Genomic DNA, 55,330 nt, shown 5'->3' on the forward strand with positions numbered 1-55,330 from the left:
CGTCATCGGCACGCTCGTCCTGGCGCCGCATGACCCAGGCGTAGATGCCGATAAGAATCAGGTAGGCCAGCGGTGCGCCGTAAGCGGCCATCCAGAACGAGAACGGCCAGCCGATGAAAGAGAAGGTGAGTTCGCGGGCGAAGTAGGCCGGCACGAAGGTGACGAGGGCCCAGACCGCGAGCAGCAACGCGATCAGGCGCACGTTACGGCGCCAATAGGGAGTCGCTTGTGTCGAGACGCGAAATTCCGGCATGAAGGACCTGAATAGCGCGAAAACGCAGCGTTTGCCGCCTGCGCTTCCGGAAATGCTTTGCCGGGCTGTGCCGGACCACGCCTTTACCGGATCTGCAAGCGACAACGGCTGGCACGATGTGCCAGCCGTTGTGCGTTTTGCTTTTTATTTTTGGGTACTGCTCATTTTTATATACCGGTGCCGCCGGTGTTGCTCATGCAGAGCGTTTGTCTCCTCACCTGCATGGGAAGAGATTCTGCACCAACTACGGGCCTGTCACACTAGGGGAATGCCCTAAGACGGCGCATTTATTTACTTATTGCCTGCACTGATATGGTGCATTTCATGGCAAATCGCTGAAATCGTCCGTGATTTACGCCTTAAAACACGGCTCCCGCCCCATTTATCGGGACAACCGGCCCGAAATCGCGCGGCCGACTCGCCCAGTCCTGTCCGCCGGCTGGCGCACCAAAATGGGGCAAAACCTCCCCTAGCCCCCGCCCTTAACCCGCAGGCTGCGCGCCCCGCGCAGGCGGCGTCTTTATACGGCGTTTATATCCGGCACGCCAAGGTTTATCCCGTTTTTACGCCCCGTTTTCTAAGCTGCGCGGCATCGGGTCGAGCCTGTGCGGCCGACCCCGTGTTGGGGCTCGGCCCCGGAGAAAACGCATGGATATTTTTTATATCGCCCTTCTTGCCCTGCTTGCCGGTCTGACCTGGGGCCTGATCCGTTTCTGCGACGCCCTGCGCGAGGGAGCCCGGCCATGAACCTGCTCTACCTCCTGAGCGGCATCGTGGCGGCGCTGCTCTTCGTCTACTTGCTGGTCGCCCTCTTCAAACCGGAGAAATTCTGATGGACAACGGATTCCTGGGATTGCTGGGGCTCTATCTGGCCGTCCTGCTGTGCCTGGCGCCCTTTCTCGGGCGCTATATCCACCGTGCGATCGAGGACGGCGCCTACCGGGGCACCGCGTGGGGCCGCCCGCTCGAACGCCTGCTCTATCGCGTCGCCGGCATCGACCCGGCGGCCGGAATGGGCTGGCGGCGCTATGCCAGCGCCGTGGTGCTGTTCAACGTGCTGGGCCTGATCGCGGTGTACGGGCTGCAGCGGCTGCAGGGCGGGCTGGGGCTGAACCCGGCGGGCCTGGACGCCGTGGCGCCGGACTCCGCTTTCAACACGGCCATCAGCTTCGTCTCCAACACCAACTGGCAGGGCTATGCCGGCGAAGCCACGATGAGCTATCTGACGCAGATGCTGGCGCTCACCGTCCAGAACTTCCTGTCGGCCGCGACGGGCATCGCCGTGCTGTTCGCGCTCATCCGCGGCCTCGCGCGGCACAACAGCGCCACGCTGGGCAATTTCTGGACCGATATGGTGCGGGGCACGCTGTATGTGCTGATGCCGCTCGCGCTGGTGCTCACGCTCGCGCTGGTAAGCCAGGGCGTGATTCAGAACCTGTCGCCCTATGCCGAGGTGCAGACGCTGCAGACGCTGCAGGCGCAGCAGTACGACGCGCCGCGTCTCGACGAACGAGGCCAGCCTCTGCTCGACGCGGCCGGCAAGCCGCTGACCGAGTCGGTCACCACGCAGCGGCAAACGATCGCGATGGGACCGGTGGCATCGCAAGAAGCGATCAAGCTGCTCGGCACCAACGGCGGCGGCTTCTTCAACGCCAACTCGTCCCATCCGTACGAGAACCCCACCGCGCTCAGCAACTTTCTCGAAATGCTGGCGATCTTTCTGATCCCGGCCGCGCTGTGCTTCAGCTTCGGCGAGATGGTCGGCAATCGCAGACAGGGCATCGCGGTACTGGCGGCCATGACCCTGCTGTTCGTCGCGTTCGCGCTGCTCACCCAGTATGCGGAGCAGCGCGATACGCAGGCGCTGGCCGCCAGCGCGCAGCAGGTACCGCTGGCGCTGGCGGGCAATCTCGAGGGCAAGGAGGTTCGCTTCGGTCTTGCCGCCACCACCTTGTTCGCCACGATCACCACCGCCGCGTCGTGCGGCGCCGTGAACGGCATGCACGACTCGTTCTCCGCGCTCGGCGGCCTGCCGCCCATGCTGCTGATGCAGTTGGGCGAGGTGGTGTTCGGCGGCGTGGGCTCGGGCCTGTACGGCATGCTGGCCTTCGCCGTGCTAGCGGTGTTTCTGGCGGGCCTGATGATCGGCCGCACGCCCGAGTATCTCGGCAAGAAGATCGAGGCATACGACATGAAGATGGTGGCCATCGTGATCCTGGCGACGCCGCTGCTCGTGCTGCTGGGCACCGCGCTGGCGGTGAGCCTGGGCGCAGGCCAGGCCGGCGTGCTCAATCCCGGCACGCACGGCTTCTCGGAAATCCTCTACGCCTTCTCTTCCGCCGCCAACAACAACGGCAGCGCATTCGCCGGCCTCTCGGCCAACACGCCGTTCTACAACGCGGCGCTGGGTCTGGCGATGTGGTTCGGCCGTTTCGCCGTGATCGTGGCCATCCTCGGCCTGGCGGGTTCGCTCGGCGCGAAGCCGCGTCTGCCCGACGGGCCCGGCACCATGCCCACCGCCGGGCCGCTCTTCGTCGTGCTGCTGATCGGCGCCGTGCTGCTGGTGGGCGCCCTGACCTACGTACCCGCGCTGGCGCTCGGCCCCGTGGCCGAACACCTGCAGGCGCACCTGTGATCGCAGGATGGATGTGATGAACAAGACAACCCTACCCCTGGCCGCCGGCGTGGATACCGGCGCCCGCCTCTCCGCTGCCGCCGGCCCGCGCTCAGCCACGCTGCTGCGCTCCGCCCTGATCGAGTGCGTGCGCAAACTGTCGCCGCGGGCACAGCTGCGCAACCCCGTGATGTTCGTCGTCTACGCGGGCAGCATCCTGACCACCGTGCTGTGGTTGATGGCCCTGGGCGGCGTCGCGGACGCGCCCGCCGGCTTCGTGCTCGCCATTGCGGCCTGGCTCTGGTTCACCGTGCTGTTCGCCAACTTCGCCGAAGCACTCGCCGAAGGCCGCGGCAAGCAACAGGCCGCCGCGCTGCGCGGCCTGCGCACCACCATCACGGCGCGCCTGCTCGCGGACTGGCGCGACGCCGACCTGGCCACCGTCACGCCGCAGGCCGCGCGCGAGCGTGCCGAGGCCCGGCCCGCCGGCGTATTGCGCAAGGGCGATGTGGTGCTGGTGCTGCCGGGCGACACCGTGCCGGGCGACGGCCAGGTGATCGCGGGCATCGCCTCGGTCGACGAGAGCGCCATCACCGGAGAATCCGCGCCCGTGATCCGCGAGTCCGGTGGCGACTTCTCCTCCGTGACGGGCGGCACGCGCGTGCTCTCCGACTGGATCGTGGTCCGCATCGCCGCCAATCCCGGCGAGAGCTTCCTCGACCGCATGATCTCCATGGTCGAAGGCGCGCGCCGTCAGAAAACGCCCAACGAACTCGCGCTCACGATCCTGCTGGTCGGCCTGACCGTCGTGTTCCTGCTGGTCACCGTGACGCTGCTGCCCTTCTCGCTTTATGCGGTTTCGCTGGGCAGCGGTGAGGTCGTGTCGGTCACCGTGCTGGTCGCCCTGCTGGTCTGCCTGATCCCGACCACGATCGGCGGTCTGCTGTCCGCGATCGGCGTGGCCGGCATGAGCCGCATGATGCAGGCCAACGTGATCGCCACCTCGGGCCGCGCGGTGGAGGCCGCGGGCGACGTGGACGTCCTGTTGCTCGACAAGACCGGCACGATCACCTTCGGCAACCGCCAGGCGGCGACGTTCCTGCCGGCCACCGGCGTGTCCGAAGCCGAGCTGGCGCGCGCCGCGCGTCTGGCGTCGCTCGCCGACGAAACGCCCGAAGGCCGCAGCATCGTGGCGCTCGCCGACCGGGTGCTCGGCGACACCGCGACGCTGGACGGCGGCAGCGTCAGCATCGGCTTCACGGCACAGACGCGCATGAGCGGCGTGGATCTCAGCCACGGCGTCCGGCTGCGCAAGGGAGCGCTGGACGCGGTGGCGGCCTGGGTGGGCGAATTGCCGGCCTCGGTCAAACGGGCGGGCGACGATGTGGCGCGACGCGGCAGCACCCCGCTCGCCGTGAGCGAAGGCACGCGCGCGCTGGGCATCGTCGAGCTCAAGGACATCGTCAAGCCCGAGATCCGGCCGCGCTTCGCCGAGCTGCGCCGCATGGGCATCAAGACCGTCATGATTACCGGCGACAACGCCCTCACCGCTGCCTCGATCGCCGCCGAGGCCGGTGTCGATGACTTCCTCGCGCAGGCCACGCCCGAGGCCAAGCTCAAGCTGATCCGCGCCTACCAGGCCGAAGGCCGGCTGGTCGCGATGACCGGAGACGGCACGAACGACGCCCCGGCGCTGGCGCAGGCCGACGTGGCCGTGGCGATGAACTCCGGCACCCAGGCCGCCAAAGAGGCCGGCAACATGGTCGACCTGGATTCCAACCCCACCAAGCTCATCGAGATCGTCGGAATCGGCAAGCAGATGCTGATGACGCGCGGCGCGCTGACGACGTTCAGCGTGGCCAACGACGTGGCGAAGTACTTCGCCATCATTCCGGCCGCGTTCGCCACGGTCTACCCGCAACTGAACCTGCTCAATGTGATGGGGCTGACCACGCCGGCGTCCGCCATCCTGTCGGCCGTCATCTTCAATGCGCTCATCATCGTGGCGTTGATCCCGCTGGCCCTGCGCGGCGTGCATTATCGCCCGCTCGGCGCGGCCGCGCTGCTGCGGCGCAATCTGCTGATCTATGGTCTGGGCGGACTGCTCGTGCCGTTCGCCGGCATCAAGCTGATCGATATGGTGCTGGCCGCCCTGGGCTGGGTCTGAGCCGACCCGACAACCGCAAGGAAACCGACATGAACCCCGTACTCCCCAACCCCTCTTCGCGCGGCGGCCTGCTGCGCCCTGCCCTGACGCTGTTCGTCGCCTTGTCCGTGCTGACCGGCCTGCTTTATCCGCTCGCCAGCACCGGACTGTCGGGATGGCTGTTCCCGGACCAGGCCAGCGGCTCGCTGATCGCGCGCGACGGCCAGCCCGTGGGCTCGCGCCTGATCGGCCAACACTTCTCTGACCCCGGCTATTTCTGGGGCCGGCCGTCGGCGACGGCACCCATGGCCTACAACGCCGCCGCCTCGGGCGGCTCGAACCTCGGCCCGACGAACCCCGCGCTGAGCGAGGCTGTCACGCAGCGCGCGCAGGCGTTGCGCGCGGCCGATCCGGACAACCGCGCCCCCGTTCCGGCGGACCTGGTCACGGCGTCGGGCAGCGGTCTGGATCCGCACATCAGCCCGGCGGCGGCCGCCTATCAGGTCGAACGGGTGGCCCGTGCACGCGGGCTTGCGCCTGAACGTGTGCGTGCGCTCGTGACCGAGCACACGCACACGCCCTGGCCCGCCGTGCTGGGCGAGCCGGCCGTGAACGTGCTGACGCTGAACCTCGCGCTGGATGCCGCGACGACCACGCGCTGAGGCACGCCCCCCCCCGTATGCCCCGCGCGTTGCCGCGGGCGTATAGTATCTGCCCAGTCCAGCCGTCCCTGCGGGGTCGTCTGGACCGTGGCTTTGCGGCGTGCCCTTGCGCGCCCGCCCACGCTTTCATCCGTGCCCCATGGCCGACACCCACCCCTTGCGCCCCGACCCGGACCACCTTCTGCAGCGGCTGAACCAGGCCGAGGCCCAGGCCCGCCAGGGCCGGCTGCGCATCTACTTCGGCGCCTCCGCCGGTGTGGGCAAGACCTACGCCATGCTGGCCGGCGCCCGCGCCCAGCAGGCGCAAGGCGTCGCCGTCGTGGCGGGCCTGATCGAGACCCATGGCCGCAAGGAAACCGCCGCGCTGCTGCAGGGTCTGGAGACGCTGCCCCGGGCCAGCCTCGCGTATCGCGGCCACACGCTCTCCGAATTCGATCTCGATGCCGCGCTGGCGCGCCGGCCCGCCCTGCTGCTGCTCGATGAGCTGGCGCATTCGAATGCGCCCGGCGCCCGGCATGCCAAGCGCTGGCAGGACGTGCAGGAGCTGCTGCGCGCCGGCATCGACGTCTGGACCACGCTCAACGTGCAGCATCTGGACAGCCTGAACGACGCGGTGGGCGGCATCACCGGCGTGCGGGTCTGGGAGACCGTGCCCGACGCCGTGTTCGATGCCGCGGACGAGGTGATCCTGGTCGATCTGTCGGCCGACGAATTGCTGCGCCGGCTCAAGGACGGAAAAGTCTATGTGCCCGAGCAGGCGCGCCACGCCACGCGCCACTTCTTTCGCAAGGGCAATCTGATCGCGCTGCGCGAGCTGGCCTTGCGGCGCACCGCCGAGCATGTCGACGACGACGTGCAGGAATACCGCCGCGACGCCGCCATCGAGCCCGTCTGGCGCACCCGCGAAGCGGTGGCCGCCTGCATCGGCGACGGCCCCGACGCGCAGCATGTCCTGCGCGCGGCCGCTCGCCTGGCGCAGCAGCTCGATTGCGATCTGCATGTCATCAGCGTGGAACCGTTGCGGGTGAGCGCGGTGACGCCGGCCGCGCGCGAGCGCCTGGCACGTGCCATGGCCCTCGCGGACGAGCTCGCCGTGCGCACCGAAATCCTCGCCGGCCCGGACATGGTCGATGCCGCCACGCGCTATCTGCGGCGTCACAACATCACCAAGGCCGTGCTGGGCCGTGGCAGAGGTGCCGGCCTGGCGCGGCTGGGCGGCTCGGCCGCGGCCTGGCTGGGCCGGATGCTCGCCCCGGGCTGGCTCTGGCATCGTCACAGCTTCGCCGACCGGCTGGCGGCCGCCTGTCCCGAGGTGGACGTGCTGCGCGTGGCCGCGCCGGCCGCGTCGGCCGTCGCGCCCGCGCAGGATTCGCGCACGCGCGACACCGCCGCGCAGACGGCTCCACGTAGCCTCATGCCTTACGTGTGGGCCTCGCTGTACTGCGCCGTCGCCACCGGCGTGTCCATGCTGGCGTTTCCGGCGCTGCATCAGACCAACATCGTGATGCTGTTTCTGCTCGCGGTCGTGGGCGTGGCGTTGCGTCATGGCCGCGGACCGGCCGCGCTGGCGTCGGTTGTCAGCGTGGGCCTTTTCGACTTCTTTTTCGTGCAGCCGTACAGCTCGTTCGCCGTGACCGATGTGCAGTATCTGCTGACCTTCGCCGTCCTGCTCGGCGTCGGCCTGCTGATCGGTCAGCTCACGGCCGGCCTGCGCGCCCAGGCCGAAACCTCCACGCGCCGCGAAGCCGACGCGCGGGGTCTTTATGAATTCGCGCGCGAGCTGTCGTCGGCCCTGCTGCCCGAACAGATTCTCCAGGCAGCCATCACCTTTCTGCACGCCGCCTTCGGCGCGCGCTGCGCGCTCTACGTGCTCAAGCTCGATGACCGGCTGCATCTGGCCGCCGCGCCGGACGCCGCGATGGGCACGCTCGAACCGGCGCTGGCGCAGTGGGTCTACGACCACGGCAAACCTGCCGGCGCGGGCACCGGCACGCTCTCCAACAGTCCGCTGCTGTATCTGCCGCTCGAGGGCCCGATGCGCGTGCGCGGGGTGCTCGTGCTGCAGGCGGCCGGCGAACCGCTGTATGCGCGGCCCGAGGCGCGCCGGCAGGCCGAGGCCTACGCCACGCTGATCGCGATCGCGCTCGAACGTCAGCACTACGTCGAGGTCGCGCAGCAGGCCCTCGTGAACGTCGAGTCCGAGAAGCTGCGCGGCTCGTTGCTCGCCGCCGTGTCGCACGACCTGCGCACGCCGCTCACCAGCCTGATGGGCATGGCCGAAGCGCTGTCGCGCGGCAGCGGCGATGCCGCCAGTCAGGCGCTCGCCATCCGCGATCAGGCGCGCCGCATGCACACCATGGTGGTCAATCTGCTCGACATGGCGCGTCTGCAGCACCACACCCCGATCCAGCGCGAATGGCAGTCGATCGAAGAGCTCGTCGGCGCGGCGCTGGCCGGCACCCGCGAAGCGCTTGCCGGCCACACCGTGCGGGTCGAACCGCTCTCCGCCCTGCCGTTGATCGAGTGCGATGCAGTCCTCATCGAGCGCGTGCTGTGCAACCTGCTCGAGAACGCCGCCAAATACACGCCCGCCGGCAGCGCCATTACCGTGTCTGCCGAGGCCCGCGAGGGCGAGCTGCGCGTGTGCGTGAGCGACGAGGGCCCCGGCGTGCCGGCGGGCAGCGAGGCGCGCATCTTCCAGAAGTTCACGCGCGGCGACAGCGAATCGGCCACGCCCGGCGTGGGCCTGGGACTCGCGGTGTGCGAGGCGATCATTGCCGCGCATCAGGGCCGCATCTGGGTCGAGCCGGGCGTGCCACGCGGCGCCGCAAATAATGACGAGGGTGCGGACGACGCTCGTATGCTCGGGCGCCGTGCACACGGGCGCCGTGCAGACGGGCGCCGTGCAGACGGGCGCCGTGCACACGGCGCCACCTTCATCTTCGCGTTGCCGCTGGGCCGCGCGCCCGCGATGCCCGACGAACCCCTGACCGGCGACGCCCCGGCCGCCGATGGAACCTATCGTGTTTGAGTATCAGCCCGCCATCCTGCTCATCGAAGATGACCCGCACATCCGTCGCTTCGTGCGCGACGCGCTCGAGGCCGAGGGTTGCGTGGTTCACGAAAGCGATACCGTGCGCCGCGGCCTGATCGAGGCCGGCACACGCCAGCCCGATGCGCTCGTGCTCGACCTGGGCCTGCCCGATGCCGACGGCATGACCCTGATCCGCGACCTGCGCGGCTGGACCGAAGTGCCCGTGCTGGTGCTGTCCGCGCGCACCGGCGAGGCCGACAAGATCGCCGCGCTCGATGCCGGTGCCGACGACTACCTCACCAAGCCGTTCGGCGTAGGCGAGTTGCTGGCGCGTCTGCGCGTGCTGCTGCGCCGGCATGCGCGCGGCGGCGCCGGCAGCGCCGCCGAGATTCAGTTCGGCGACGTCGTGGTGGACATGGCGCGGCGCCTGGTCACGCGCTCGGGCGACCCCGTGCATCTCACGCCCATGGAGTACCGCCTGCTCACCGCGCTGCTGTCGCGGCGCGGCAAGGTCATGACCCATCGCGAGCTGCTGCGCGAAGTGTGGGGGCCGTCGCACGTCGAGAGCAGTCATTACCTGCGCATTTACATGGGCCACCTGCGCCAGAAGCTCGAGGCCGACCCGGCCCAGCCCGTCTTCCTCGTGACCGAAGTCGGCGTGGGATATCGCTTCGCGGGCTGAACGAGTCCCGTCCGCCGGCGGGGTGAGACGACTTTTGCGTTGCCTTTACACGCACCCCCGCAGTCTTTACGCGGCCCTTATGCCGCTTCTCCTATCTTGGCGCTCCCCGGATCTCATTCTTCAGGAGCACCATGAACTCCCGCCATGCCCTCATCCCCGCCCTCGGTATCACGATGCTGATCGGAGCAGCCACCGGCGCCTTGCCCGCGGCTGCACAGGAGGCCGACCAGGCCGGCGCCGTGAGCGCAAACCTGACCGTCGCGAGCCAATACCGCTACCGCGGCCTCATGCAGACCAACAATAAGCCCGCGCTGCAGGGCGGCTTCGACTACGTCCATCCGAGCGGGCTCTATCTCGGCAACTGGAACTCCAGCATCAGCTGGCTGGGCGACGGGAACGACGCCGTGTCCGCACCGCTCGAGATGGACTTCTATGCCGGCTACAAGCGCACGCTCGGCGAACATCTCGACCTCGACCTGGGCGTGCTGCAGTACTACTACCCCGGTGACTATCCTTCCGACTACACGCGCCCGCACACCACCGAGGTCTACGCCGGCCTGGGCCATGGCCCTCTCATGTTCAAGGTGTCGCACAGCCTGACGAATCTGTTCGGCTTTGCCCACAGCCGCAACAGCCAGTACTACGACCTCAGCGGCAACTTCGACACGGGCGTGTGGGGTCTCACGCTCAATCTGCACGCTGGCTATCAGTACGTGCGCAACGTGGAAGACGCCTCGTACTGGGACTGGAAAGCGGGCGTGACCAAAACCTTCGGCACGGGCTGGACCGCCACGGTTTCCTACATCGACACAAACGCCGAGCCCCGGGTCTACACCAACTCCGACGGCCGCGACATGGGCCGGGGCGCCGTGCTGGCCACCCTGACGCGCACCTTCTGATCGCACGCGTTGGCGGAACTTTTACGAGATCCCCCGGCAGGATGCCTCTTTCCGCCAACGTCTCGTCCCGCGCGGCGCGCGGGACCGCCCCAGGACTCGCTGCGCGGCCGAGGCGCACCCCGCACGGCCTGCAGCGCAATCCTAGACTGCGCCCCGCAGCCTGAACGTCGACACCAGCCGCGCCAGGGTCTGGGCCTGATCCTGCAGCATGCCGGCCGACGCGGCGAACTCCTCGACGAGCGAGGCATTCTGCTGGGTCACGCCATCCAGGTGCGTGACGGCGCGGTTGATCTGCTCGATGCCCTGGCTCTGCTCCACGGACGCCGTCGCGATCTCGCTCATCAGCGGCGCGCTCGTGCCGGCGGAGTCGGACACGCGCGCCATGGTCTCGCTCGCTTCTCCCACGCGCGCGCTGCCGCTATCGATGGAGGCCGTGTTCGCCTCGATCAGTTGCGTGATCTCGCGCGCCGCGCTCGCCGAGCGTTGGGCCAGGGCCCGCACCTCGCCCGCCACCACGGCGAATCCCCGGCCTTCTTCCCCGGCGCGGGCCGCTTCGACCGCGGCGTTGAGCGCGAGAATATTGGTCTGGAACGCGATCGCGTCGATCAGCGTGGTGATCTCGCTGATGCGGCGCGATCCGGCCGCGATATCGCGCATCGCGTCGCGCGCCTGATCGGCCTGCGTGCCACCCTGGGATGCCAGTTGGGCCGCGTCATGCGCGAGCCGGCTCACCTCGGCCACCGAGTCCGCGCTCTCCTTCACGGTCGCGGCGATCTGCTCCACGCTCGCGGCGGTCTGTTCCAGCGCCGCCGCCTGCTTTTCGGTGCGGTCGGACAGGTCCATGCTGCCCGCCGCGATCTGCCGCGCGGCCGAGGCGATCGAACCCGTGGCCTGCACGATGCCGCTGACCGCGTCTTCGAGCCGGTGGCGCATGCGCTCCATCGCCTCGAACAGACGGCCGATTTCGCTGCGCTGCCCCACGGGGATCGACACCCCGAGATCGCCGCTCGCCACCCGCTCGCACACCTCGACCAGGGCATCGATCGGTGTGAGGATGCGCCGGTTGAAGAACCGCAGCGCACCGCAGGCCAGCAGCAGCAACAAGCCCCCCGCCACCAGACCCTGGCGCAGCAGCGTGGCGTAGAAGGCCTGATTCACGTCGTCGACATACAGCCCGGTGTAAAGCAGCCAGTTCCATTGCGGGTCGTACGTCGCATAACTCACCTTGGCCAGCGGCAGGTCGCTGCCCGGCCGCGGGAAACGGTAGCTCACGGCGCCACCGCCCGCCTTGCCGGCACGCAGCAGCGCCTCGAAGATCGGCACGCCGTCGGCGTCGGTCACCGAGCGCACCTCGCGACCGACGAGCGCGGCGTCGGGGTGCGCCTGCACCACGTAGCGATCGTCCATGACGCCGACGTAGCCATCCTCGCCGAAGCGCAGCGCCGCCAGCCGCCTGGCCGCGTCGGCGCGCGCCTGCGCGAGCGGCATGCCGGCCGCCACATCCGCGCGGGCCCGATCGATGGTGGATTGCGCCAGTTGCAGCGCGTGATGCAGCGCCGCCTCCCGCTCGTGGAGCAGATCCGCGCGCCGCATGACGGCATCCCAGCTTCCCAACGCCACCAGCAGCAACCCCGTTGCCGCCATGAACAACCACAACTGCGTACGCAGACTCGACAATCGCACAAGACACCTCTTTCGCAAGAAACCCGAAGCGCTGGCACGAAGGCTCGAGCCGCCAAACGCTTCCACAAACAACTTAATATTTCTTTTTGTATAGTCGTCAGCGTATCGGGATTCGCGGCACCGAGACGACCGTCTCGGCGCCGCACCTTGATCGAGATCAAGCAAAGCGCGAGATGCAAAAAAGCCGGCCCGAGGGCCGGCTTTTATAGGACGCCTACGCGTGGCGGCGAGGCTACATGTTGTCGATCATGACCTGACCGAAGCCGGAGCAGGACACCTGCTCGGCGCCCGGCAGCAGGCGCGCGAAGTCGTACGTCACCTTCTTGGACTGGATCGACTTTTCCATGCTGGCCACGATGCGGTCGGCCGCCTCGACCCAGCCCATGTGGCGCAGCATCATCTCGGCCGAAAGAATCTCGGACCCGGGATTGACGTAGTCCTTGCCCGCGTACTTCGGCGCCGAACCGTGCGTCGCCTCGAACATCGCCACCGAGTCGGAGATGTTGCCGCCCGGCGCGATGCCGATGCCACCCACCTGCGCCGACACGGCGTCGGAGATGTAGTCGCCGTTCAGGTTGAGCGTGGCGATCACGTCGTATTCGGCCGGCCGCAGCAGCACCTGCTGCAGGAAGGAATCGGCGATCGAATCCTTGACCACGATGTCGCGGCCGGTGCGCGGGTTTTTGATCTTGCACCACGGGCCGCCGTCGATCTGCTGGGCGCCGAACTCATTGCGCGCCAGCGCGTAGCCCCAATCACGGAAGCCCCCTTCGGTGAACTTCATGATGTTGCCCTTGTGCACCAGGGTGACCGAGGCGCGATCGTTGTCGATCGCGTACTGGATCGCCTTGCGCACCAGCCGCTCGGTGCCCTCGCGCGACACCGGCTTGATGCCGATGGCCGACGTCGCCGGGAAGCGGATCTTGTTCACGCCCAGGCGGTTCTGCAGAAAGTCGATGAGCTCGCGCGCCTCGGACGACTCGGCCGGATACTCGATGCCGGCGTAGATGTCTTCGGAGTTTTCGCGGAAGATGACCATGTCGGTCTTCTCGGGCTCGCGCACCGGCGACGGCACCCCCTTGAAATAGCGCACCGGACGCAGGCACACATACAGGTCGAGCTTCTGGCGCAGCGCCACGTTCAGCGAGCGCATGCCGCCGCCCACCGGCGTGGTCATGGGCCCCTTGATCGACACCACGTAGTCCTTCACGACATCGAGGGTCTCGTCGGGCAGCCAGACATCCGGGCCGTACACGCGCGTGGCCTTCTCGCCGCCGTAGACTTCCATCCAGTGGATCTTGCGCTTGCCCTCGTAGGCCTTCTCGACCGCCGCATCCACGACGCGGATCATCACGGGCGTGATGTCCGCGCCGGTCCCGTCACCCTCGATATAGGGAATCACCACCTGATCGGGCACGTTGAGCGTGTGATCGGCGTTGACCGTGATCTTCTGACCCTCGGGGGGCACCTTAATGTGTTGGTAGGACATGACTGCTCCGATGACTCCGGGTGGATTCTTGCGGCGCGCCGCGTCTCCGCCCGGGCCGATGCGGTCCGGACGGCCGCCCGCGATGCGGCCAGTGTTCTTGCGTCGTCCCCGCCGTGACCCGCGCGGACAGCCGCGCGGCGGCCAGTCGGGGCCGGATACGAGCCATTCTATCCCGCCGGCCCCAAGCCACGGCGGCCAGCGCCTGCGAGAGCGGTAAAATAGGGTTTTCCGCTGCACTCCTGGCGCTCTCGCATGTTCAACCCCTCGCGCGACCAAGTTCGCGAATTCTTCATCGAAACCTGGCGCAAGCATCGCGCCAACGAAGTCCTGACGCCGCTCGAATCGATGGCGCTGGACTGGATGATCGAGCACCCCGAATACCACGGCGACCTCGAAAGCCCGGAGGCCATGACCGCGGAATATTCCGTGGAGAACGGTCGCACCAATCCCTTTCTGCACATGTCGATGCACCTCGCCATCGCCGAGCAGCTGTCGATCGACCATCCGCGCGGGATCCGCGACGCCTACCAGCGCATGGTGAGCCGCAGCGATGCGCACCACGCCGCGCACGAGATCATGGAATGCCTGGGACAGGTGGTGTGGGAAGCTCAGCGACTGGGCACCCCGCTCGACAGCGACGTCTACATCGACCTCATCCGCCAGCGCGCCCTGCGCTGAGCCCGCGCCACGGGCGGGCCGACGGGCGGCGAACCGACGACCCGCGACCAGCGCCCTGCCCCTGCCTGATGCCGCTTGCGCCCCGCGCCGCGGCCTTAACGCCGCGTGCCCAGATCGCTGGGCAAGGTGGCCAGCCAGGCGGACACGTTGGCGATATCCTGATCCGACAGCTGCGCGGCAAACGCGCCCATGATGGGGTTCTTGCGCACGTTTGCCGTAGCCGCGCTGCCGCTCGCGCCGCGGCGGTAGGCCTTCAGCGCATGCGCCAGGTAATCGGCATGCTGACCCGCCAGAATGGGATAGGCGGGCTCGGTGGAGGTCTTGGCATCGGCGCCATGGCACGACACGCAGGTTTTCTCGAACAGCGCCTTGCCGGCCGAGATGTCCTGGGCCTGCGCAGCACCGGCCAGCAACAGGGAAGCCCCCGCAAGGGCAAGCATCGAACGATTCATGATTTGCCCCCGGGCTTATTTGAGATTGGCGTAGTACGCCGCCAGGTCGGCAATGTCCTGGTCGGACAGGCTGCCGGCGATGGCGTCCATCGTGGGATGGCTGCGACTACCCTTCTTGTATTCGTTGAGCGCGGCTTCCAGATACTTGGCGTTCTGGCCCGCGATCTTGGGCACGTGATACAGCTCGGGGAAAGAGGCCTTGTAGCCCGGAATGCCGTGGCACCCGATGCACATCGAGACCTTGTCCCTGGCGTTCTGCACGTTGCCGGCGGCGGCATCGGCGGCCAGGGCCTGGCCGCTGATCGAACAGGAAGCCAGGAGGTAAAACAGCACATACAGCTTGCACTTCATAGAGGTATGAAACTTCATTGGAGTGACTCTTGGTGGCTGAAACGACGCTGTGGAAGGCTCCGGGCCAGGCCGGGCCGCAAAACCCTGCGATTGTACGATAATTGTTTCAACGCCGACCCCGCTTTTATGCTGCACTGCGGGGGTGCTTACCCTCATGAACCGCGTCCGCATCGGGCGCTTGCATCGGATTTTCCATGTCATTTTCCACGCAAGCCGATCGTTCACCCGCCCGCTTCGAGGGCACTGACCGCTACGTCGCCACCGACGACCTCAAGCTCGCCGTGAACGCCGCGCTGACGCTGCAGCGTCCGCTGCTCATCAAGGGCGAGCCCGGCACGGGCAAGACCATGCTGGCCGAAGAAGTGGCGCGCGCCCTGGGCCGCCCGCTGCTGCAGTGGCACATCAAGTCGACCACCAAGGCGCATCAGGGGCTCTACGAATACGATGCCGTTTCGCGCCTGCGCGACTCGCAGCTCGGCGACGAAAAGGTCCGCGACATCCGCAACTACATCGTGCAGGGCACGCTGTGGCAGGCCTTCGAAAGCGACGAGCCGGTGGTGCTTCTGATCGACGAGATCGACAAGGCCGACATCGAATTTCCGAACGACCTGCTGCGCGAGATCGACCGCATGGAGTTCCATGTGTACGAGACGCGCCAGACCATCGCCGCGCGTCATCGCCCGCTGGTCATCATCACGTCGAACAACGAGAAGGATCTGCCCGACGCCTTCCTGCGGCGCTGCTTCTTCCACTACATCCGCTTCCCCGAACGTGAAACGATGCGCGACATCGTTGGCGTGCACTTCCCCGAGCTGCGCGCCGACGTGCTGCGCGCCGCGCTCGACACCTTCTTTGCCCTGCGCGACGCGCCGGGCCTGAAGAAAAAGCCGTCGACCTCGGAGCTGCTCGACTGGCTGCGCCTGCTGCTGGCCGAAGACATCAGCGCCGCCGAGATTGAAGCGCACGCGGCGACCGCCGTGCCGATCCTGGCCGGCGCGCTCTTGAAAAACGAGCAGGACGTGCATCTGCTCGAACGCCTCTCGTCCATGACGCGCGGCAAGCGTTGAGCCTGCCATGCTCACGGGCTTCTTCTATCACCTGCGCGCGCACCGCCTGCCGGTCTCGGTCAACGAGTACCTGACCCTGCTCGATGCGCTGCGCACGCAGGTCATGGCCCCCACGCTCGACGACTTCTATTTCCTCGCGCGCGCCACGCTCATCAAGGACGAGACGCTCTACGACCGCTATGACCAGGCTTTCGGCGCCTACTATAAAAAGTTGCAGGTGCAACTACCCGAGGGCAAGGAGCTGCCGCTGGACTGGCTCATCAAAGAGTTCGAAAAAACCCTGAGCGACGAAGAGCGCGCCGCCATCAAGGCGCACGGCTGGGACAAGCTCATGGAGCTGTTCAAGCAACGGCTGGAAGAGCAGAAGGAGCGCCACGCCGGCGGCAACAAATGGATCGGCACGGGCGGCAGCTCGGCCTTCGGCAATGGCGGCTTTCACCCCGAAGGTATCCGGGTCGGCGGCGAGTCGGCCGGCAACCGCACCGGCGTGAAGGTGTGGGACATGCGGCAGTTCCGCGACTACGACGATCAGCTCGAACTCGGCACGCGCAACTTCAAGGTGGCGTTGCGGCGCCTGCGCCGCTTCGCGCGGCAGGGCGCCGACCTCGAACTCGATCTCGACGACACCATCACAAGCACCGCGCGCAACGCCGGCCACCTCGATCTGCGCATGGTGCCCGAGCGGCGCAACACCGTGAAGGTGCTGATGCTGCTCGATGTCGGCGGCAGCATGGACGACCACATCTCACGCGTCGAAGAGCTGTTCTCCGCGGCACGCAGCGAGTTCCGCCATCTCGAGGTGTATTACTTCCACAACTGCCCGTACGAAAGCCTGTGGCAGAACAACCGGCGCCGGCGTGACGAGCGCTTCGATACCTGGGATGTGTTGCGCCGCTTCAATGCCGACTGGCGTCTCATCATCGTGGGCGACGCCACCATGAGCCCCTACGAAATCCTGCAGCCGGGCGGCTCCGTCGAGCACTACAACAAGGAGACGGGCGCCGTGTGGATGCGGCGCCTGCTCGACGCCTGGCCCAAGGCCGTGTGGCTCAACCCCGAGCCTTCGGCGTATTGGCAATACCGGCAGTCCATCGCGCTCATGCGCGACATCATGCAGGAGCGCATGTTTCCGGTAACCGTGGCGGGCCTCGAACAGGCGATGCGCCTGCTCGCGAAGTAAACGGTACGCTGCGTCCGTCAGCCGTCCACCGGGTCGGCCGGCGTGTCCAGCGTGCGCTGATAAAACGCCAGATCTAGCCAGCGGCCGAACTTGAAGCCTGCCTGGCGGATGAGACCGGATGCCTCGAATCCGACCTTGCGATGCAAGGCGATACTGGCCGCGTTGCTCGCGTCGATCGCGCCGATCACCACATGCACCTGGCGCGCCCGGGCCTGCTCCACGATGAGTCGCAGCAGCAGCTCTCCCAGTCCCCTGCCGCGCGCGGCCGACGCGACATACACCGAATGCTCGACCGAGTATTTGAAGGCGGGGAAGTTGCGGAACGTGCCGTAGCTGGCGAACCCGAGCAGCCGCCCCTCGTCATCCTCGAGGCCCACGACCGGAAAGCCGTTCGACACTTTGGTCGCGAACCACGGCTCCATGGCCGTGAACGGTCGCGGCTGATAGTCGTAGAGCGCGGTGGTGTTGATGATCGCGTCGTTCAGGATGTCGAGAATCGCCTGGGCATGAAGCGCATGCGTGCAGGCCACCAGGCGCACGCCGGGCGGCAGGCTGACTTCGGACGTGATTTCGTGGGGAGTGTGGGCGGGCGTCATGCGCCGCATTGTAGCGAGCGGCACACGACGCCGGCGCGGAATCAGGAGGGGCGCGGCGCCCTCACCGATTCCGGGTGCTGCGCATTACGCAGAGCGCTCGAGCAAGCCGCCGGGTCCGGGGCAGCCTTGCCAGCGGACTTCGCCGGCATCGAGGTCCAGGTCGAACTGCTCGTTCGCCGCCTTGGCGCTGGCGCGGCGCTGTGCTTCTACTTCGAGGATGTGACCGGCGAATCCGCAGGGTTGCACCCCGCGCTCGGCACAATAGCGGCCGTCTTCGACGTCGACGACATAAGTGGTGGTGTCGTGTCCGTAGATGGCGACGTAACGGCCATCGTCACTGGCATAGGCATAACGGAAATGTCCCTTGATGCGGTCTTCGGCCAGGGGGCGGCCAAGCAGATGGGTCAAGGCGCGCGTGACGGTATGGGTCAGCATGGATCGTTCCTCCGGGTAGGTACGCCGACAGGAGGCCGGCGTCGAAGGCGCGGGCAGACTTTACCTGGCAGGGCCTGGGCTTCCCAGGCGAGGCCGGGTATAGAACGGGAAAACTCGCGGTCAGGAGGCCGGAGCGCTCGCGCATCCCCGTAACGAGGGCAGCCGCAGGAGGGCTTGCCCGGTGGCGCGCAGCCACATGACCATGGTACCTCCGCCCTTTACCCGATATCAAATCGGCGGGCTTTAAAGGTACCGTCAGTGAAACAGTGAATTGGACTGATACGGTCTGTTGAACAGTTCGGTGGGCGGAACCTATCACTGCGGATACACTCCAAAAACTTTCGCTATCACGGGAATTTTCACCATGCGACTTTCGCTCATGAGGTGGTCCGGCAGGCTGGGCACGCTCGTTGTTACGTCGTTCCTTGCCTTCCAGGCAGGTGCCGCGTTGCCCAGTGGCGTGTCCGAGGTCAGCTCGGTCGAGGGCATTACCGAGTACCGCCTGGCCAACGGGCTGCGCGTGCTGCTGGTTCCCGATGCATCCAAGCCCACGACCACGGTCAACATGACCTACCTCGTCGGCTCGCGCAACGAAAACTACGGCCAGACCGGCATGGCTCACCTGCTCGAGCACATGCTCTTCAAGGGCACGCCCTCCATTCGCAACGCGCTGGGCGAATTCTCGCGGCGCGGCCTGCAGGCCAACGGTTCGACGTCGGCCGACCGCACCAATTACTTCGCCAGCTTCGCCGCCAATCCCGACACCCTGCGCTGGTATCTCGGCTGGCAGGCCGACGCGATGGTCAACTCGCTGATCGCCAAAGAAGATCTCGATTCCGAGATGACGGTGGTGCGCAACGAAATGGAGAGCGGCGAGAACAATCCGTTCCGCGTGCTCATGCAGAAGATGCTGGCCGCCGCCTTCCAGTGGCACAACTACGGCAAGAGCACCATCGGCGCCCGCTCCGATGTCGAAAATGTCGACGTCGGCCAACTGCGCGCCTTCTATCACGAGTATTACCAGCCCGATAACGCCGTGCTGATCGTGGCCGGCAAATTCGATCCCAAGGTCGCGCTGTCCGATATCCAGGCCACGCTGGGCAAGCTGCCCAAGCCCAAGCGCACCCTGCGCAACGAATACACCGTCGAGCCCGCGCAGGACGGCGAGCGCGCCGTGACGCTGCGCCGCGCGGGCGGCACGCCGCTGGTCGCCGCGATGTATCACGTCCCGCCCGCCGGCAGCGCCGACTTCGTGTCGATGGATCTGGCCGCCACCATCCTGGCCGATACGCCGTCGGGTCGCCTCTATCACGCGCTCGTCCCCAACAAGCTCGCCGCCGGCGTCTTCGGCTTCACCATGGATCAGCTCGATCCGGGCGTCGCCATGTTCGGCGCGCAGCTGCAGCCCGGCATGGACACCGACAAGGCACTCGAGGCCCTCACCACCACGCTGCATTCGCTCGACAAAAAGCCCTTCACCGCCGAAGAACTCGAGCGCGCCCGCAACAAGTGGCTCACCGGCTGGCAACAGACATACAGCGATCCCGAGAAAGTCGGCGTCGCATTGTCCGAGGCGATCGCATCGGGCGACTGGCGTCTGTTCTTCCTGCAACGCGACCGCGTGCGCGAGGCCAAGCTGGCGGACGTACAGCGCGTGGCGCAGGCCTACCTGGTGCAGAGCAACGCCACCGAAGGCCGCTATCTGCCCACCGAGAAGCCGGTGCGCGCGCCCCAACAGCAACGCATCGACCTGACTTCGGTCTTCAAGGACTACAAGGGCGATCCCGACTTCAAGGCCGTCGAGGCCTTCGATCCCACGCCCGCCAATATCGACAAGCTCACGCAACGCCGCGTGCTCGACCTGCCCAATGGCAAGGTCGAGGTGGCGCTGCTGCCCAAGGCCACCCGCGGTGACCGCGTGCAGGCCGACCTGCTGATTCAGTTCGGCGATGCCGAGTCGCTCAAGGGTCAGCGCACCGCGATCGGCGCGGTGGCCGACCTGCTCACGCGCGGCACCGACAAGCTCACGCGCCAGCAGATCCAGGATCGTATCGACCAGCTCCAGGCCGATGTGTCCTTCAACGGCAGCGGCACCGACCTGAGCGTGTCGATGTCCACCACCGGCGCCAACCTGCCGGCCTTGATCGAGCTCGTGCTCGACGTGGTGCGCAACGCCAGCTTCCCGCAGGAGCAGATCGACGAGTACAAGCGCCAGGCCACCACCTCGATCCAGGGCGCCATGACCGAGCCCACCGCGCTGGCCTCGCGCGCCCTGGCCCGCAACGACAATCCGTGGCCGGCCGACGATGTGCGCTACGTGCCCACGTTCGAAGAGGCGCTGGCCAACGTGCAGGCCATCGACCGCGACAGTCTGGTCAAGACCCACAAGCAGTTCTATGGCGCGGGGGCCATCAAGCTGAGCGCCGTCGGTGATTTCGATCCCGCCGGCGTCGAGACCGCGCTCAAGAACGGTCTGCAGGGATGGCAGAAGGCACCTGCCTTCACCCGCATCCCGGACCCGTTCCGCAAGGTGCCCGCCAAGCAGTTCGACATCCCCACGCCCGACAAGGCCAACGCGTTCTTCATCTCGCGCATGCCGCTGCAGCTGCGCGACACCGATCCGGATTACGCCGCGCTCTATCTGGCGAACTTCCTGCTCGGCACGTCCGAAACCTCGCGCCTGTGGCATCGGGTGCGCGAAACCGACGGGCTGTCGTACAACGTGCGCAGCACACTGTCGGTCTCGTCGTTCGAGCCCACCGCGAGCTGGACGGTCTACGCCATCTACGCCCCGCAGAATCGCGCCAGGCTCGAATCCGCCATCAAGGAAGAGCTCGCTCGCGCCCTGAAAGACGGCTTCACGCAGGCCGAGGTCAAGGACGGCATCGTTGCGCTGCTCAACTACCGCAACCTCGCCCGTGCCCAGGACGACGTGGTGGCCAACACCTGGCTCAACTACCTGCGTACCGATCGCACGTTCGCCTGGTCGGCCGAGATGGACAAGAAGATCGCCGCGCTCACGCCGGCCACCGTCAACGCCGCGCTGCGCAAATACCTCAAGCCCGAGGCATTCAGCACCGCGGTGGCGGGCGACTTCAAGAAAGACAAGCCGGCCCACTGATGCCTGCCCGAGGCGTGGCGCACGCCACGCCTCGTCGGCACATGCGCTGACAGTCCACCTGCCGCACCCCCCGACCCGCCCTGACCGGCGGGTATTTTTTCGCCCAAGGCGCGCCAAGGGCGTGCCAAAAGGGTGCGGCATTGCACATCGCGGAAGGCGTCTGTCGGATGCGCTTGCATACCCGTGAACAAACGCTACGCGAGGCAAGGCTTGGCAAGACGCGCCCCAGGGAAGCCCCGAAATCTCGAAAGATCGGCTCACATTCCGGGGTTTTCACCGGAGAAAGAGGTGTCCATACTGAAATCGTGCAAGGTCATTCCTTGCCTGACTCAATCGGAGGACATCATCATGAAGCTCAAGAACAAGACGCTGGCCGCAACGCTCATCGCCACGTTCACCTTCGCCGGTGCCGCAGCTGCGGAAACCGCGATGACCTCACAGGGAGAGCCGACCCGCGCCGAAGTGCGCGCGCAGTTGGATCAGGCACGCGACCAAGGTCGCGTGACGCACGGCAACCTGGACTACCCGCCCCCCATGGTCCAGACCGAGCCGCCCCTGACCCGCGCAGAGGTGCGCGAGGAACTGGACCAGGCCCGCACGGCCGGCATGATCCCCACGGATCAGCTCGACTACCCCGTGCTGACCTCGGATCGCATGCCCAGCGGCGAATCGCGTGAGCATGTCCAGGCCGAACTGCAGGATGCCCGCAACGCGGGGCTGGTGTCACGGGGCAATCTTGACTACCCGCCCGAGCGTACCCCGATGTAAGGGGTAGGTGGGTGCCGGTGCAGTGACCGCCCCCCGCCCCACTCCCGGCACCCGGCCCGGAACGCGTTCATGGCGTTCCGGGCTTTTTTTACGTCCACAGCGCCGGACCCGTGCAAACAAAAAAAACCCCGGTCGCGTGAGAACGCAGACCGGGGTTTCGTTCATCGCCGCGCGGCCTCGCCACGCGGTGATGCCACCGGGATCAGCTGAAGAACTCTTTGACGCGATCCGTCCAGGACTTGCTCTGCGGCGAGTGGCGGTCGCCACCGTCGTTGAGCGAAGCCTCGAACTGACGCAGGATGCTCTTCTGCTCGTCGCTCAGGCGCACCGGCGTCTCGACCACGACGTGGCAGTACAGATCGCCGGGGTAGCTGGCCCGCACACCCTTGATGCCCTTGCCGCGCAGACGGAAAGTCTTGCCGGACTGCGTGCCCTCGGGGATCGCGATTTCCGCTTTGCCGCCGAGCGTGGGCACCTGCAGATCACCGCCCAACGCCGCGGTGGTGAACGGAATGGTGAGCTCGCAGTGCAGATCGTCGCCATCGCGCTGGAAGATCCGGTGCTGCTTGATGTGGATCTCGACGTACAGATCGCCCGGGGGGCCACCATTGACGCCCGGCTCGCCGTTGCCGCTCGAACGGATGCGCATGCCGTCGTCGATGCCGGCCGGAATCTTGACCTGCAGGGTCTTGTTGCGGCGGGTGCGACCCACGCCATCGCACGCCGTGCAGGGATCGGTGATCTCCTTGCCGTTGCCATGGCAGGTCGGGCAGGTTTGCTGCACGCTGAAGAAACCCTGCTGCATGCGCACGGCGCCCGAGCCACCGCAGGTGCGGCAGGTCTTGGGCGTGGTGCCGGGCTTGGCGCCCGACCCATGGCACACATCGCAGTTTTCCCAGCTGGGCACGCGGATCTCGGTGTCGAAGCCGGCCGACGCCTGCTCGAGCGTGATTTCCAGTGCGTATTTGAGATCGGCGCCGCGATAGACCTGCGGGCCCCCGCCGCCACCGCGACGGCCGGCACCGAAGATCTCGCCGAAGATGTCGCCGAAGGCATCGGCAAAACCGCCGCCCATGCCCGCGCCACCCATGCCGGCCGCGTTGGGATCGACGCCCGCGTGACCGTAGCGATCGTACGCCGCCCGCTTCTGTTCGTCGCCCAGGACTTCGTAGGCCTCTTTGGCCTCCTTGAATTTGTCCTCGGCGTCCTTGCTATCCGGATTGCGGTCCGGATGGTATTTCATGGCCAGCTTCCGGTAGGCCTTCTTGAGCTCGTCGTCCGTGGCGTTTTTTGCCACGCCGAGAACTTCGTAGTAATCGCGTTTTGCCATGATGATTAGAGGGCTCCGGAAAGAGCCGAAATTCGGGGAACTTGTAACGACTCCGCCCGGGAACCGGAAAAACCGGCCACCGGGCGGGAATCGGACATCATAGACCGGACTTTACTGGTCCCGCTTGACTTCCTTGAAGTCGGCGTCGACCACGTTGTCGTCCACCGGCTTGGCGTTGTCGGCCGCTTGCTGGTGCTGCGACTGCTGGGCAGCCTGCTGCGCCTGCATGTCGGCATACATCTTTTCGCCCAGCTTTTGCGACGCGGTGGTCAGTGCTTCGACCTTGGCATCGATCTCGGCCTTGTCCGTCGATTGCAGGCTGGACTCGACGTCCTTGATCGCCGCTTCGATGGCTTCCTTCTCCGAGGCCTCGAGCTTGTCGCCGTATTCGGTCAGCGACTTGCGCGTGGCGTGCACCAGCGCATCGGCCTGGTTGCGCGTCTGCGCCAGTTCGGCCATGCGGTGATCTTCCTCGGCGTTGGCCTCGGCGTCCTTCACCATGCGTTCGATCTCGCTTTCGGACAGACCCGAGTTCGCCTTGATGGTGATCTTGTTTTCCTTGCCGGTGCCCTTGTCCTTGGCGGACACGTGCAGGATGCCGTTGGCGTCGATGTCGAACGTGACCTCGATCTGCGGCATGCCGCGCGGCGCCGGCGGGATCCCCTCGAGGTTGAACTCGCCCAGGCCCTTGTTGCCGGCGGCGATTTCGCGCTCACCCTGGAACACCTTGATGGTCACGGCGGGCTGGTTGTCGTCAGCCGTCGAGAACGTCTGCGAGAAGCGCGTCGGGATCGTGGTGTTCTTCGGGATCATCTTGGTCATGACGCCGCCGAGGGTTTCGATACCCAGGGACAGCGGGCTCACGTCCAGCAGCAGCACGTCCTTGCGTTCACCGGACAGCACCGAACCCTGGATCGCGGCACCAGCGGCCACGGCCTCGTCGGGGTTCACGTCCTTGCGCGGATCGCGGCCGAAGAATTCCTTCACCTTTTCCTGGACCTTGGGCATGCGGGTCATGCCACCGACCAGGATCACGTCGTCGATGTCCGAGACCTTGACGCCGGCATCCTTGATGGCGACGCGGCAGGGCTCGATGGTGCGCTCGATCAGTTCTTCGACCAGCGCTTCCAGCTTGGCGCGCGTGATCTTCAGGTTCAAGTGCTTCGGACCCGACGCATCGGCCGTGATGTACGGCAGATTGATTTCGGTCTGCTGGCTCGAAGACAGCTCGATCTTGGCCTTTTCGGCGGCTTCCTTCAGGCGCTGCAGAGCCAGCACGTCCTTCGAGAGGTCGACGCCCTGCTCTTTCTTGAACTCGCCGATGATGTAATCGATGATGCGCTGGTCGAAGTCTTCGCCGCCCAGGAACGTGTCGCCGTTGGTCGACAGCACTTCGAACTGCTTCTCGCCATCGACGTCGGCGATTTCGATGATGGACACGTCGAACGTGCCGCCACCCAGGTCATACACGGCAATCTTGCGATCGCCCTTTTCGGTCTTGTCGAGGCCGAAAGCCAGCGCAGCCGCGGTCGGCTCGTTGATGATGCGCTTGACTTCCAGACCGGCGATGCGGCCGGCGTCCTTGGTGGCCTGGCGCTGGCTGTCGTTGAAGTAGGCCGGCACCGTGATCACGGCTTCGGTGACTTCTTCGCCGAGGTAGTCTTCGGCGGTCTTCTTCATCTTGCGCAGCACTTCGGCCGACACTTGAGGAGGCGCGAGCTTCTTGCCACGCACTTCGACCCACGCGTCGCCGTTGTCGGCCTTGACGATGCCATAGGGCATCAGGTGGATGTCCTTCTGGACCGCCTTCTCGTCGAACTTGCGGCCGATCAGACGCTTGACGGCGTACAGGGTGTTCTTGGGATTGGTGACAGCCTGGCGCTTGGCCGGCGCGCCGACCAGCGTCTCGCCGTCGTCCATGTAGGCGACGATCGACGGGGTCGTGCGGGCGCCTTCGGCGTTTTCGATGATCTTTACCTGGCCGCCATCCATGACTGCCACGCAGCTATTGGTCGTGCCCAGGTCAATGCCGATGATTTTGCTCATGGTAGGAATACCTAGTGAAAACAGTGATTTGGGTTCAAAAAACTCGGTCCCAGCCTAACTGGGGTCGGGCTCAGGGTTTTTCAAGAGCCCGTCTGCAGACGGTGTATCGCAGCCGAAAACTGCGGCAATCCGGGCCAGCCGGTAATGCGTCCGAGCCGCTTTCCGCCGCGAAACATCATGAAAGTCGGCACGCCGTGCAGCGAAAACCGGCGCCCGAGCGCCTCGTCCGCGTACACGTCAGCCTGGAACCAGCTCAGTCCCAGGCCCAGCAGCGCGTCTTTGTGCAAGAGCGCGGTCTGCTTGAAGATGTTGCAGTTGTAGCAGTCCTGGCCCCAAAGAAAGACGCAGCGCAGATCGTCGCCGGAGGCATTCACGACCTCGGCGTCGAAGCTGGCACTGTCGACCGGGCGCATCGAGAACACCTCGAACACCGCGGTCGGGTCAAAATTGGGGCCGGAACTCATGCGATCAGCCCTGACCCGCGGACACGATCACCAGCGCCGGACGCAGCGTGCGGTCGGCGATGGCGTAGCCCTTCTGCAGAACCTGCACCACCGTATTGGCGGGCTGGGGGGCCGGCACCGACGAAATCGCCTGGTGCTGGTGCGGATCGAACTTGTCGCCCTGCGCCGGATCGATGTCCGCGAGCTGGTTGCGTTCGAACGCGGCGGCCAACTGCTTGAGGGTCATTTCGACGCCTTCGCGCAGCGTTTCCACGGTTTGCTCCGGCTGTGCCAGCGCGGCTTCCAGGCTGTCCTTGACCGGCACGAGGCTTTCGGCGAACGATTCGATGCCGAACTTGCGGGCCTTGGTCACGTCTTCCTGGGAACGGCGACGCACGTTCTCGGCTTCGGCTGCGGTACGCAGAATCTGGTCTTGCTGGGCCTGGATGGTGGCCTGGGCTGCTTCGAGTTCAGCGCGCAGTGCGGCCAGCTCGTCCTGGGCGGCGCTGACAGCCTCACCCGATTCGGGCGTGGGCACGGGATCGAGCGGCTCTTGGGGTGCCGTCATGGGAGGTCCTCCGACAAAGGTGATTCGACTCAAGACCTCTCAATGGGGGCCAATACCCACGTTTCAAGGTGGGTCTATACCGTCCGAATAAAAAAATTGAGTCTTCGCATAAAAAAACGGGCCCGCCTGAGGCGGGCCCGCTGTGCCGGGAGTCAGCGCTGCTTGCGCGGCTGGGTCGGTGCCGGCGGATCGCTCGCCGGGAACGTGTCTTCGAGGGCCTCGTCGACCGTGTCCTTGCCCGGGCGGGGCTGGGACTCGTCGTCTTCGGGGGTGATGGCAATCGGGTCGCTGGCCGGGAAGGTGTCCTCGAGCGCTTCGTCGAGGTCGCGCTGGGCGCCGTCTTCCTGCAGCTTGTCGTGACCGGGGGCGCCGGAGGTACCGACGCCGGGGCGAGTGGAAGCATTCATCCTGCCTTCTCCTTGAGAAATCAACGCCTTGCCTATGAGCAAGCATCGTTCCCGAGGCCGGCCGCGAGCGGGATCACCGGCGCGGCGGCGGGGCGGGCGCCGCGCGCAGCGTCCCCCTCCTCACCAGGTCGCGGTCAGGCCGGTCCGATCCGGGCGGTCTCGCCCTGCGGCCGAACGGGCCAGCCCTGCAGCTGCCGCTCGACCAGCTCGGTCAGTCCGTCGATCCAGCGGCCGTCGTCGTTGAGCGCCGGGATATACCGGAACTGCTTGCCTCCTGCTTCGAGGAACGCGTCGCGGCATTCCTGGCTGATTTCTTCGAGTGTTTCGAGGCAGTCGGCCACGAAACCGGGGCACACCACGTCGACCTCGGTCACGCCGCGGCGTGCCAGCTCTTTCAGGGTGGGTTCGGTGTAGGGCTCGAGCCAGCGCGCCGAGCCGAAGCGGCTCTGGAACGTGACCTCGATGTCCTCCGCCGGAAAGTCGAGTCGCTCGCGCAGCAGACGGGCACTCTCGAGGCAGTCGCGGTAGTAGGGATCGCCGAGCTCGATCGAATAGCGCGGCAGACCGTGAAAGCTCATTACCAGCTTGGCCGGCCGGCCATTCGCCTGCCAGAAATCCTGGATCCTGGCGGCCTGGGCATCGAGCCAGGCGGGTTCGGTGTGGAAGCGTTTGACGAAGCGCAGCGCCGGCTGGTCGCGCAGGCGCCCCACGTGGCGGGTTACCGCGTCGACGACCGTGGCGGAGGTCGATGCGGCGTATTGCGGATACAGCGGCACCGTGAGGATGTGGTCGACACCCCGCGCACGCAGACGCGCGATCGCATCGGGAATCGACGGATTGCCATAACGCATCGCCAGCTCGACCTCGACGTCGTAGCCGCGCGCGGCCAGATTCTGCTTCACACCCGCGGTCTGCCGCTGGCTGTAGACCAGCAGCGGCGAGCCTTCCTCGAGCCAGATGCCGCGGTAGCGCGGCGCGAGCTTCTTGGGCCGCGCCGTCAGCACCATGCAGTGCAGAATGGGCAGCCACAGGTAGCGCGGGATCTCGATGACGCGCGGATCGGCGAGAAACTCGCCCAGATACTTGCGGATCGCACGCGGCTCCGGCGTGTCGGGCGTGCCCAGATTGACCAGCAGCACGCCGACGCGCCCCGGACCGCTGGGCGGCGGGTCTTCGTTGAACGGATCATCCTGAGCGGGCTCGAGCAGGAAGCGCTCGGGCCAGAGATACTTGAACAGGCGCAGAAACACAAAACACCTCTCTGCAGGCCGCACATCCTCCCGCGCAGGCGGATGGCGGACCCGGTTATGGTTATTGATTGTGGCTCAAGGCATTGGAGAGCAGACGGGCGGTGATGTCCACGATGGGAATCACGCGCTCGTAGGCCATCCGGGTCGGGCCGATCACGCCTAGCGTGCCCACGACCTTGCCATCGACGCCATAAGGCGCCGTGATGACGGACACTTCTTCCATCGGCACCAGCTGCGAATCGCCGCCGATGTAGATCTGAACCCCCTGCGCACGGCTCGACACGTCGAGCAATTGCAGCAGGTCGGTTTTTTTCTCGAACAGCGAGAACATCTTGCGCAGCCGGTCCATGTCGGATGCGATATCCGAGACGTCGAGCAGCTTGCGCTCGCCCGAGATCACCACCGCGTCGCCATCTTCGGCCGCTTCGGCCGAGGCCTCGACCGCGGCCTGCATCAGCCGCGAGATGTCTTCGCGGAGCTGGGCCAGCTCGGTCGACAACGTGCGGCGCACCGCATCGAACGACTTGCCCGAAAAATGCACGTTGAAGAAATTGCCGGCCTCGATCAGCTCGGTGTCGGCGTAATCGCGCTGCACCGACATGATGCGATTCTGCACATCGCCATCGGGCGTGACGATGATGAGCAGCACGCGCTTGTCGGACAGGCGGATGAATTCGATCTGGCGGAACACCTGCGCCCGCTTGGGCGTGAGCACCACGCCGGCGAACTGGGTGAGATTGGACAGCAGCGCCGCCGCCGCGTTGACCGCCCGGCTCGGCTCGGCCACGGGCAGCATCTCGCTGATATTGGCCGGCTCGAACTGATACGGCCGCACGGCCAGCAGCGAATCGACGAACATGCGATAGCCGCGCGGCGTGGGAATCCGGCCGGCGGAGGTGTGCGGACTGTGGATCAGGCCGAGCTCTTCGAGGTCGGCCATCACGTTGCGTATCGTGGCCGGCGACAGGTCGAACACTTTGGAAAGCGTGCGCGAGCCGACCGGTTGCCCGTCGGCGATGTAGCGTTCGATCAACGCTTTGAGCAGTGCACGTGCGCGGTCATCCATAAGCGTATTTTAGGGAAAAGTTGTGCCGTAGGCGATTTTTGTCCGCCAACACAATATGCGGCCCCATATAATGCCCTGATAAGCTACACCAGATCCTCTACCCTACGGCGCCCCTATGCACTTCCCCACCGTCGCCTTGATCGGCCGCTACCAGGACACGGGCCTGGATGCGCCGCTGCGCGCGCTGGCGCACATGCTGACGCAAGCCGGCCGCGCCGTGTTGATCGAAGCCGATACGGCGCGCAACACCGGCGTGCACGAATACCCCGAAGCCACGCTGCAGCAGATCGGCGAAGGCGCCTCGCTCGCCGTGGTGATGGGCGGCGACGGCACGGTGCTGGGCGCGGCGCGCTATCTGGCGCGCTATGGGGTGCCGCTGGTCGGCATCAACCACGGCCGGCTCGGCTTCATCACCGACATCGCACTGCACGATTCTCAGAGCGCGCTCGCGCGTGTCCTCGATGGCGACTACCAGATCGAAGACCGCACGCTGCTGCAAGGCAGCGTCTGGCGCGGTGAGCAGGAGATGTTCTCCGCCTCGGCCCTCAACGACGTCGTGCTCAACCGCGCCGGCCGCGGCGGCATGATCGAGATGCGCGTCGAGCTCGACGACGCTTACATGTACACCCAGCGTGCCGACGGCCTCATCATCGCCACGCCCACGGGATCGACAGCGTACGCGCTGTCGGCCAACGGCCCCATCCTGCACCCCGGCCTCGACGCCATGGTGCTGGTGCCCGTCGCGCCGCAGAGCCTGTCGAACCGTCCCATCGTGATTCCGGGCAGCGGCGTGCTCAGCATGACCCTCACCGCCATGGGCCGCGTGGAAGTCGGCGCCAGCGTGCATTTCGACATGCAGACCTGGTCCGACCTGCAGCCCGGCGACCGCATCACCGTGCAGCGCGCCCCGCATACCGTGCGTTTCGTGCACCCGCAGGGCTACAGTTTCCTCTCAACCCTGCGCCGCAAACTGCACTGGAATCAGATGCCGCAGGCCACCGACAACGAATAACCCTCCGCGCTCGTCATGCTGCGAACCCTGCATATCCGTGACTTCGTCATCGTCGAGCAGACCGAAATCCATTTCGGCGCCGGCTTCACCGTTTTCTCCGGCGAGACCGGTGCGGGCAAGTCCATCCTGATCGATGCGCTGGCGCTGGCCCTCGGCGAGCGCGGCGACGCCTCGGTGCTGCGCGAGGGCGCGGCACGCGCCGATATCACCGCCATCTTCGACACCCCGGCCACCCTGCGGCCCTGGCTCGAAGAGCGCGAACTCGAAGCCGCCGAAGAGCTCACCCTGCGCCGCGTGATCGATGCACAGGGGCGCAGCCGTGCCTACGTCAACGGCGTGCCGGCCACGCTCACGCAATTGCGCGAGCTCGGCGAAAACCTCGTCGACATTCACGGACAGCACGCGCACCAGAGCCTGATGCGGCCCGACGCACAGCGCGATCTGCTGGACGCGCACGGCGGTCATGCCGAGCTGCGCCAGGATACCGCGCACACCTTCAAGCAATGGCGCGCCTTGTCGCGCCAACTCGAAACCGCCACGAAAGACGCGGCGGCGCTCGAGGCGGAGCGCGAGCGCCTCCAATGGGAAGCCGACGAGCTCGCCAAGCTCGGCCTGCGCGAAGGCGAATGGGAAGCCCTGCAGGTGGAGCACACCCGCCTTGCCCATGCGCAAAGCCTGCTCGACGGCGCCAGCCTCATCGTCGAGGCGCTCGATGGCGAAGACGATTCCGCGCTGCACCGTCTCAACGGCGCGAGCCAGCGTCTGGCCCAGATGCAGCGCCACGACCCCGGGCTTGCCGGCATCGCCGAAGCCCTGGATTCCGCCCGCATCGCGATGGACGAGGCCGTCTCCGACCTCAACAACTACGTGAGCCGCGTGGAGCTCGATCCGCAACGCCTCGCCGATGTCGAGGCGCGACTGTCCGCCGTGTTCGAGACCGCGCGCAAGTTCAAGTGCGAGCCCGAATCCCTGCCCGTCGTCGAGGCCGAGCTGTCGGCCCGCCTGGCCGAGCTGCAGGCCGCCGGCGACGTGCAGGCGCTGCAGGCGCAGACCCGCGCGGCCCAGGAGCGCTACGACGCCGCCGCCGGCCGCTTGAGCACGGCGCGGCGCAAGATCGCCAAGGAGCTCGGCAAGCTGGTCAGCCAGGCCATGCAGACGCTGTCGATGGCCGGTGGCCGCTTCGAGGCCGCGCTCACGGATGCCCCGCCCAGCGCCCAGGGCAACGAACAGGTCGAATTTCTGGTGGCCGGTCATGCCGGCACCACGCCGCGCCCGCTGGCCAAGGTCGCCTCCGGGGGCGAGCTCTCCCGCATTTCGCTGGCGCTGTCGGTCATCGCCAGCCGCGCCGCGCGCGTGCCCACACTGATCTTCGACGAAGTCGATAGCGGCGTGGGCGGTGCCGTGGCCGAGGTGGTGGGCAAGCTGCTGCGCGAACTCGGCGCACGCCATCAGGTCCTGTGCGTCACGCACCTGCCGCAGGTGGCGGCTTGCGGCAACACGCAGTTCCGCGTGAGCAAGAGCGAATCCGGCGGCACCACGCGTTCGCGCATCGCCGAGCTTTCCGCCGACGAGCGGGTCGAAGAGGTGGCGCGCATGCTGGGCGGCATCCAGATCACCGCCACGACCCGCGATCATGCCCGCGAAATGCTCGACGCCATGACCCGCCCGCTGGCCGCGCACGCCGGCTGAGACGCGGCCGGCCCGCGCGCCGTCACCGGCCAGCGCGGGCGATCCGGGCACCCCGGCCGCCATGGCGGGGCTACCATCCCCGCACCCGGTCCGAAAAAAAACCGCCTGCATCGCTGCAAGGCGGTTTTTTCTGGGGGGCTGTTGTGCTCCGCTAGCCGGCCCGGCATGTCGTGGCCCGGCCTGTCGTGGCCCGGCCTGTCGCGGCCCGGACGGCAGAGGGGCGCGGCAATGGCGAACCTGGCCGCCGCGGCCGATCAGCGCGACTTCTGGCAGGTGGCGCAGATGCCGTAGAGCACCATGGCGTGGCTTTCCAGCAGGAAGCCGTTGTCCTTGGCGATCTTGTGCTGGCGCTTTTCGATGTCGGGATCCGAGAATTCGACGACCGTGCCGCAGTTGGTGCAGATCAGGTGATCGTGGTGATCGCCGTCGTTGAGCTCGAACACGGCCTTGCCCGTATCGAACTGGCTGCGCGCCAAGATGCCGGCCTGCTCGAACTGGGTCAGGACGCGGTAGACGGTGGCAAGGCCGATCTCGACGCTTTCGCCGATCAGGGCCCGGTAGACGTCTTCGGCGCTCAGGTGACGGTGCTCGGACTTGCGGAAGATGTCCAGAATCTTCAGGCGCGGAAACGTCGCCTTCAAACCCATGTTTTTCAGTTCGCTTTGGTCGCTCATGGTGTAATCGCTCTCCGTCCGCGGTGGCATGGGTGGGTAGGATACCCGGCATCGGCCGCAAGCCCAGTGCTTCGAGATGCCCACTGCCCTGCGGAACTCGTTATTAAACCTTTATGATAACGGTTTTGTTCGTTTCCAATAATAGGGGCGCGTAGTGTCCATGATTGCACGTAATCCCTTCCGGCCCGTCAAGACGGTGCTGGTGACCGTGGCCCTGGCGGCTGTTCTCAGTGCCTGCTCGACCGGCAAATGGGGTTTCCCGTACCGGGCCGACATCCAGCAGGGCAACTGGATTACCAGCGAGCAGGTGGCCCTGCTGCAGAATGGCATGACGCGTGAGCAAGTGCGATTCGCGCTCGGCAGCCCCACCCTGACCAGCGTCCTGCACGGCGATCGCTGGGACTACCCCTACTACTTCAAGCCCGGCTACGGCAAGCCCGAAGAGCGTCAGTTCACGGTCTGGTTCGAAAACGACCGCCTCGTGAAATGGAGCGGCGACGAGCAGCCCGCGCTGCAGCCCTTCCAGATCAACACGCCCGACGCCGCCACCATCAAGAAGGATGACAAGGACGACGCGCGCGACGCCAAGCGCGAGGAAGAGGCCGACAAGACCCGCCGCGGCCCGGTCATCAATTCGCCCACGCCGTCCGTAACCGAACACCCCGGCCAGCCGGGTTCGACGCCCGAACCGATCAAGTAAGCCAAGGAACACCATGCGTATCGCAATCGCCGGCGCCAGCGGCCGGATGGGCCAGATGCTGGTCGAGTCCGTGCTCTCCACCGACGGCCTGCAACTGACCGTCGCGCTCGACCGCGCCGGATCCGCCAGCCTCGGCCAGGACGCGGGCGCCTTCCTGGGCCGCGACACCGGCGTGAAGATCACCGACGATCTCGCCGCGCTGGCGCAGGCCGACTGCCTGATCGACTTCACCCGCCCCGAAGGCACGCTCGTGCACCTCGAGGCGTGCGTCAAGCACGGCACCAACATCGTGATCGGCACCACGGGTTTCGACGAACACGGCCGCGCCGCGATCGACGTCGCCGCCCAGAAAATCGCCGTGGTCTTCGCGCCCAACATGAGCGTCGGCGTCAACGCCACGCTCAAGCTGCTCGACATGGCCGCGCGCCTGCTCAACAGCGGCTACGACGTCGAAGTCTTCGAAGCGCATCACCGCAACAAGGTCGATGCGCCCTCGGGCACCGCGCTCAAGATGGGCGAGGTCGTGGCCTCGGCATGGGATGTCGCGCTGCCCGACGTCGCCACCTGGACGCGTCATGGCGACACTGGCGTGCGCAAGCCCGGCACGATCGGCTTCTCGGTGGTCCGCGGCGGCGATATCGTGGGCGATCACACCGTGTATTTCTGCGGCCCGGGCGAGCGCATCGAAATCACGCATCGCTCCAGCAGCCGCGTCACTTACGCGCAAGGCGCCGTGCGTGCGGCGCGCTTCCTCGACGGCAAGCACAACGGCCTGTACGACATGCAGGCCGTGCTGGGCCAGTAAGCCTCGACGACCGCGCTGTGCGGCGGAATAAAAAAGGCCCCCACGCTGCGCCTTCGGCTTGCTGCCCCCCGAGGGGGCGCTTTTTGTCTTGGGGCGGCCCGGCGACAAAAAAGGCCCCCACGCTGCGCCTTCGGCTTGCTGCCCCCCGAGGGGGCGCTTTTTGTCTTGGGGCGGCCCGGCGACAAAAAAAAGCGCCCGGCGCGAGGCCGGGCGGCAAGGGGGGTGACACCGGAGATTCTAGTGACGGCGCAGCTCGGCGGGCGCGAGGCGCATCTGGCCGCGATACTTCGTGACCGTGCGACGGGCCACCACGATACCGTTGGCCGCGAGGCGCTCGGTCAGCGTGACATCGGACAGCGGTTCGGCGGGGTCCTCGGCGTCGATCAGTTCGCGGATCAGGGCGCGGACGGCCGCCGACGAGCACGAGCCGCCCGACTCGGTCGCGAGTTCGCGCGAGAAGAAGTGGCGGAATTCGAACACGCCGCGCGGCGTGACCATGTATTTGTTGGCGGTGGCGCGCGACACGGTCGACTCATGCATGTCGAGGTCGTCGGCAACCTCGCGCAGCATCAGCGGCCGCAGCGCGACTTCGCCGTATTCGAAGAAGCGTTGCTGGCGTTTCACGATCGCTTCGGCCACACGCTGGATGGTGGTGTAGCGTTGCTCGACGTTGCGCACCAGCCAGCGCGCTTCCTGCAGCTCCTGCGCCATCGGGCTGCGGTTGTCCACGCGGGCCCGGCGGAACAGATCGGCGTAGGTCTGGTAGAGACGGGCGCGCGGCATCGCATGGCGGTTCGGCACGACGCGCCAGCGCGACTGGTACTTGCTCACGAACACGTCGGGCACGACATACGCCGGCGCCTGGTTGTCGTAGCGGCGGCCGGGCTTGGGGTCCAGGCCGCGGATCAGCGCGCAGGCGGTCTGCAGGGCTTCGGCGTCACAACCGATCAGCTTCTGGAGCCCGTTCATGTCATTGCGGCCGAGGCGCTCGAGATGGTGTTCCACGATGGTCTGGGCCAGCGCCTGACCCGGCTCGGTGCGGCCCTGCAGTTGCAGCAGCAGGCATTCGCGCAGGTCGCGGGCGGCCAGGCCGGGGATGTCCATGCTCTGCACGAGCTTGAGCGCCGCCAGCCATTCGCCCTCGTCGGGCTCGGGCTCGAAGCCGGCATCGCCCGCGAGCTCGCACAGCGGCGTGCGCAGATAGCCGTCGGAATCGAGGGCATCGATGATGAAGGCGGCGAGCGCGCGGTCGCGCTCGTTCAGGGTGTAGGTGCCGAGCTCGCGCAGCAGGCGATCGCACAGCGACGGGCTGTGCGCCACCCAGTGGGCCAGGTCGTTGCCCTGTGCACCGCTGCCGTGGCTCGTCGGGTAGTCGCCCGAATACTCGCCGGGAAACTCGCTTGCGTACTCGGGCGCGTAATCGGCCTCGGAGGCGCCGGCGGTCTCGCTGGCACCGCCTTCGGCGCCGTCACCCGCCTCGGGGGCGGAGGGCGCCGTGTCGTTCATGGAGTCGGGGGCACCGCTGGCGGCGCCCACGGCGACGGGCATCCCGGCTACCAAGGGGTCTGCCGGCATGTCATCGCTCGTATCCTCAAGAAAGGGATTGGTCGCCAACGCATGCTGGACGGCAGTGGTGAACTCCAATGCCGACATCTGCAACAGCTTTACCGACTGCTGCAGGCGGGGGGCCAGCGTGGTCTGCTGGCGCAAACGCAATTCCTGGGCGGCGTAACTCACTTATATCTCCTGGGGGTGATGCACCGGCAAGCGCCGGCGGGTACTCGGAGATATAGATGCAAGATCCATGCCATCCTAGGGTAATCCCTGGGTTGGCGGGGGCGTTCCCAGGGGAAAACGGGCAGGGCGGGGGAAGGGTGGCCGGATGGGATGCGCCACCCTTACCGGCTGGCGGTAAGAATTGCGCATGTGGCGTGCCTGGGGCGCATAGCCCGGGGCGCGTAGCCTGGGGCGCATAGCCCGGGGCGCGGAGCCTGGCGCGCAAGGGCGGGGACGCGCAGCCCGGGGCGCGATCAAAGAATCGCGACGCCTGTTACTTTCTTCTACGGCGGGGATGTAACAGCAAGGCGCGGTCCCGGTTGCCGGAACCGCGCCCCATACGCTCACTCGTCGGCCGGAATGTCGTAGGCCGCGAGCCGGTTGTAGAGCGTTTTGACACTGATGCCGAGCGCCTGCGCGGCGCGCTGCTTGTCGTCGTCGCATTGCGCGAGCGTGGCGAGGATCAGCCGGCGCTGGGCGTCGGCCAGATTGGTGCCCACGGCGATGTCGAGCTGATCTTCGTCGCCGGCGCCCGCCGCCATCGGGCGCGGCTTGGGCGCGAGGGCGTCCCCGATTTCGTTGTCGGCCATGATGTAGGCACGTTGCACGATGTTCTTGAGCTCGCGCACATTGCCGGGCCAGTCGTAGCGCTGCAGCGCCTCGATCATGGCGGGCGCGAAGCGCTTGTCGCTGCGGTTGCTCTTGTTCAGATCATCGAGCATGCGCTGCGCCAGCACCGGGATGTCTTCGAGGCGCTCGCGCAGGGGCGGCACCCGCAGCGGCACGACCAGCAGCCGGTGCAGGAAGTCTTCGCGCAGGCGGCCCTGCGCCACGGCCTCGAGCGGGTCGCGGTTGCTCGCACAGATCAGCCGCACGTTGGCACGCAGCAGGTCGGTGCCGCCGACGCGCTGATAGGTGCCGGTCTCGAGGACGCGCAGGAAGTGCACCTGCATGTCGGTCGACATTTCGGTGACTTCGTCGAGGAACAGGGTGCCGCCGCTGGCGTGTTCGAAATAGCCGGCGTTCTGGGCCAGCGCGCCCGTGAAACTGCCTTTTTCGTGACCGAACAGGACGGCGTGCGCCAGGCTGCGGCTGATGGCGCCGCAGTTGACGGCCACGAAGGGCCGGTCGGCGCGCGGGCTGCCGGCATGAATGGCGCGCGCAACCAGCTCTTTACCGGCGCCGCTCTCGCCCACGATGAACACCGACGCATCGGTGGCCGCGGCGCGGTCGATCTGGCGGGTGAGCTGACGCATGACATCGCTGATACCCAGTATGTCCAGGTCGGGCGCTTTCCGGCTGGAGGATGGGGGCGTGGTGCTGCGGGCGGGCATGCATATACCTCTGCAATGACAGAACGCACATGATAGCGGCAGGTCACGCCCGCAGGGGGGGAAATGCGACGAGATGCAAATACCCGTATCATCCGGCGCGCGTCCGTATCGAATGTTTACGTATCCAACCCCTGGTGGTCGCATTTCTTCTAATGTCCACGCTATGCTCAAGGGTGCGGGTTCGGAAGCGATGATCGTGCGGGGCACAAAAGGCCCCAGCGCGCTTTCGAACGGGGAATGGCGCTACCGCGCCGACACCGCGTAGCGGTCACGACACTACACATATAAGCCAGAAGGAAAGCTTTCATGCCACACCTGCTCGTCGTCGATGATGATGATGCTATCCGCGAGACCCTGGCCGAGATCGGCCGCGAGAGCGGCTTCACGGTCGCCATGGCGGGTTCCGTGCGCGATGCGGTGCTGCAATGGGAACGCAAACTGCCTGACCTGGTGCTGGCGGACGTGCGCCTGCCGGAAGGCAACGGCATGGATATCTTCCGCCGCGTCCCGATCGGCAATGCCGAAGTGGTGGTGATCACCGGTCATGGCAGCATGGACAGCGCCGTCGAGGCCCTGCGTCTGGGCGCGACGGACTACCTGGTCAAGCCGATCAGCATGGAACGCCTGCAGCAGATCATGGACCGCGTGGCCGGCACGGCCGATAGCACGCCGTCGGATCAGCCGTTTTCCGAGGATGGCCGTTTCGGTCAGATGCTGGGCCGCTCGGAAGTCATGCAGCGTGTCTACGAACAATTGGCGCGGGTCGCGCCCACCGATGTCTCGACGCTGCTGATCGGCGAGAGCGGCACCGGCAAGGAGCTGGCGGCCCATGCGATTCACGATCTCAGCCCGCGGCGCCAGCGTCCGTTCGTGGCGGTGAACTGCGGTGCGATTTCGCCCAACCTGATCGAGAGCGAGCTGTTCGGCCACGAGAAGGGCAGCTTCACCGGCGCCGACCGCCAGCACAAGGGCTACTTCGAACGCGCGGACGGCGGCACGCTGTTTCTCGATGAAGTGACCGAGATGCCGCTCGATCTGCAGGTCAAGCTGCTGCGCGTGCTCGAGACCGGCCATTTCATGCGGGTCGGTACCAATCGCGAGATCGCCTGCGATGTCCGCATCGTGGCGGCGACCAATCGCAGCCCCGATCAGGCCGTGGCGCAGGGTCGCCTGCGCGAAGATCTGTATTACCGCCTGAGCGTCTTCCCGCTCGAGCTGCCCGCGCTGCGTGATCGCGGCGACGACATCCTGTTTCTGTGCGAGCGCTTCCTCGAGGCGCAGAACAAGGACAACGGCACGCAGAAGCGTTTCACCGACGCCGCGCGCGCGGCGATCATGGCGCATGGCTGGCCGGGCAACGTCCGCGAACTCAAGAACTTCGTGCGTCGCGCCTACATCCTCGCCGAGACCGACGACATCACGGACGAGTCGCTGCTGCCGCAGACCTCGCCCAAGACTAGCCGGGCCGACGATGCCTCGCGCGTCAGCGTGAAGGTGGGCGCCACGCTGGCCGAAGCCGATCGCCGGCTGATCCTTGCGACGCTGGCGCGTTGCGGGGGCGTGAAGAAGCAGACCGCGGCGATCCTGGGCATCAGTGCCAAGACGCTGTACAACCGCCTCGAAGAGTACGAACGCGACGGCTACCTGATCCCGGTGGACAAGGACGCCGCGGGCGCGCACGAGGCCTCCTGAGCGTTCTGCGTGTCCCTCACGGCCGGCGCCGGCATTGCCCGCGCCGGCCGTTTGTCGTCCGCGCAAAGGAGATGATGCCTTCCGTGACGCCTGCGGAATAAGGCGGGCCGCCGGGCTCGCTCGCCGTTGCGCGGGGAGGGCAGGAACAGCGGTTGCTGCAAGCGTGAGCTTTCCATCGTGTCAGCCCATGGGAGCGCCGCATGCAGACAGTCTCCGACTTCGTCCTCACCCGCTTGTCCGAATGGGGGATCCGCCGAGTGTTCGGCTATCCCGGCGACGGTATCAATGGTCTGATCGGCGCCTTCGGCCGCACCGAAGCGCCGCTCGAGTTCGTGCAGGCGCGGCACGAAGAGGGCGCGGCCTTCATGGCGTGCGCGCATGCCAAATTTACCGGTCAGGTCGGTGTGTGTCTCGCGACCTCGGGCCCCGGCGCCATTCATCTGCTCAACGGTCTTTACGACGCCAAGCTCGATCACCAGCCCGTGGTCGCGCTGGTGGGTCAGCAGGCGCGTAGCGCGCTGGGCGGCGACTTCCAGCAGGAAGTCGATCTGGTGAGCCTGTTCAAGGACGTGGCCCACGATTTCGTGCAGGTCGCGGCCAGCGCGGAGCAGGCGCGTCATCTGGTCGACCGCGCGCTGCGTATCGCGCTGGAACGCCGCGCGGTGACCTGCGTGATCTTCCCCAACGATGTTCAGGATCTGCCGGCGGTGGCCGAGCCGCCGCGCGCGCACGGCATGCTGCATACCGGGATCGGCATCACCTCGCATGCCTCGGTGCCGAGCGAGGCGGCGTTGCGCAACGCCGCCGATATTCTGAATCGCGGCGAGCGCGTGGCGATGCTGGTCGGGGCCGGCGCGCTCGAGGCCGGCGCCGAAGTGCGTGCCGTGGCCGAACGCCTGGGCGCCGGCGTCGCGAAGGCGCTGCTCGGCAAGGCCGTGCTGCCGGACAATCTGCCCTACGTGACGGGTGCGATCGGCCAGCTCGGCACCCAGCCCAGTTGGCAGATGATGAACGAGTGCGACACGCTGCTGATGGTGGGCACGTCGTTCCCGTACTCGGAGTTTCTGCCGGAGCCGGGCCGTGCCCGGGCCGTGCAGATCGATCGCGATGGTCGCAAGATCTCGCTGCGCTATCCGGTCGAGCTCGGCCTGGTGGGCGAGGCGCGCGGCACTTTGCAGGCCTTGCTGCCCCTACTCGACGCCGAGATGCCGCCCGCGCGCAAGCGCTGGACAGAGCAGGTGGCGCGCATGAACGAACGTTGGCAGAAGACCGTCACGGCGCGGGCGATGGACGAAGGCAAGCGCATGAATCCGCAACGGCCTTTTCTGGAGCTCTCCCGCCAGCTGCCGGAGCGCACGATCGTCACCTGCGACTCGGGGTCCGCGGCCAATTGGTATGCGCGCGACATCTCGCTGCGCGAGGGCATGATGGGCTCGGTCTCGGGTGGCCTGGCGACCATGGGCTGCGCCGTGCCGTATGCCGTGGCCGCCAAGCTCGCGCACCCCGACCGACCGGTGGTCGCGCTGGTGGGCGACGGTGCGATGCAGATGCTCGGCATCAATGAACTCATCACCATCGCGCACCGCTGGCGCGATTGGGCCGACCCCCGCATGGTGATTCTGGTCCTCAATAACGGCGATCTGAATCTCGTGACCTGGGAGCAGCGCGTGATGGGCGGCGACCCGCGCTTTCACGACTCGCAGTGGCTGCCGGAGTTCCAGTACGCGGAGTACGCGCGGATGCTGGGTCTGGAAGGCATCCGCATCGAAAAGGGCGACGAGTGCGCGGCCGCGTTCGAGCGTGCCTTCGCCGCCGACAAGCCCGTGCTGATCGAAGCAGTCACCGATCCCGAGATGCCGCCGATCCCGCCGCATGTGCCGTTCAAACAGATCAAGGCCTATCTGCAGGCCTTGCGCAAGGAAGATGCGAGCGGCCGTGACGCGTTGCGCGCGACCCTCTCCCAATGGTGGGCGGGCTGACGCGCCGCCCCGGACAAGCACCAGGAGCCAATCATGAGCAAACCGAAATCTCAGCCGGATGAGCGCGCGGACAAACCGGCCGGCGGCAAGCCGACGGAGGCCGACAAGGAAAGGGGCGAGGGCGAGGCGGATCGCAACAAGCCGCAGGACAACTATCCGCCGGACAGCCTGCGCAACCCTTTGCCAGGCCTGGATCCGCAGCAGACACCGGGATCCGACCGGAACGATTTGTAAGGCGTGCCGACCGCACGTCATCACCCAGGCAGGAGCCGTCGACGATGCAAGTGATGAAACTGGAGGCCGAGATGCGCGGCCGTACGCAACTCTCGGATCGTATGCCGCCGCGTAACACCGGCTGCGCGCAGGGCCCGCACGTGGCGCGGCGCGCAGCCGTGCGCGCACGCGTTGCGGCGGACCTTGGCACAAGCGGGGCGAACGCGGTGCCCGCCCCGGCGTTTCCCGCCCCGGCGTTTCCCGCCCGTGGCGACGTCGGTGCGGCCGCGCAGGCGGTCACGCTGGTCATGCCGATGATCGAGCGCGCGCTGCCCGACGAGACCGTGGGCGGCAGCGACGGCCTGCACATCGTCGTGCTGGATCCGCAGGCCGACCCGCGGCGCGATCCGTTCGAGCGCGCCGTGCTTTACGAACTGAGCGTGGGCGACGTGGCCGGATCGGACGGCCGCTATGCGGACGAGGCGCGGTCGCGCGCGCAGCTGAGCTATCAGACCGGACTGTCGGGCCGCGATGCCGCGACGCTGGCGCCCTATCTGCTGCCCGAAGGGCGGGTGGATGCGTGGGGCAGCGTGGTGGTCGATGGCCTCGTGGTGGCCGTGTGCGGCGCCAATCCCTGGTACGACGACGCGTTCGCGGGCGCGATCGCCCACGCGTTTCAGGCGGTGCGCATCACGCGCGGCGATCCGCCGGGAGCGGCGGCCATGTGAGCCGCGGCGCGGCCCTGCGAGGCGGCGGGCTGGCGGGTGCGCCGGCCCGGGCACGCGACTTGCTAAATCATCCTCTCGGGGTGCGCCGCAGGGCGCACCATGCTTCATTTTTTAAGGAGAGGTCATGACGAAACGCTACGAACGCGATATCGCCGGAGCCAAGAATCAGGTCAAGCAAAGTCTCAGCGAGCTGATCTCCGGCACCGAAGCGCTGCTGCGCAGCACGGCGACTTACGGCGGTGCCGAGATCGAATCCGCGCGCGACCGTCTCAAGCATCAGCTGGAATCCGCCCGTGAGCACGCCGGGCCCTGGGAACGTGCCGCTGTCGACCGCGCTCGCCGCTGGTCGCACGCCACCGATGGCTACGTGCACGATAACGCCTGGAAGACCATCGGCGTGGCCGCCGTGATCGGCGCGGTCATCGGCGCATGCCTGATGTCGTCGTCCGACAGCTGGCGCCGCTAAACCTCCCTGCGCGCGTCCACGGGCGCGCGCCGGCAGGTACAACCCCGCCGTGTGACGCGGTGGGGTTTTTCTTTTTGGGGCAGGGTAGCGAGGCGTGGCGGCCGCGCGCTCCGACCGGCAAACGCTGCCCTTAATACGCACGCTTGTAACCCGGCACGCGCCTTGCGTGCCATAAGGGCTTCCCCGCCGCCGTGCGCGACAGCGCCATCCCTCTCGCGGCGGGTTCGAATCAGGAGGCAGATCATGGGCCAACAGAAAGACCGCAACACCCCTCAGGAACGAGATCCCCGCGGCAGCGGCGACACGCCGCCCGAGAATCAGCGCGCGGGCGGTCGTGATGAACCGGGCTGGCATCCTGATCCCGGTGCCACCGGCAAGGACTCGCGCGCTCGCCACGCGCAGGAGCACGAGACGCGCAAGAGCGGACAGTTCGGCGCCGACGAGCCGGATTACGGTCGCCCGCAGGGCGATCGGCCCGCGGACAATGTCGGCGGCAAGCCGAACCGCGCCGGACCGCAGTACGAGGAGGGCGGGCGCTATCCGGGTCCGCGTCAGCCTGGCGGCGATGCCGCCGAGGACCCCGAGCCGGCCCGCTCCGCGCAGCACGATGGCTGGGCGCCCGGCACCCGCGCCGCCGCGCGCGACGAGCCGGTACGCAGCCGCAGCGCCGATCCCGGCCAGAGCAGCTACGGCGGCTTCTCGCACGAGAATCCCTCTTACCAGCGGCAGCAGCTGACCGACACGGAAGACCTGGCGTACTACCGCGAGGCGCGCGACCCCTGGGGCCGGCAGCCCGGCCGCGACGCGCCGCACGAGCGTGCGCGTGAAGGGCGTGGCGCGCAGGGTCGCCTCGACGAACGCGACGAGCGCGACCAGTGGCGCGAGGCGCAGTCGCGCGCCTGGCGGGATCAGCCGACGTATGTCGATCCCAAGGGATATGTCCGCTCGGATGAACGCGTGCGCGAGATCGTGTGCGAGCGTCTTTCGCGCAGTGGCCTCGACGTGAGCGACGTGTCGGTGGACGTGAGCGAAGGCACCGTGAGCCTGCAGGGCACGGTCGCCGACCGGCGCGTCAAGCACGACGTCGAGGATTGCGTCGATGCCTGCGCCGGCGTGACCGACGTGGATAACCGGATCAAGGTCGCGGCGCGCGGCCGTTGAAGCAGGGCGCCGGGTCATGCCCGGCGCGCCGCCCTGCCGGAGATCGCTTACTGGAGATCGACATGAGCGCAGAATCGACCAATATCGTGGGCGGGCCCAAGCGTCATCCCTCGGGCCCGGGGCCGGAAATCATGGCGGCCGAAACGCTCGAAGGCAATGATGTCTACAACCCGGCGGGCGAGAAGCTCGGCACCGTGGAAACCATCATGATCGACGTGCCGCGCGGGCGCATCGCCTACGCGGTGCTCGCGCGCGGCGGCGTGATGGGTGTGGGCGACAAGCTCTACGCCATTCCGTGGGCCGCGCTCACGCTCGACACGGATCGCAAGTGCTTCGTGCTCGATGTGCCCAAAGACCAGCTGAAGCAGGCCGAGGGCTTCGACAAGCATAATTGGCCGCGCATGGCCGACGAGCGTTGGGCCAGCGACGTGCACGCCTACTACAACCAGCGGCCGTACTGGTAAGGAAGCGGGCGCGCAAAAAAAGGCGCCGTCCCGAGGGGCGGCGCCTTTTGCGTCGTGGCGCAGCGCGCATTTCGCTTGAACAGGCGTGGTGCCGCGTGCGTAGGCAGGGTCAGCGCGCGCGCTCCTGCGCGGGTTCGCGCACCCAGCCTGCCAACAGCACGACGGCGTGCAGCGCCGCCAGGCCGATCAGGGCCTGCGCGACCCGCGGGGCCCACGGCCAGGGAGACAGCAGCACTTGCATGAGATCCAGGTTGACGGCCGCGATCAGCCCGGCGTTCAGGCCGGCGCACACGAGGACGGTCAGGGCGAGCCAGTCGCGCAGGCCCAGGCGGGTATCCTCCTGTCGCCGCACCCAGCGAGGCAGGTCGTCGGCGCGGCCATCGGTAAGAATTTCAGCGCTACGGTGCATGGTCGGTACCGTCATCCGGGCCGGCCGTTACGGACCGGATCGGGCTGGGCGTGAGACACACCCGCTTCGGTTTCGTCGACCACTTCGTCCGGGCCGATGTCGGTGCCGTCTTCGTCTTTCTCGAACGGGCGGACGGATTCGCGCTCGCCCGTGCCCTGGGCATCGCTGTCGGTGTCGGCTTCGCTGCGCGGCAGGTCGCTGGCGGAGTCGGACGAGTCGCTCGGACCCAGGCCCGGGCGCGGGTCGGGAATATTGTCGAGGTCAGGCATGGGCAGCTCCTGCAAGGTGAATGGGGTGCCTCCGCATCGGGAGGCCGCCGGCCTCACAGCAAGTGCCGTGCCTGGCACGTTCGCACGGCACGATAATTGCGTGGTGGAGGCGTCCGGGCGAACGAAGGAGCTCAACGTGCTCGAATTCCGCGGTGTGGTCGTGATTTCGCCCCACTACGATGATGCGCTGTTCAGCTGCGGCGCCGCCTTGTCCGGCTTTCCCGGAGCCACCGTGCTGACGGTGTACAGCGCGGTCCCGCCCGCGGGCACGCCGCCCACCGACTGGGATGGCCGTTGCGGCTTTCTCGACCCGCAGCAGGCGATGGCGGTGCGGCGCGCCGAAGACGGCAGGGCGCTCGCGCTGTTGCAGGCGCAGGGCCGCGCGCTCGACATGCTGGACCCGCGCTATGGCGGCGCCGGTGCCGCGCCGCGCCTGCGGGGCGTGCTGGCCGCGGCGCTGACATTGTTGCGTCCGCAACTGGTGTTGCTGCCGCTCGGGTTGGCCCATGCCGACCAGGGCGATGTCGGCGATGCCGTGCTGGCCGTCATGCCCTTGTTCGCGGGCGTGCAGTGGCTGGCCTACGAAGAACTCATCCACCGCGACGAGCCCGGCCGCATGCAGGCCCGACTTTCGATGCTGCAGCAGCGCCGCGTGAGCGCGACGCCCACGATCTGCGGCGGCCAGGATCACGCGCTCAAGCAGCGCGCGCTGGCGGAGTGCGCCAGTCAGTTGCGCGGGCTGGACGCCAGCGAGCTGGGCGGCACCAGCGTGCAGCCCGAACGGTTCTGGCGCCTGGAGGCCCTGCACGGCAAGGCGGCCGCGAGCCATTGATACTCGGCGGGGCCGGGGCCCATGGGCATGTCGCTTGCTGCGACGCCCGCGGTGCAGTGGCATCTTCCGGCTGGCACCGGCCGCAGACTCCAGGAGGCTGTCATGTCCTTGATTGTCGCAGCACGCTTCCAGACCTTCGACCACGCCGAACTCGCCGCGCAGAAATTGTTCGCGGCCGGCTTCGGCGAGGATGACGTACATACCTTTTATGTGAATACGCCGGGCGGCCACGCGCGTCACCCCCTGGGCGGCGACCGCACGGCCGATCCCGATTCGGCTGGGGCGCAGTATGGCGCGATCGCCGGCGCGGCCGTGCTGGGGCTGATTCTCGCGGTGGTCGGCGGCGTGCTGGGCATGCGCGTGAGCGGCTCTATCGTGGCCATCGTGGCCGGCGCCGGTGTGGGCGGCTACCTGGGCGCGCTCGGCGGCGCGATGTGGATCATCGGCCGCAAGAAGCGCCGCGGCGCGCCTGGCGCGCCGCTGGACGACGCAGGCCACCCCGAGGTCCGGCCGGCCGGCGTGCTGCTGGCCCTGCACGTCACGCCGCAGCAGGAGCCTGACGCCGTGCGCATTCTGCGAGGCGCCGGCGGCCAGGACGTCGAGCGGGCGCAAGGGCGCTGGCGCGAGGGCCGCTGGGTCGATTTCGATCCGCTGGTCGCGCCCGAGCGCGAGCCGGAGACGGTGGTTCGCCAGGATCCGCAGCCGGCGGGGCCGGCCGGCGTCGCCACGAGGAGCTTTCCATGAACGCCCTGCGTCTTCCGCTGATCGCCGCCGCGCTGCTGATCGGCGCGGCATGCCGGGCGGCCGCGCCGAATGCCGATGACGGCCAGTTCATTGCGCGGGCCGTCGCGCTGTCGCAGTTTCAGATCGAAGCCGCCGAGCTGGCTCAGTCGCGCGCCGCCGCCGGCGACGTGCAGGCTTTCGCACGCCAGATGCAGGCCCAGCATCGCGAAACCTTGCAGGCCTGGCAGCCCTATATCGGCAAGACCGCGCCCGCACCGACCGGCGCCTATGCCGGCCTGCTGGGCGATCTCAAGGATGCACGTGGCGCGGCATTCGATCAGCGCTATCTAAACGACGCCGTCGTGGGGCCCCTGGGCGAGGCACTGCCGGCCTACGACGCCGCCATGAAGCATGGCGCGGATCCCGCGATCCGGGATGCGGCCAAACGCGCGGCCGCGCAACTGGCCGAACAGCGCACGCGTGCCCAGGCGCTCCAGACGCCGGCTCGCACGCCGGCCGCCGATACCGTGGCGCCGACGCCGCGCGGGGAAGCGCCGGCGGTGTCGCCGGCGTCACGCACCGCACCGGCGGCCGGCACGGCCGGCCCCGGCGGCGGGGCGCCCCAGAAGTAAGCGAGGCATCAATCCCCGGCGCTGCCCGTGATGGGCAGCACGATGCCGGTGATATAGCTCGCGCAGCAGGGCGCCGCCAGGAATACATAGGCCGGCGCGATCTCCTCGGGCTGGGCCGGCCGGCCCAGATCCGTCTTCTTGCCGAATTCAGCCACTTCCTCGGCGGGGCGATCCGCGGGGTTGAGCGGCGTCCACACGGGACCCGGCGCCACCGCATTCACCCGGATACCCTGTTTGGCCAGGTTCGCGGCGAGCGCCCGCGTGAATGCGTGGATGGCGCCCTTGGTCGTGGAGTAGTCGATCAGCTGGCCGCTACCGCGCAGGCCCGTCACAGAGCCCGTATTGATGATGGACGAGCCTTCCTTCAGATGGGGCAGGGCGGCGCGCGCCATCTGCATATAGCCGTAGATATTGGTCCGCAGCGTCTCGTCGATGCGGGCGTCGCTGAGCTCGAGCAGCGACTCGGCGTGCTCCTGGAACGCGGCGTTGTTCACGAGGATGTCGAGCCGGTCGAATGCCGAGATCGTATCGCCCACGGCCTTCTCCGCGAACTTGGGATCGCGCACGTCGCCGGGAATGAGGATCGCGCGGCGGCCCTCGGCCTCGACGTGGCGCGCGGTCTCCCTGGCGTCTTCGTGCTCGTCGAGGTAAGCGATGGCGACGTCGGCCCCCTCGCGGGCAAACAGCACCGCCACGGCGCGGCCGATACCGGAGTCGGCGCCGGTGATCAGCGCGCTCATGCCGTCCAGCTTGCCGCTGCCCTTGTAGTGCGGCGCTTCGAAGCGGGGTGCCAGCGCCAGCTCGTGCTCATTGCCGGGCTTGTCCAGATGCTGTTCGGGCAAGGGGGGCTCGGGCTGCTTGCGCGAGCCGGCCTGCGCGGCGTCGTCCTCGCCGTTGTCGCCGCGGGCGGCGTCACGCTCGTCCTGCTGATCCTGCAGTGCGCGCTGGCGGCCTGCGGTCGTATCGGCCTGGTCGCGGTGCTTGCCGTCGGTAGGCTTTGCCATGGTTCGGTCTCCTTGGGAGTGTCGGTGTAGGGGGGAATGCGAAGCGCACGCTGACCGGGCCGCAAGACGCATGCCGTCGGCCGGGCACGGCAGTTGCTCTTAGAGCGCCACATTCGCCGCGTGGTCAGGACGAAGTCAGGTTCATACCCACCCCGCGACTCCCACCGCTGCCCCATCCCCTCGACCCTTGAGGATGCCTGACATGGACGCCATTACTCCCGACCGCGACTTGCGCGGAACCGCAGACCGCAGTGCCGCCCGCGGTTGCGGCATCAGTCAATATCCCGTGCTGTGCCGCGTGCTGTCGGCACTGACCGCCACCACGCTGCTGTTGCTGGCCATCGCCGGCATCCTGGCGTTCCTGGTCGTTCGCGTCGTCGAACTGCGGGTGGACAGCATCGTGGGCCCGCGCGGCCAGGTCGGTGACGTCCGCGTGCGGCCCAACGAGATCGTGTTGACCGATGTGGTCCTGCCCGGCACCGCCGGCCAGGCGCCCACCCGCGCCGAGCGGGTGGTGCTGGTGCCGCGCTGGCGCGAATTCCTGACCCATCAGGCCGTGTTCGAGCGCGTGCTGGTGCGCGGCTACGACATGGAAGTGCTGCGCGACAGCGAAGGCACGCTGCACGTGGCGCCTTCGCTGGCGCGCGCCCTGGCCATCGCCCGCGGCGAAGACGGCCAGCCGCGCCCGGCCTGGGCCGGCCGCGTGGTGCTGACCGACGGCACGATGCGCTATCGCGACCAGACCGTATCCAAGAACGGCCACGAAATGGTGTTCGAGCAGGCCCGCATCGAGCTCACGCCGCTGGCGGTGCCGGCGGGCGACGAGCGCATGGACGTGCGCTTCGAAGGCGTGACGGCCAAGGGCCCGGAGGGTCAGCGCGGCATGGCGGCCCTGGTGGGCTGGGTGCGCGGCAAGGGCCAGGACGCCGATCTGCGGCTGGCGGTGCGGCACATGCCGGCCGCCCAGGTGGCGCCGTATCTGCAGCTCTCGCACAGCGCGCCCATCACGGGCGGGCTGATCGATCTGGACATGCGCACCGATGTGCGCGACCACGCGCTGCAGGCCAACGGCACGCTGGCGCTCACCAAGGTGCGCTTCGGCGACGAGGGCAGCATCTTCGCGCTGCCGCGCCAGGCGGTGTTGAGCGCGATGGCCGACCGTAACGACACGGTGCGGTTCGACTTCACCGTCAAGGGCAGCCTGGACGATCCGAAGTTCGCCTTGCAGCAGAGCCTGCCGCAGCGCGTCGCGGGCGGCTTCGCCCGTGCCGTGGGCGTGTCGGCCGAAGGGGCGTCCGAAGGCTTCACCGGCGCCGTGCGCGAGATGGGCAAGGCGTTCACCAACCTCTGGTGATCTCTGCGCGGACAAGACGATGCGCAGCTGACACGATGCGATGCCCAGACGATGCGCGGCTGACACGATGCACAGATAAGAAAATGGCCGGAGGCGATATCGCCTCCGGCCATTTTGTTGGATGCGTGATCCGGGAGCGCGGCTCAGCGGCGGCCGACGATCACGCCAAACAGAAAAGCGGCGCTGGCGGCCCAGCCCACGGCTTGCCAGGGATGCGTGCGGACGTATTGCTCGGTGCAATCGACCGAGGCACGCATGATCTCGTTGGCGCTGCCGCCGGCTTCGTTCAGGGCCTCGCGGGCGTCTTCGAGCTGGGCACGCAGACGGGTCTTGAGCACTTCGATGTCTTCGTGACCCGATTCGCGCAGCGTGGTGTCGAGATCCTCGAGCAACTGGCGTGCGCCGCCACGGCGCGAACGGGTGGCCTCGGCGCCCGTGGCATTCAGCGGCGTGCCGGTGGGCGGGGTCGACGTGGATTCCATGGTTTCTCTCCTGAGTTTCTGCCGGGGAAAAGTGACACCCGATCGTACCAGTCCGGCGATCCGGTCACGCAGCCACACCGAAGTGGCCGCGCGGGCGGGCATCTTGAGAAAACGGGGCCAGCCGCTGACAGCGACAAGGCCGATGACGAGGGCCCGCGCGGTGCGCCCGACCTGCAGCGTGGTGTCGGGCGTGGCGGGACCGGGCGTGCGGTCGGGTTGCTCGGCCAGTTGCCGGCGTTGTTCTTCCATGCGCGCGAGCAGCTGGGCGCGCTCGGCGGCGAGATCGATCTGGCTCATGGCTGGCTCCGGTGGGCGGGTTCCGAGGGGCGGGGTGCGGGGCCGCGGACGACCACGTCCGGGGCGGTCGGACGCTGCATGGCGTCACGCAGGGTGTCGGCATCCAGGCGCATCTGCTCACCCACGCTCTGGAACGGCAGGCCATCGGGTACACCACGGCGCACGATCAGGAAGCTGATCAGCGCGATGGCGAACCACACGCCCGCGATGATCCAGGCCGTCATGCGGCGCCACGGCGTGTCCCAAAAATGCACCAGGGCGGCAATCGAGATGAAGGCGGCGGCGCCCATGCCGGTCAGCACGAGCGCGACCAGGGCGATCAGCGAGCGCACCAGGGATTGGCGGTACATCGCCATTTCGATATGCAGCAGCTCGGCATACTGACCGAGGCGGCCCGCCGCGAAGCGGGCCAGCACGGTGACGCGCGCAAGGCGGGCCTGGAGCGCGGCGGTGAAGCGGGAGGGGTTCATTGCGGCACCTCGATGAGGTCGGTGCAAGCCTGGGCCCAGGCTCGAAGGGTGGGGGTCGTGATCACGTCGGCGTGCTCCTCTCTGCTCGTGGTTAACCCGGAATGCCGGCCCTGGTCCGATTGGACCGCGGCTGTAAGGCTTTGTTCAGCAACTGGCGCGCCTGCCCCCGATCCTGTACAAACGAACCAGGGTACGGGAATTGCTCGAGGCGTTTGAGACAGCGTCGCGCGACCTCGTACCGGCCGCCACGCATGGCCGTATTGCATGTATCTACCCCCAAGGAGAACGTCATGACATCCAACGCGAAACCCACTGGCAAGTCCGTCAGCGGTGGCGCTCCGGCGCCGGCGCCCGACGACCAGAGCGTGAGCATCAATGCCAAGGTCCTGCCGCCGCGCGGGCCGGTCGATGTGCCGCGCATGCCGCCCCCGGTCGCCAAGCGCGCCGTGGACGAGGCGGGCGAAAGCAGCAAGCCCGCCGAAGACACCCAGACCGAGTCCAACTGGGCCGACCCCGTCGATCCCCAGCCGTACGCCAAGAACGCGCGCTCGTCGATTTTCTGACGTGATGACGCCCGGCATGGCGGCGAGCCGCCATGCCAGCCTTTCTTCCCTGATCACGATTTCTTTTCGCGCGGACATGTCGCCTCCGGTTCCGGCAGCGCTTGCAGGAACGCAAGCAGGCGACGTTCTTCCGCGGCGAGGCCGCGCGGCGTATCGGGCGCGCGCATATCGGGCGCCAGCGTGCCCGCCAGATAGGCCTCCATCACGGCAGGGTGGATATAGCACGCGCGGCAGACGGCGGGCGTGTTCGCCAGCCGCTGCGCCACCCGCTTGATCACATCGGTGAGCTGCTTGCGCGTGGCCGCGGGCGCCTCGGCATCGGCTTGCGCCGGCAGGCAGCACGCGCGCAGCGAGGCATAGGCGTAGAGAGTGCCGGCCCAGGTGCGATAGTGCTTGGCCGTAAAGTCGGCGCCGCTGGCCTCGCGCAGATATTCGTTGACCAGATCCGAATCCACCGCGCGCGGCTCGCCGTCTTCATCGATGTAGTGAAACAGTTGCTGGCCGGGCAGGTCCATGCAGCGGCGCACCAGCCGCGCGATGCGCCGGTCGGCCACGGTCACGTCGTGCGGCACGCCGCTCTTGCCGACAAAGCGCAGCCGGATGCGATCGCCCGCCACCTGGGCGTGACGGCGCGTCAGCGTGGTCAGCCCGAATGATTTGTTGGTGCGCGCGTATTCGCGCGATCCGACGCGGATACGCGTGAGCTCGAGCAGGCGCACCAGCGTGGCCGCGACCTTGTCGCGCGGCAGGCCGGGCAGCGCCATGTCGCGTTCGATGCGGGCACGGATGCGCGGCAGGCACAGGCCGAACGCCGCCAGCTGACCATACTTCTGTGCGTCGCGCACCGTCGTCCATTCGGGGTGGTAGCGATATTGCTTGCGGCCCCGCGCATCGCGGCCGGTGGCCTGGATATGACCCTGCGGGTCGGGGCAGATCCACACATCGGTGTAGGCCGGCGGAATCGCGAGCATGCGAATGCGGTCCAGCGTCGCCTTGTCGGTGATGCGCTTGCCGCGGGTATCCAGGTAATGGAAGGTCTTGGCGTTCACGCGCCGGCGGCGATAGCCGGGGCGGCTGTCGTCGGCGTAGACCAGGCCCGCGGCGGCGGGCAGGGGCAGGAGCTCGGGCGCATTCATGGCGGGCGTTCAAGCAAGCGCCATGCCCGGGCAGGCATGGGGGTTGCTGCCCAGGCGGTCGGGCCCGGCCTGTCCGGCCGGGCGACATGACAAGGAGCAAGCATGGCAACACTGAAAGATCTGAACGTCGCGATCCTGGCCGTCGACGGCTTCGAGCAGGTCGAACTGACCGAGCCGCGCGATGCCCTGCGTGCCGAGGGCGCGCGCACCATCCTGATCTCGGCCAAGACCGACCCCATCCAGGGCATGCACCACGACAAACCGGGCGACCGCTTCGACGTCGATCTGACCTTCGCGCAGGCCGAGGCGGATCCGTCGGAGTTCGATGCGCTGCTGCTGCCCGGCGGCGTGGTCAATGCCGACGAGATTCGCATGCATCCGAAGGCGCAGGCCTTCGCCCGCGCCATGGTCGAGGCGAACAAGCCCGTCGCGGTGATCTGCCACGGTGCCTGGCTGCTGATTTCGGCCGGGGTGGTGCGCGGGCGCAAGCTCACCAGCTGGCCGTCGCTGGCCGATGATCTGCGCAACGCGGGCGCGGACTGGCAGGATCAGGAGGTCGTGCAGGACGGCAAGCTCGTGTCGAGCCGCAAGCCGGACGACATTCCGGCCTTCAACCGCGCCTTCATCGAGCTGCTGCGACAGTCGCGCGGCTGACGCTGGCGCGTGCCACGCGCCCACGTAAAAAGATCGCCCGGCAATCGGGCGATCTTTCTTTGCGCCGGGCCGCACGGGGGCGGGCCGGCATGTCGGACGCGATGGCCGGGATCAGGGGCGGCGGGCGCCACCGCCGCGATTACGGCTGCTTTGTTGATCGCCGCCGGTGCCGATCTGAGAGGTGTGGCCATCCTTCTTGCTGCGATTCTGCTCGCTGCCGTGGCTCTGCTGCTCGGTGCGGTCCGTGTCGTCCGTCTGCGGTTTGTCGGCGTCCTTCTGGGCCTGGGTATCCGTGCGCTGATTCATGAGACGTCTCCTTCGTTGACGTGGTGGCGGCCGTCAAGCGCGGCCGGCCGAAGAGGCGGCACGCGCATTCGTGCCGCCGTTGAGAAAATCCTCCACATGACGCGGGATCTGCAGCAGGGCGTACGTCGCGCTGGCGCGCCGGATCGCATTGCGGCTGCCCGAGAACACGCGGGTCTCGGTATAGACGGCGGGCGTGGCGTCGGCCGCGCCGGCCTTGATCACCCAGGCATAACACTGGGTGCCGGGCGCGATGTCGGGATCGGTATCGTCGGTCACGCCCGTGTTGGAGATCACGATGCGCGCGCTGCTGCGGCGCGCCGCGCCCAGTGCCATCGCGCGGGCCACGGCCTCGCTGGTCAGGTTGTGCCGCTGCAGCGTCGTCGCACTCACGCCGAGCTCGCGCTGCTTGGCCTGCACGGTGTAGGTGACGAAGGCGCAGTCCAGCAGCGAGCCGGCGCCCGGCACGTCGGCCAGGGTGGCGGCGATCAGACCCGCCGTGCAGGATTCGGCCGTGGCGAGCGTCAGTTCGTGTTCGCGCATGAAGCGGGCGAGGTGTTCGATTTCAGTATCCATGGCGTCGGTGGCAAGCGCTCAGGGGACGGGCCGGGGTTCGCTCAGGCGAGCACCGGTCACCATCTCGGTCACCCAATTGACCAGAACGGACGTGTAGGCGCGCTGCGCCGTCTTGTCGCTCAGGGCATGGTCGGCGCCGTCGATGATGCGATGAGTCATCGAGTGGGCGCGCCGAAACGACGAGCGGTAATTCATGATGGTGGAATGCGGGATGTAGGTGTCGTGCTCGGCCTCCACCAGCAGGACGTCGCCGGGGAAATCGGCGCAGGCGGCCAGCGCGCGATTGTCCGCCGGGCCGAGATCGCGCTGGCGATACTCGCGCAGGACATCCCGGTCGAGCTCGACCTTGGGGCGGTCCCATTCTTCGTCGCGGTACAGCGCCGGCACGTGCAGCGCCAGCCAGCGCACGCGGCGCAGCGTCGTCAGAATGGTCGCGAGATAGCCGCCGTAGCTGCTGCCGACCACGGCGATCTCGGTGGTGTCGAGGTAAGGATGCGCCGCAAGCTGGTCGTACGCGGCCAGCACGTCATGCAGATTCTGTTCGCGCGAGACCTCGCGGCGCTGCGCTTCGGTGGCGGCGTGGCCGCGCAGGTCGAAGGTCAGGCACACGCAGCCGAGCGCGGCGATCCCGCGAGCGCGGGTAAGGTCGAATTCCTGGCTGCCGCCCCATCCGTGGATGAACAGTACGCCGGGCACCTTGGTCTGCGGCGTGAGGAACGTGCCGGCCAGCGGCGGCGCGCCTTCCACCGCGATTTCGGTGCGATTGCCGATCGTGTTGTTATTGGGCGCCACGGCGGGTCTCCTCGGCCTCGGGTTGGTCGGGACTCAGCCCGCCCGATTTGGAAATGAAGCCCACCGTGCTGTCGTAGGCATGGAAGGTCAGGTGGCCGCGCGGCGGCTGCACCTGAGGCTGACCATAGCGCTCCTGCGTATACGACTGCACCGTCTGCAGCGTGGGGTTATCGGCAAAGGCCTCGAGCGCCGCGATCTCCGCGATGCTCGCGCCTCCCGCGCGCCACGATTGCTCGAGCACGCCGGCGCGTTTGTCGCCGGCCTCGTCCTCGCCGATCGCGACGTCGTAGTTGCGCCGTGACGCGAGCAGGGCGGGGTAACAGGTCTGCACCGCGCTGTCGTAGACCCGGGCCTGCTGGATAGCCAGGCGTTCATCGGGATGCGTGGTCTGGGCCAGCAGTGCGTCCCAGCCGCCACGCACGACGCGCAGCCGCGAGCCGCCGTAGACCTGTTCGCCGCGGTTGTCCGAGGTGAGCGATTGCGTGCCGACATAGGCGGCATCCAGGGTGCCGATGCGCAGCGTGCCCACGCTGTAGGTCTCGAGCGAGGCCAGATTTTCTTCCAGCACCAGACCCAGGCTGCGCACGACGGGCTCCTGCAGGCGGCCCAGCGCGGCCTCGAGTTCTGCCGCGTTCGCCACCACTTCCTGGCCCCGGCCGGCATTCGCCTCGACCTGTTTGACCCGGATCGGGCCGCGCGCGAGCAGGGTGACGCCAGCGCGTTGCGCATCGGCCAGGCTGAACGCGGTGTAGCCGGCGAGCGTGACGCCCTCGAGCATCTCGCCCAGACGGCGCGACCAGCTCGACGGCGCGCGCGCCCGTGCGTTGATCAACGGGTGCGTGATGGACTTGGTGGCGACATAGGCGTGCGGAACGACGCCGCCGTAGAGGTCGGTTTCGCCGTCGATGCCGAGCGTGCTGG

The 55,330-nt window shown here is 67.5% G+C and carries 56 protein-coding genes (2 of these 56 only partly in view); 29 read left to right on the forward strand and 27 right to left on the reverse strand.

The genetic code is table 11. The features are described from left to right. Nucleotides 1–253, reverse strand: partial view of a DUF4212 domain-containing protein gene (locus tag CAL25_RS09315; protein WP_094799692.1) — the 5' portion only. It extends 74 nt beyond the left edge of the window; 253 of the gene's 327 nt are visible here — the first part of the coding sequence; its start codon is at nt 251–253; its stop codon lies beyond the left edge, outside the window. 743 nt (nt 254–996) lie between these two features. On the opposite strand from CAL25_RS09315, the gene kdpF reads away from it, so the two are divergent. From kdpF to CAL25_RS09350, 7 genes are all read left to right on the forward strand, one after another. Continuing rightward, a complete protein-coding gene (gene kdpF, locus CAL25_RS09320) occupies nt 997–1,086 on the forward strand; it encodes a K(+)-transporting ATPase subunit F (protein ID WP_094799693.1) in 90 nt (29 codons plus the stop codon). Next, nucleotides 1,086–2,888: a potassium-transporting ATPase subunit KdpA gene (gene kdpA, locus CAL25_RS09325; protein WP_094799694.1), complete on the forward strand. Its 1,803-nt coding sequence runs from the start codon at nt 1,086–1,088 to the stop codon at nt 2,886–2,888. The genes kdpF and kdpA overlap by 1 nt, the downstream gene beginning before the upstream one ends. Nucleotides 2,889–2,904: 16 nt before the next feature. Further along, nucleotides 2,905–5,034: a potassium-transporting ATPase subunit KdpB gene (gene kdpB, locus CAL25_RS09330; RefSeq protein WP_094799695.1), complete on the forward strand. Its 2,130-nt coding sequence runs from the start codon at nt 2,905–2,907 to the stop codon at nt 5,032–5,034. A gap of 29 nt (nt 5,035–5,063) precedes the next feature. Continuing rightward, a complete protein-coding gene (gene kdpC, locus CAL25_RS09335; RefSeq protein WP_094799696.1) occupies nt 5,064–5,675 on the forward strand; it encodes a potassium-transporting ATPase subunit KdpC in 612 nt (203 codons plus the stop codon). A gap of 139 nt (nt 5,676–5,814) precedes the next feature. After that, entirely contained in the window at nt 5,815–8,706 is a 2,892-nt protein-coding gene (locus CAL25_RS09340; RefSeq protein ID WP_094799697.1) for a sensor histidine kinase, read from the forward strand. Next, nucleotides 8,687–9,391: a two-component system response regulator KdpE gene (gene kdpE / locus CAL25_RS09345; protein WP_432759235.1), complete on the forward strand. Its 705-nt coding sequence runs from the start codon at nt 8,687–8,689 to the stop codon at nt 9,389–9,391. Before CAL25_RS09340 ends, kdpE begins: the two co-directional genes overlap by 20 nt. A 131-nt stretch (nt 9,392–9,522) precedes the next feature. Further along, the gene (locus CAL25_RS09350; RefSeq protein WP_094799699.1) at nt 9,523–10,290 is read left to right on the forward strand and encodes a TorF family putative porin; all 768 of its coding nucleotides are present in this window, start codon (nt 9,523–9,525) and stop codon (nt 10,288–10,290) included. A gap of 141 nt (nt 10,291–10,431) precedes the next feature. Here CAL25_RS09350 and CAL25_RS09355 read toward each other — a convergent pair whose 3' ends face one another. Beyond that, the gene (locus CAL25_RS09355) at nt 10,432–11,973 is read right to left on the reverse strand and encodes a methyl-accepting chemotaxis protein (protein WP_094799700.1); all 1,542 of its coding nucleotides are present in this window, start codon (nt 11,971–11,973) and stop codon (nt 10,432–10,434) included. Nucleotides 11,974–12,205: 232 nt separating this feature from the next. Further along, nucleotides 12,206–13,462 carry an NADP-dependent isocitrate dehydrogenase gene (icd, locus tag CAL25_RS09360; RefSeq protein ID WP_094799701.1) on the reverse strand — a complete coding sequence of 419 codons (1,257 nt, stop codon included), beginning with the start codon at nt 13,460–13,462 and terminating at the stop codon, nt 12,206–12,208. A gap of 252 nt (nt 13,463–13,714) precedes the next feature. Between icd and CAL25_RS09365 the strand changes: the two genes are divergently transcribed. Next, nucleotides 13,715–14,140, forward strand: coding sequence for a DUF1841 family protein (locus tag CAL25_RS09365; protein WP_094799702.1), 426 nt, complete (start codon nt 13,715–13,717; stop codon nt 14,138–14,140). Nucleotides 14,141–14,235: 95 nt separating this feature from the next. On the opposite strand, the gene CAL25_RS09370 is transcribed toward CAL25_RS09365, so the two are convergent. Further along, nucleotides 14,236–14,592, reverse strand: a complete 357-nt coding sequence (locus tag CAL25_RS09370) for a c-type cytochrome (RefSeq protein WP_094799703.1) — start codon at nt 14,590–14,592, stop codon at nt 14,236–14,238. 15 nt (nt 14,593–14,607) lie between these two features. After that, nucleotides 14,608–14,961, reverse strand: a complete 354-nt coding sequence (locus CAL25_RS09375; protein WP_249279007.1) for a c-type cytochrome — start codon at nt 14,959–14,961, stop codon at nt 14,608–14,610. Between the two features lie 176 nt (nt 14,962–15,137). Here CAL25_RS09375 and CAL25_RS09380 point away from each other — a divergent pair, with 176 nt between their 5' ends. Both CAL25_RS09380 and CAL25_RS09385 read left to right on the forward strand, forming a co-directional pair. Next, a complete protein-coding gene (locus tag CAL25_RS09380) occupies nt 15,138–16,010 on the forward strand; it encodes an AAA family ATPase (protein ID WP_094799705.1) in 873 nt (290 codons plus the stop codon). Nucleotides 16,011–16,017: 7 nt separating this feature from the next. Next, nucleotides 16,018–17,190 (forward strand): vWA domain-containing protein, encoded by a 1,173-nt coding sequence (locus CAL25_RS09385; protein WP_094799706.1) that lies wholly within the window; start codon nt 16,018–16,020, stop codon nt 17,188–17,190. A 17-nt stretch (nt 17,191–17,207) separates the two neighbouring features. Here the strand turns inward: CAL25_RS09385 and CAL25_RS09390 are convergent, their stop codons facing one another. Further along, nucleotides 17,208–17,786 (reverse strand): GNAT family N-acetyltransferase, encoded by a 579-nt coding sequence (locus tag CAL25_RS09390; protein WP_094800195.1) that lies wholly within the window; start codon nt 17,784–17,786, stop codon nt 17,208–17,210. Between the two features lie 84 nt (nt 17,787–17,870). After that, on the reverse strand, nt 17,871–18,221 hold the full coding sequence (locus CAL25_RS09395) for a hypothetical protein (protein WP_094799707.1): 351 nt from the start codon (nt 18,219–18,221) through the stop codon (nt 17,871–17,873). Nucleotides 18,222–18,585: 364 nt separating this feature from the next. Here CAL25_RS09395 and CAL25_RS09400 point away from each other — a divergent pair, with 364 nt between their 5' ends. Then, nucleotides 18,586–21,342 carry a M16 family metallopeptidase gene (locus tag CAL25_RS09400; RefSeq protein WP_094799708.1) on the forward strand — a complete coding sequence of 919 codons (2,757 nt, stop codon included), beginning with the start codon at nt 18,586–18,588 and terminating at the stop codon, nt 21,340–21,342. 288 nt (nt 21,343–21,630) lie between these two features. Further along, nucleotides 21,631–22,110 carry a DUF4148 domain-containing protein gene (locus CAL25_RS09405; protein ID WP_141217907.1) on the forward strand — a complete coding sequence of 160 codons (480 nt, stop codon included), beginning with the start codon at nt 21,631–21,633 and terminating at the stop codon, nt 22,108–22,110. A gap of 202 nt (nt 22,111–22,312) precedes the next feature. Here the strand turns inward: CAL25_RS09405 and dnaJ are convergent, their stop codons facing one another. The 7 genes from dnaJ to hrcA form a co-directional block, all read right to left on the reverse strand. Next, complete coding sequence (gene dnaJ / locus CAL25_RS09410) at nt 22,313–23,440, reverse strand: molecular chaperone DnaJ (protein WP_094799710.1); 1,128 nt, start codon at nt 23,438–23,440, stop codon at nt 22,313–22,315. Nucleotides 23,441–23,551: 111 nt separating this feature from the next. Further along, nucleotides 23,552–25,486 carry a molecular chaperone DnaK gene (dnaK, locus tag CAL25_RS09415; protein ID WP_094799711.1) on the reverse strand — a complete coding sequence of 645 codons (1,935 nt, stop codon included), beginning with the start codon at nt 25,484–25,486 and terminating at the stop codon, nt 23,552–23,554. Between the two features lie 80 nt (nt 25,487–25,566). Continuing rightward, nucleotides 25,567–25,950, reverse strand: coding sequence for a thioredoxin family protein (locus tag CAL25_RS09420; RefSeq protein WP_094799712.1), 384 nt, complete (start codon nt 25,948–25,950; stop codon nt 25,567–25,569). A gap of 4 nt (nt 25,951–25,954) precedes the next feature. Then, on the reverse strand, nt 25,955–26,497 hold the full coding sequence (gene grpE, locus CAL25_RS09425; RefSeq protein WP_094799713.1) for a nucleotide exchange factor GrpE: 543 nt from the start codon (nt 26,495–26,497) through the stop codon (nt 25,955–25,957). Between the two features lie 152 nt (nt 26,498–26,649). Beyond that, nucleotides 26,650–26,904, reverse strand: coding sequence for a hypothetical protein (locus tag CAL25_RS09430; RefSeq protein WP_094799714.1), 255 nt, complete (start codon nt 26,902–26,904; stop codon nt 26,650–26,652). Between the two features lie 134 nt (nt 26,905–27,038). Continuing rightward, nucleotides 27,039–28,154 carry a ferrochelatase gene (hemH, locus tag CAL25_RS09435; protein ID WP_094799715.1) on the reverse strand — a complete coding sequence of 372 codons (1,116 nt, stop codon included), beginning with the start codon at nt 28,152–28,154 and terminating at the stop codon, nt 27,039–27,041. A 61-nt stretch (nt 28,155–28,215) separates the two neighbouring features. Further along, nucleotides 28,216–29,220: a heat-inducible transcriptional repressor HrcA gene (hrcA, locus tag CAL25_RS09440; RefSeq protein ID WP_094799716.1), complete on the reverse strand. Its 1,005-nt coding sequence runs from the start codon at nt 29,218–29,220 to the stop codon at nt 28,216–28,218. A 115-nt stretch (nt 29,221–29,335) separates the two neighbouring features. Between hrcA and CAL25_RS09445 the strand changes: the two genes are divergently transcribed. Both CAL25_RS09445 and recN read left to right on the forward strand, forming a co-directional pair. Beyond that, nucleotides 29,336–30,232 (forward strand): NAD kinase, encoded by an 897-nt coding sequence (locus CAL25_RS09445; protein WP_094799717.1) that lies wholly within the window; start codon nt 29,336–29,338, stop codon nt 30,230–30,232. Between the two features lie 15 nt (nt 30,233–30,247). After that, on the forward strand, nt 30,248–31,921 hold the full coding sequence (gene recN / locus CAL25_RS09450) for a DNA repair protein RecN (RefSeq protein ID WP_094799718.1): 1,674 nt from the start codon (nt 30,248–30,250) through the stop codon (nt 31,919–31,921). 254 nt (nt 31,922–32,175) lie between these two features. On the opposite strand, the gene fur is transcribed toward recN, so the two are convergent. Beyond that, the gene (gene fur / locus CAL25_RS09455; protein WP_094799719.1) at nt 32,176–32,595 is read right to left on the reverse strand and encodes a ferric iron uptake transcriptional regulator; all 420 of its coding nucleotides are present in this window, start codon (nt 32,593–32,595) and stop codon (nt 32,176–32,178) included. A 160-nt stretch (nt 32,596–32,755) separates the two neighbouring features. Here fur and CAL25_RS09460 point away from each other — a divergent pair, with 160 nt between their 5' ends. Next, nucleotides 32,756–33,295, forward strand: a complete 540-nt coding sequence (locus tag CAL25_RS09460; RefSeq protein WP_094799720.1) for an outer membrane protein assembly factor BamE — start codon at nt 32,756–32,758, stop codon at nt 33,293–33,295. Between the two features lie 13 nt (nt 33,296–33,308). After that, on the forward strand, nt 33,309–34,100 hold the full coding sequence (gene dapB / locus CAL25_RS09465) for a 4-hydroxy-tetrahydrodipicolinate reductase (RefSeq protein WP_094799721.1): 792 nt from the start codon (nt 33,309–33,311) through the stop codon (nt 34,098–34,100). Between the two features lie 237 nt (nt 34,101–34,337). Here the strand turns inward: dapB and CAL25_RS09470 are convergent, their stop codons facing one another. Together CAL25_RS09470 and CAL25_RS09475 are read right to left on the reverse strand one after the other, a co-directional pair. Continuing rightward, nucleotides 34,338–35,837, reverse strand: coding sequence for an RNA polymerase factor sigma-54 (locus CAL25_RS09470; protein WP_094799722.1), 1,500 nt, complete (start codon nt 35,835–35,837; stop codon nt 34,338–34,340). Nucleotides 35,838–36,220: 383 nt separating this feature from the next. Beyond that, on the reverse strand, nt 36,221–37,132 hold the full coding sequence (locus tag CAL25_RS09475) for a sigma-54 interaction domain-containing protein (RefSeq protein ID WP_249279008.1): 912 nt from the start codon (nt 37,130–37,132) through the stop codon (nt 36,221–36,223). A 384-nt stretch (nt 37,133–37,516) separates the two neighbouring features. Here CAL25_RS09475 and CAL25_RS09480 point away from each other — a divergent pair, with 384 nt between their 5' ends. The 7 genes from CAL25_RS09480 (at nt 37,517) to CAL25_RS09510 (ending at nt 43,913) form a co-directional block, all read left to right on the forward strand. After that, nucleotides 37,517–38,902, forward strand: coding sequence for a sigma-54-dependent transcriptional regulator (locus tag CAL25_RS09480; RefSeq protein ID WP_094799724.1), 1,386 nt, complete (start codon nt 37,517–37,519; stop codon nt 38,900–38,902). A 200-nt stretch (nt 38,903–39,102) separates the two neighbouring features. Beyond that, complete coding sequence (locus CAL25_RS09485; protein WP_094799725.1) at nt 39,103–40,881, forward strand: thiamine pyrophosphate-requiring protein; 1,779 nt, start codon at nt 39,103–39,105, stop codon at nt 40,879–40,881. A gap of 33 nt (nt 40,882–40,914) precedes the next feature. Then, the gene (locus CAL25_RS09490; RefSeq protein ID WP_094799726.1) at nt 40,915–41,115 is read left to right on the forward strand and encodes a hypothetical protein; all 201 of its coding nucleotides are present in this window, start codon (nt 40,915–40,917) and stop codon (nt 41,113–41,115) included. A gap of 44 nt (nt 41,116–41,159) precedes the next feature. After that, entirely contained in the window at nt 41,160–41,822 is a 663-nt protein-coding gene (locus CAL25_RS09495; protein WP_249279009.1) for a hypothetical protein, read from the forward strand. 124 nt (nt 41,823–41,946) lie between these two features. Continuing rightward, the gene (locus CAL25_RS09500; RefSeq protein ID WP_094799727.1) at nt 41,947–42,288 is read left to right on the forward strand and encodes a DUF883 family protein; all 342 of its coding nucleotides are present in this window, start codon (nt 41,947–41,949) and stop codon (nt 42,286–42,288) included. A 243-nt stretch (nt 42,289–42,531) separates the two neighbouring features. Continuing rightward, a complete protein-coding gene (locus tag CAL25_RS09505; RefSeq protein WP_094799728.1) occupies nt 42,532–43,449 on the forward strand; it encodes a BON domain-containing protein in 918 nt (305 codons plus the stop codon). Nucleotides 43,450–43,511: 62 nt separating this feature from the next. Continuing rightward, nucleotides 43,512–43,913, forward strand: coding sequence for a PRC-barrel domain-containing protein (locus tag CAL25_RS09510; protein ID WP_094799729.1), 402 nt, complete (start codon nt 43,512–43,514; stop codon nt 43,911–43,913). Between the two features lie 109 nt (nt 43,914–44,022). On the opposite strand, the gene CAL25_RS09515 is transcribed toward CAL25_RS09510, so the two are convergent. Both CAL25_RS09515 and CAL25_RS09520 read right to left on the reverse strand, forming a co-directional pair. Beyond that, the gene (locus CAL25_RS09515) at nt 44,023–44,322 is read right to left on the reverse strand and encodes a DUF378 domain-containing protein (protein ID WP_094799730.1); all 300 of its coding nucleotides are present in this window, start codon (nt 44,320–44,322) and stop codon (nt 44,023–44,025) included. An 11-nt stretch (nt 44,323–44,333) separates the two neighbouring features. Next, nucleotides 44,334–44,591, reverse strand: a complete 258-nt coding sequence (locus CAL25_RS09520) for a hypothetical protein (protein WP_094799731.1) — start codon at nt 44,589–44,591, stop codon at nt 44,334–44,336. A gap of 136 nt (nt 44,592–44,727) precedes the next feature. Here CAL25_RS09520 and CAL25_RS09525 point away from each other — a divergent pair, with 136 nt between their 5' ends. The 3 genes from CAL25_RS09525 (at nt 44,728) to CAL25_RS09535 (ending at nt 46,778) form a co-directional block, all read left to right on the forward strand. Continuing rightward, the gene (locus tag CAL25_RS09525) at nt 44,728–45,423 is read left to right on the forward strand and encodes a PIG-L family deacetylase (protein WP_094799732.1); all 696 of its coding nucleotides are present in this window, start codon (nt 44,728–44,730) and stop codon (nt 45,421–45,423) included. Nucleotides 45,424–45,525: 102 nt separating this feature from the next. Continuing rightward, entirely contained in the window at nt 45,526–46,167 is a 642-nt protein-coding gene (locus CAL25_RS09530; RefSeq protein ID WP_249279010.1) for a hypothetical protein, read from the forward strand. After that, nucleotides 46,164–46,778: a DUF4142 domain-containing protein gene (locus tag CAL25_RS09535; RefSeq protein WP_094799733.1), complete on the forward strand. Its 615-nt coding sequence runs from the start codon at nt 46,164–46,166 to the stop codon at nt 46,776–46,778. Before CAL25_RS09530 ends, CAL25_RS09535 begins: the two co-directional genes overlap by 4 nt. 8 nt (nt 46,779–46,786) lie before the next feature. Here the strand turns inward: CAL25_RS09535 and CAL25_RS09540 are convergent, their stop codons facing one another. Continuing rightward, the gene (locus CAL25_RS09540; protein ID WP_094799734.1) at nt 46,787–47,782 is read right to left on the reverse strand and encodes an SDR family oxidoreductase; all 996 of its coding nucleotides are present in this window, start codon (nt 47,780–47,782) and stop codon (nt 46,787–46,789) included. 202 nt (nt 47,783–47,984) lie between these two features. Here CAL25_RS09540 and CAL25_RS09545 point away from each other — a divergent pair, with 202 nt between their 5' ends. After that, the gene (locus tag CAL25_RS09545; protein WP_170948451.1) at nt 47,985–49,136 is read left to right on the forward strand and encodes a DUF748 domain-containing protein; all 1,152 of its coding nucleotides are present in this window, start codon (nt 47,985–47,987) and stop codon (nt 49,134–49,136) included. Nucleotides 49,137–49,279: 143 nt separating this feature from the next. Here the strand turns inward: CAL25_RS09545 and CAL25_RS09550 are convergent, their stop codons facing one another. Both CAL25_RS09550 and CAL25_RS09555 read right to left on the reverse strand, forming a co-directional pair. After that, nucleotides 49,280–49,915, reverse strand: a complete 636-nt coding sequence (locus CAL25_RS09550) for a DUF883 family protein (RefSeq protein ID WP_094799736.1) — start codon at nt 49,913–49,915, stop codon at nt 49,280–49,282. Then, nucleotides 49,912–50,385 (reverse strand): hypothetical protein, encoded by a 474-nt coding sequence (locus CAL25_RS09555; protein WP_094799737.1) that lies wholly within the window; start codon nt 50,383–50,385, stop codon nt 49,912–49,914. The genes CAL25_RS09550 and CAL25_RS09555 overlap by 4 nt, the downstream gene beginning before the upstream one ends. Before the next feature lie 290 nt (nt 50,386–50,675). On the opposite strand from CAL25_RS09555, the gene CAL25_RS09560 reads away from it, so the two are divergent. Further along, nucleotides 50,676–50,948, forward strand: a complete 273-nt coding sequence (locus tag CAL25_RS09560; RefSeq protein ID WP_094799738.1) for a hypothetical protein — start codon at nt 50,676–50,678, stop codon at nt 50,946–50,948. Between the two features lie 53 nt (nt 50,949–51,001). Here CAL25_RS09560 and CAL25_RS09565 read toward each other — a convergent pair whose 3' ends face one another. Then, entirely contained in the window at nt 51,002–52,084 is a 1,083-nt protein-coding gene (locus CAL25_RS09565; protein WP_094799739.1) for a DNA topoisomerase IB, read from the reverse strand. Nucleotides 52,085–52,186: 102 nt separating this feature from the next. Here CAL25_RS09565 and CAL25_RS09570 point away from each other — a divergent pair, with 102 nt between their 5' ends. Next, complete coding sequence (locus CAL25_RS09570; protein ID WP_094799740.1) at nt 52,187–52,738, forward strand: type 1 glutamine amidotransferase domain-containing protein; 552 nt, start codon at nt 52,187–52,189, stop codon at nt 52,736–52,738. Nucleotides 52,739–52,849: 111 nt separating this feature from the next. Here CAL25_RS09570 and CAL25_RS24195 read toward each other — a convergent pair whose 3' ends face one another. The 4 genes in view from CAL25_RS24195 to CAL25_RS09585 are tightly spaced (at most 33 nt apart) and all read right to left on the reverse strand, a layout consistent with a single transcriptional unit that may run on beyond the window. After that, a complete protein-coding gene (locus tag CAL25_RS24195) occupies nt 52,850–53,044 on the reverse strand; it encodes a hypothetical protein (RefSeq protein WP_170948452.1) in 195 nt (64 codons plus the stop codon). Between the two features lie 33 nt (nt 53,045–53,077). Continuing rightward, the gene (locus CAL25_RS09575) at nt 53,078–53,617 is read right to left on the reverse strand and encodes a CinA family protein (protein ID WP_170948453.1); all 540 of its coding nucleotides are present in this window, start codon (nt 53,615–53,617) and stop codon (nt 53,078–53,080) included. An 18-nt stretch (nt 53,618–53,635) separates the two neighbouring features. After that, nucleotides 53,636–54,388, reverse strand: a complete 753-nt coding sequence (locus CAL25_RS09580) for an alpha/beta hydrolase family protein (RefSeq protein ID WP_141217923.1) — start codon at nt 54,386–54,388, stop codon at nt 53,636–53,638. A gap of 7 nt (nt 54,389–54,395) precedes the next feature. Continuing rightward, nucleotides 54,396–55,330 carry the 3' portion of a DUF3182 family protein gene (locus tag CAL25_RS09585; protein WP_094799741.1) on the reverse strand. It continues 238 nt past the right edge of the window, so the window shows 935 of its 1,173 coding nt (coding positions 239–1,173); the start codon falls outside the window, past its right edge; its stop codon occupies nt 54,396–54,398.

The organism is Bordetella genomosp. 5 (genome assembly GCF_002261315.1).
Lineage (GTDB): Bacteria > Pseudomonadota > Gammaproteobacteria > Burkholderiales > Burkholderiaceae_B > Bordetella.

What these genes read in the sequence shown, in the direction of transcription:
- kdpF (WP_094799693.1), top strand. Translation starts at nt 997, where the DNA reads ATGAACCTGCTCTACCTCCTGAGCGGCATCGTGGCGGCGCTGCTCTTC.
- kdpA (WP_094799694.1), top strand. Translation starts at nt 1,086, where the DNA reads ATGGACAACGGATTCCTGGGATTGCTGGGGCTCTATCTGGCCGTCCTG.
- kdpB (WP_094799695.1), top strand. Translation starts at nt 2,905, where the DNA reads ATGAACAAGACAACCCTACCCCTGGCCGCCGGCGTGGATACCGGCGCC.
- kdpC (WP_094799696.1), top strand. Translation starts at nt 5,064, where the DNA reads ATGAACCCCGTACTCCCCAACCCCTCTTCGCGCGGCGGCCTGCTGCGC.
- CAL25_RS09340 (WP_094799697.1), top strand. Translation starts at nt 5,815, where the DNA reads ATGGCCGACACCCACCCCTTGCGCCCCGACCCGGACCACCTTCTGCAG.
- kdpE (WP_432759235.1), top strand. Translation starts at nt 8,687, where the DNA reads ATGGAACCTATCGTGTTTGAGTATCAGCCCGCCATCCTGCTCATCGAA.
- CAL25_RS09350 (WP_094799699.1), top strand. Translation starts at nt 9,523, where the DNA reads ATGAACTCCCGCCATGCCCTCATCCCCGCCCTCGGTATCACGATGCTG.
- icd (WP_094799701.1), bottom strand. Translation starts at nt 13,462, where the DNA reads ATGTCCTACCAACACATTAAGGTGCCCCCCGAGGGTCAGAAGATCACG.
- CAL25_RS09365 (WP_094799702.1), top strand. Translation starts at nt 13,715, where the DNA reads ATGTTCAACCCCTCGCGCGACCAAGTTCGCGAATTCTTCATCGAAACC.
- CAL25_RS09370 (WP_094799703.1), bottom strand. Translation starts at nt 14,592, where the DNA reads ATGAATCGTTCGATGCTTGCCCTTGCGGGGGCTTCCCTGTTGCTGGCC.
- CAL25_RS09375 (WP_249279007.1), bottom strand. Translation starts at nt 14,961, where the DNA reads ATGAAGTTTCATACCTCTATGAAGTGCAAGCTGTATGTGCTGTTTTAC.
- CAL25_RS09380 (WP_094799705.1), top strand. Translation starts at nt 15,138, where the DNA reads ATGTCATTTTCCACGCAAGCCGATCGTTCACCCGCCCGCTTCGAGGGC.
- CAL25_RS09385 (WP_094799706.1), top strand. Translation starts at nt 16,018, where the DNA reads ATGCTCACGGGCTTCTTCTATCACCTGCGCGCGCACCGCCTGCCGGTC.
- CAL25_RS09390 (WP_094800195.1), bottom strand. Translation starts at nt 17,786, where the DNA reads ATGACGCCCGCCCACACTCCCCACGAAATCACGTCCGAAGTCAGCCTG.
- CAL25_RS09395 (WP_094799707.1), bottom strand. Translation starts at nt 18,221, where the DNA reads ATGCTGACCCATACCGTCACGCGCGCCTTGACCCATCTGCTTGGCCGC.
- CAL25_RS09400 (WP_094799708.1), top strand. Translation starts at nt 18,586, where the DNA reads ATGCGACTTTCGCTCATGAGGTGGTCCGGCAGGCTGGGCACGCTCGTT.
- dnaJ (WP_094799710.1), bottom strand. Translation starts at nt 23,440, where the DNA reads ATGGCAAAACGCGATTACTACGAAGTTCTCGGCGTGGCAAAAAACGCC.
- dnaK (WP_094799711.1), bottom strand. Translation starts at nt 25,486, where the DNA reads ATGAGCAAAATCATCGGCATTGACCTGGGCACGACCAATAGCTGCGTG.
- CAL25_RS09420 (WP_094799712.1), bottom strand. Translation starts at nt 25,950, where the DNA reads ATGAGTTCCGGCCCCAATTTTGACCCGACCGCGGTGTTCGAGGTGTTC.
- grpE (WP_094799713.1), bottom strand. Translation starts at nt 26,497, where the DNA reads ATGACGGCACCCCAAGAGCCGCTCGATCCCGTGCCCACGCCCGAATCG.
- CAL25_RS09430 (WP_094799714.1), bottom strand. Translation starts at nt 26,904, where the DNA reads ATGAATGCTTCCACTCGCCCCGGCGTCGGTACCTCCGGCGCCCCCGGT.
- hrcA (WP_094799716.1), bottom strand. Translation starts at nt 29,220, where the DNA reads ATGGATGACCGCGCACGTGCACTGCTCAAAGCGTTGATCGAACGCTAC.
- CAL25_RS09445 (WP_094799717.1), top strand. Translation starts at nt 29,336, where the DNA reads ATGCACTTCCCCACCGTCGCCTTGATCGGCCGCTACCAGGACACGGGC.
- recN (WP_094799718.1), top strand. Translation starts at nt 30,248, where the DNA reads ATGCTGCGAACCCTGCATATCCGTGACTTCGTCATCGTCGAGCAGACC.
- fur (WP_094799719.1), bottom strand. Translation starts at nt 32,595, where the DNA reads ATGAGCGACCAAAGCGAACTGAAAAACATGGGTTTGAAGGCGACGTTT.
- CAL25_RS09460 (WP_094799720.1), top strand. Translation starts at nt 32,756, where the DNA reads ATGATTGCACGTAATCCCTTCCGGCCCGTCAAGACGGTGCTGGTGACC.
- dapB (WP_094799721.1), top strand. Translation starts at nt 33,309, where the DNA reads ATGCGTATCGCAATCGCCGGCGCCAGCGGCCGGATGGGCCAGATGCTG.
- CAL25_RS09475 (WP_249279008.1), bottom strand. Translation starts at nt 37,132, where the DNA reads ATGCGTCAGCTCACCCGCCAGATCGACCGCGCCGCGGCCACCGATGCG.
- CAL25_RS09480 (WP_094799724.1), top strand. Translation starts at nt 37,517, where the DNA reads ATGCCACACCTGCTCGTCGTCGATGATGATGATGCTATCCGCGAGACC.
- CAL25_RS09485 (WP_094799725.1), top strand. Translation starts at nt 39,103, where the DNA reads ATGCAGACAGTCTCCGACTTCGTCCTCACCCGCTTGTCCGAATGGGGG.
- CAL25_RS09490 (WP_094799726.1), top strand. Translation starts at nt 40,915, where the DNA reads ATGAGCAAACCGAAATCTCAGCCGGATGAGCGCGCGGACAAACCGGCC.
- CAL25_RS09495 (WP_249279009.1), top strand. Translation starts at nt 41,160, where the DNA reads ATGCAAGTGATGAAACTGGAGGCCGAGATGCGCGGCCGTACGCAACTC.
- CAL25_RS09500 (WP_094799727.1), top strand. Translation starts at nt 41,947, where the DNA reads ATGACGAAACGCTACGAACGCGATATCGCCGGAGCCAAGAATCAGGTC.
- CAL25_RS09505 (WP_094799728.1), top strand. Translation starts at nt 42,532, where the DNA reads ATGGGCCAACAGAAAGACCGCAACACCCCTCAGGAACGAGATCCCCGC.
- CAL25_RS09510 (WP_094799729.1), top strand. Translation starts at nt 43,512, where the DNA reads ATGAGCGCAGAATCGACCAATATCGTGGGCGGGCCCAAGCGTCATCCC.
- CAL25_RS09515 (WP_094799730.1), bottom strand. Translation starts at nt 44,322, where the DNA reads ATGCACCGTAGCGCTGAAATTCTTACCGATGGCCGCGCCGACGACCTG.
- CAL25_RS09520 (WP_094799731.1), bottom strand. Translation starts at nt 44,591, where the DNA reads ATGCCTGACCTCGACAATATTCCCGACCCGCGCCCGGGCCTGGGTCCG.
- CAL25_RS09530 (WP_249279010.1), top strand. Translation starts at nt 45,526, where the DNA reads ATGTCCTTGATTGTCGCAGCACGCTTCCAGACCTTCGACCACGCCGAA.
- CAL25_RS09535 (WP_094799733.1), top strand. Translation starts at nt 46,164, where the DNA reads ATGAACGCCCTGCGTCTTCCGCTGATCGCCGCCGCGCTGCTGATCGGC.
- CAL25_RS09540 (WP_094799734.1), bottom strand. Translation starts at nt 47,782, where the DNA reads ATGGCAAAGCCTACCGACGGCAAGCACCGCGACCAGGCCGATACGACC.
- CAL25_RS09545 (WP_170948451.1), top strand. Translation starts at nt 47,985, where the DNA reads ATGGACGCCATTACTCCCGACCGCGACTTGCGCGGAACCGCAGACCGC.
- CAL25_RS09550 (WP_094799736.1), bottom strand. Translation starts at nt 49,915, where the DNA reads ATGAGCCAGATCGATCTCGCCGCCGAGCGCGCCCAGCTGCTCGCGCGC.
- CAL25_RS09555 (WP_094799737.1), bottom strand. Translation starts at nt 50,385, where the DNA reads ATGAACCCCTCCCGCTTCACCGCCGCGCTCCAGGCCCGCCTTGCGCGC.
- CAL25_RS09560 (WP_094799738.1), top strand. Translation starts at nt 50,676, where the DNA reads ATGACATCCAACGCGAAACCCACTGGCAAGTCCGTCAGCGGTGGCGCT.
- CAL25_RS09565 (WP_094799739.1), bottom strand. Translation starts at nt 52,084, where the DNA reads ATGAATGCGCCCGAGCTCCTGCCCCTGCCCGCCGCCGCGGGCCTGGTC.
- CAL25_RS09570 (WP_094799740.1), top strand. Translation starts at nt 52,187, where the DNA reads ATGGCAACACTGAAAGATCTGAACGTCGCGATCCTGGCCGTCGACGGC.
- CAL25_RS24195 (WP_170948452.1), bottom strand. Translation starts at nt 53,044, where the DNA reads ATGAATCAGCGCACGGATACCCAGGCCCAGAAGGACGCCGACAAACCG.
- CAL25_RS09575 (WP_170948453.1), bottom strand. Translation starts at nt 53,617, where the DNA reads ATGGATACTGAAATCGAACACCTCGCCCGCTTCATGCGCGAACACGAA.